Here is a 51,884-nt window from a genome sequence, read left to right as displayed (position 1 = left end):
GGTGGGCTGTCCATGTCCATCTTGAGCCGTTCGTCGGACATGACCTTCTTCATCACCTCGTCGCGCACCTCGCGTGAGGGGTAGGTGATCCACGAGAAGACGGTGGTCTCGCCGTCCTTTTGCTGCACGGCGCGCGGGAAGGACGTAAGTTCGCCATAAGGGACGTCGTCGGCGAGACATTCCACATAACTCGTCGCGCCGTGCTCCATCCAGACATCACCGGCAGTCCTCGCCATCTTTTTGTAGTCATCGATCTTGTCGGTCGGGACGGCGAGCACGAAACCATCGACATAGGGCATTGCTCTCTCCTCTTCAGCCATCGAAGCCTTCCGCATCAATGCGCGAAGCGTGGCACGGTTGCATTGTGCGCTGGTTCTTGCCCATCGTGCATGCCAATGCGGTCGTTCGAGCAAAGGAACGAGCACGATGAGCGGCGACGAAGATTTCGTCTATGACGAAGCGACGGGCGAATGGATCAGCGCGAGCGAGGCAGCCGCCAAGTCTTCGGCAACCGACGAGGATGTTGTCGAGGTGCGTGACGCGGTGGGCAATCTCCTGACCGACGGCGATCAGGTGACGCTGATCAAGGATCTGGTCGTCAAAGGCGCGGGCCAGACGCTGAAACGCGGCACGCTGATCAAGTCGATCCGCCTGACCGGCGATCCGCAGGAGATCGATTGCCGCTACGAGGGCATCAAGGGCCTGGTGCTGCGCGCCGAGTTCGTCAAGAAGCGCTGAGGCGCGTCCGTCCGAGACACTACATGCTCGCCCCGTCAAACTGGGTAACCTTGAGCGTGTCCAGATCAATGCCGTCCACGCAGCGCAGGTTGATCTCGACCATCGCCTTGCCACCGGGCCCGACACCTTCGGCAAAGGGCGCGCAGCCGCAGGTCTTGCAGTGGTGGTGCTTGATGATGTGCTTGTTGAATTCGTAGGTCGCGATGTCGTCGCGCGAGCCCTTCAGCGCGAATTTGTCGGGCGTGGTGAAGTGGTGGAGATTGCCCTTGCGCCGGCAGATCGAGCAGTTGCACGCCATCCCCTCGGCGGGCAGATCCTCGTCGAGCTCATAGGCAATCTTGCCGCAATGGCAGCTTCCGGTGACGGTCATGTGGCATCCTTCCCATCGTGTCGTGTGTCAACGCGGATTCGCACCGAATTTTCCCGATATTCGCGTTTCACAACAGCGCGTATTGGCGTGAACCCCGCAGCCGCCAGCGGCCGAGTACGTCATGGCGGGTGCGCCCGACCAGGCTGTGCACAAGGACCAGCTCGTCCGCCGTCCAGCGGATAGGGTCGATCGCCTGGGTGAACGGCGCGCCATCGCGATAGAGCACCGTGACATGTGGACTGAAGGAATAGTCTGGGCGCGGCGTGAGCCCGGCGCGCTTCACCTCCAGCGCGATCGCCTTGTAGAGCTGGTCGAGCGCGGGGATCCTCCGACGCGGTCTGAGCGCAACCGAGCGCTTGCTGCCCGACACCTGATCGAGGACGATCTCAACGGGTTCCGCGGCGACCGCCTTGCCCGCTTCCATCAACACCTCCGCGAGCCGCTCGGGAAAGGTCGGATGGTCCTCGAAAATTTCGAGTGTGATGTGGAGGTTGTCGGCTCGCACGCGCGTTGCGCCCGGACGAAACCAGATGGCCGACTGTTCGATCTGGCGAGCGAGCGTCAACGGCGGGCGGACCGCGAAGAGTAAACGATGCAGAACAATTGGGCTGTGTTTCATGGCGGGCACTCCGACTCGATACCCTCGTATGTTCATGATATGTTCTTAGTGCCCGATGTCTAGTCCCATTTCGGGAAAAGAAAGCCGTTCCAGTGTGGCGGTGGGGCGCAGGATCGTGCTGCCGATTATGATGTGCTGGGTCGCGCAACGGGCGCTGCGGCACCCGCGATCAGCCCCGTGTTGCGCGCAAAGGCAAGCGAATCGAACATTTCGAGCAGATGCACCGCCTTGCCGTCGTGGAAGCGCCAGATGTCGATCTTGGGCGTCTCCACCTCCTCGCCCGTCGACCGGTAGCGCCAGTGGCAGCGGCCAATCCACACCACGGTGTCGCCGTCGCTGACGACCTGCTCGGTGGGAAAGCCAATCATCTCCCAGTCGCGCGCGAGCGCATCGAAATAACCGCGCGCGGCATCGATGCCGATCGTGGCGCCCGCGATAGGATCAGGCGTATCGGGCGCCATGACGGTGCGCATCTCGATCTCGGGGGCCATCATGTCGAGAAAATCCTGGGCAGTGGCGCCGCGCGATTCGTGCCAGCGCACATAGGCGCCGCGGATCTGATCGGCGACGGAGAGCATGGCGTCCATCGAGTCGCATCCCTTTGCTGGATGCGCGACTATAGCATGACGCACGGTGGAGGCTAAGAGCCGCGAAAGTTGAGAAAATTGCGGCTATGGCTTCTCTTCATGCACCCACGCCGAGAGGGTCGGGTTCACCGGGGCGACACGCAGCGTGCGGAATCGCCCTCCCCATCGCGATGGGATGCATAGCGCAACGGCTATTGCGGCTCGCGCTGTAGCGCATCGGCCAGGTCGATGAAGAGGCTGTCGGCGAACCCGCATTGCATAACTGACGCATCGGCCTAGGCGGCGTGGACGAATTGGTTGACGTGGACGGTGTGGGTTGATTCAAGGCTGCCTTTTGGAGGCAGGTTTGAGCCGGGGCGATCTGAGCGAAGCAGAATGGCGCGTTCTGAAGGGTCTGCTGCCGATCGAGCCAGAGAACCGAGGGCGCGGCCGCAGGCCTGAGCAGAATCTCTCGATAGTCAACGGCATACTCTGGCGGCTGCGCTGTGGGACTGCTTGGCGCGATGTCCCGCCAAAATACGGCAATTGGAACACGATCTACCGGCGGTTCCGTCGTTGGAGCGAGGCCGGGGTCTGGGAGGCCGTGTCGGTGACGCTTGCCGAGATCATGGCCGACACCGGACACTACAGCATCGACAGCACCACCCTTCGCGCCCAGGTCTCGGCAGCGGGCGGAAAAGGGGGACTTGTCGACGCGCTCTTGGCCGCTCGCGGGGCGGGTTCACCAGTAAGCTTCACTGTCTGGCTGATGCCCGAGGACGCCCCGTCGCCTTCCACCTGACTGGTGGTGAAGCCGCCGACTGCACGGCCTATGACACGCTGATCCGCCTGCCGGACCGCGCTCCGGCGGCTCTGCTGGCCGACAAAGGCTACGACACCAACGCCATTCGCGCCGATCTCGCGAGCCGCAGCATACAGGCTGTCATCCCGGCGCGCTCCAATCGCCGAGAAAGGATCGAGCACGATCGGCAGCTCTACAGGCAGCGAAACGGCATTGAGCGAATGTTCGGCAAGCTGAAAATCAATCGTGCCGTCGCCACCCGCTACGATCAAACGCCCTCAAGTTTCCTCGGCATGGTCCATCTCGCTGCCATCCGGCTTTGGATCAAATTCGTCCACGCCGCCTAAGCATCGCGGGGTTGCGTTGCGTCCCATGCAATCGGGCTGCGGCATGCGGGACCTTGTGATGTCCGACGATCGCCGCGGCCGTTGATCGAGGGATACACTCATGAACCCCATCATCGCACTGAACCGTGGCTCATTGGCCGGCATCATGTTGCTCGCTGCAGCCTGCTCGCCCTCCGCCGAAGACCATGCCGCGAACAACGCCGCCGGCGCCGCGCCGCCGACCGAGGCCGAGGCGGCCGCCGCGATCGACAAGGTCGAATCGACCTTCACGTCGGGCAATGCGCAGACGATCATGGCCAATTATGCGCCCGGCGCGGTATTCTTCGATGCGATGGTCGCCGAGCCCACCGACGACCGAGCGACCGCGACCAAATGGACCGAGGGCTTCGTCGCGATGAAGCCCAGCGCCTTCTCGCCTGGCGCGCGCCGGATCCAGGTGCTCGACGCCGATACCTTCATCTCGTCAGGGGTCGGCACGATCGACGCGACCGTCGAGAATCGCCCGGCCAAACTGCAGATGCGCTACACCGACGTGTACCAGAAGCAGGCCGACGGAACGTGGCAGGTGGTGCACGAGCATCTGTCGGTGCCGCCCAAGGGCGAGGCAGCCACCGCCCCCGCGGCGACGTCGGCAGCGCCCGCAGGGAATGCAGCGAATGCCGCGAACGCGTCGACGGGGAACACAGCCGGCGAATAGCGGCAGCGCGTAACGGGGTCGCTGGCTGGGTTCGAGGAGGGCAATATGACGGACGTTGAGGCGGGGCGGCGCCCCTGGCATCTGTGGCTGGTGGGCGCAGCGAGCGCGCTCTGGAACTGCATGGGCGCGTTCGACTATACGATGACGAAGACGCGCAACGCCGACTATGTGGCGGCGTTGACGCCCGAGCAGCATGCGTGGATCGACAGCTTTCCGCTCTGGGCCAATGCGGGCTGGGGGCTGGGCGTCTGGGGTGCGCTGGCGGGGTCGATCCTGCTGTTGTTCGCCAGCCGCTTCGCGGTCTATGCCTTTGCGGTCTCGCTGTTCGGGCTCGCAGTGACGACGGTGTTCCAGTTCGGGGTTTCGCCGATGCCGGGGACGGGGAACAGCGCGGGCGGCATGCTCTTCTCGCTGACGCTGTGGATCGTCGCGATCGCGCTGCTGGTGTACGCGATCCGGATGCGGGCGCGCGGCGTCTTGCGCTCGGCAGGCGACGGCGGGTTCGTTCCCGCGATGTCCGCGCCGCCGCTGTTCCCACCCGCCCCCAAAAGGCCCTATGCAGGGACCGGACTGAAAACGGGACACCGGCATGAGCAAGGACGACGCGGTAAAGCAGGCGGCAGAACGCGTTTTGCAGCTTGAGGCGGAACTCGAGGCCGAGGGCGACGCCCGCACAGGCGGCGACGAACTCGCCTTTGCGCGCGAGGCGCTGCACGCGTGGGTGGATAGCGTGGTGGCTGTGGTCGCCTCGCCCGGCGTGGGCCGCGTCACGCTGATTCACAGCAATGGCCGCGAATCCAGGATCGCCTCGCCCGACCTGCCCTTCCTGCTCTCGAAACCTGCGTCGTTCGAAACCAAGGCGTAGCGGGACGCCAAAGGTCAGCAAGTTCAGCCGCGCGGGGCGTCATTCGAAGAAGCGCGCGAGGTTTTCCAGTGAAGATTGGAGCCCCGCGTCGTGATCGGCCTTTGCGATGCCATGGGGCACGTTCGCGGCGGTGACGGTGACGCGGGTCCCTTCGGGCGCGGCCTCCAACGCCCATGTCATCACCATCACGCCGGCAAAGGCGGGATCACCGGATTCGAATTCGACCGACTGGACGATGCGCGCATCGGGCACGAGTTCGAGGAAGCGGCCCGTGCTGATGTCGGTGCGGTCGCTGGTCTTGGCGACCCCGGCGTCGGGGGTCTGGTTGTAGCTCAGCTCGATCCGGTAGCGCCCGCCCGCATGCGGCTCGAAGATCAGCGCGCGGCCGGTCATGCCCTCGGGCGGGAGCCATGTCATCAGGGAGTGCGCGTCGACAAAGGCGCGGTAGATCGCTTGCGGTGAGGCGCGGATGATGCGCGCGGCGGTGTCGGTGCGAGTTTCGGGCGGGGGTGCTGGCATGGGCCGAGCCTAGCGCCCTCGGGCACGTTGCACGAGACCCGCCAAGACTGCTTCCTTGCGAATTCGGGCGCATCTTCGCGGCAAAGCGCCTAGGCTGTGCGCGGGCGCTCCGCCCGCTTTAAGGAAAAGATCATGGCGAAGAGCCAGAAACGATCGAACCGCGAGATCCGAAAACCCAAGGCCGAAAAGGCGAAGAAGGCCAATGCATCCAATCCGTCGCTCAAACCCGGCGGGCTTGAGATCGTCACGCTGAGGGGCTGAAGGGTCGGGGGGCGGTCACTGATACAGGCGCCGCCTCCTCCCGCAGGCCTGCCTGGCCTGATCGGATAGTCGCCCGGGCCACCGTGCCCCGGAACCGGCCCCTTGACCTGTATTACAAAGACAATACCGTTCCCGGCTTTGCGGGAGGATGGTGATGCGGTTCGGGTTGGCTGTCGCGATGCTGATGCTTACAGGGAGTGTGCCCCTCGCGGCGCAGGCGCCTGCGGCGCCGACTGCGCGGGTAGAGGGCAACGCGGTCGCGCACCCCGGCGATCCGGCGCTCACCATAAGCGTGCCCGAAGGCGCGACCTATGTCGGCAGCGAGCGCTTCATGCTCTACGGCGTCGCCGACTGCGAGATCCATCTGTTCGTCGAGGCGGACGCCGGGCGGCGCGTTCGCCGCTTCTGGTGGGTCCAGTTCGAAGGCTATCTGCCAAGCCGGCCGGAGCTGCGCTACACTTATGGCGAGAAGGACCAGCGGATCGAGCTGTGGGGCGCGCCGATGTGGGAGAGCGCGCGCTTCGGCCCGACCAATACGAGGCCGCGCGCCGGATCGGACGGCGAGCGCGTCCGGATGATGCTCGCCCGCGCGGGCTACACCCGGCCACCCAACATGATGAACGTGCGGCTCGTGCGGCTGCTCGACGATCCGGCGGGCAGCGGATATGGGCGGCGCGAGCTGATGCTGATCTATGCCGAGGACATGGCCCCGGCCGGTACGACGCCCGAGGAATTGACGACCGATGGCGCGCCCAATGCACGCTGGGCGCCGCTGGAGCAGGCGCTGATCGCGCGCGCGGCAAAGTCGTTTCGGGTGGAGGCGCGGTAAGGCGGCGTCGCGACGAAGGGGGTCAGGCGTACTGCACCAGATCCCAGAGATTGCCGTAGAGATCGGCGAAGACCGCGACGGTGCCATAGGGCGCCTCGGCGGGGGGCCGGACGAAGACCACGCCCTTGTCCATCATCGCGCGATAGTCGCGCCAAAAATCGTCGGTTTGCAGGAACAGGAAGACGCGCCCGCCCGCCTGGTCGCCGATGAATCCGGCCTGCTCGGGGGTGGAGGCGCGGGCGAGGAGGATGGTGGTGGCGCCGGCCGGCGCGCCGGGCGGGGCGACGACGACCCAGCGCTTGTCCTGCTCGGGCTGGTAGCTGTCTTCGACGAGCGTGAAGCGGAGGTTCGTGGTGAACCATGCGATGGCTTCGTCATAGTCGCGGACTATAAGGGCTATGTGAGCGAGGGATTGGGTCAATCTACTCCTCTTGTAAGGACTCGATCAAATCGGCCTGCGCCTTTGCCTTGGCGGCTCGCCTGTCAGACGCGGCTTTCGCCTTGTCTCTCCGGATGCCGCTCGCCGCGACCAGATCCAGTTCCTTCTGATCGGCATAGACCAGTTCGCCCTTTTGCATGACGAAGCCGAGCGGGATCTTGGGATTGTTGATGTCCTTGCGGCTGCTCGACCACTTCGCTTCCCACGCCGCAAAATAAGGCTCAAGCTTGTCGGGCGTCATGAAATAGGCGCGACGCATCTCGATGCCTTCATAAACGGCAAAGGTCCAACAGACCTCCCGATACTTGTTGATAATCGGGATATTGATGTGATGGTTGGTCGAAAAGCTGGCGGTGAGCCAGATGTTGACGCTCTTGAGCTCATACTCCCGGCCCAGCGCGTCGACCGCATCATTTCCCTCGCGGCCCGGAATGCCCTGCAGGTTCAGCGCCAGGAGCATCTGGAGGATCTTGCCGCCATTGTCCTGAAAAATGTCATCGATCCCATGTTCGCGCGCAAGGATCTGAAATTCGCGCACCGCAGGCATAAGTGCTTCCAGACGTTCCCAATCAGGATGCGGCGGCATCAACTGGCCACCAGATCGGCAATCGTGACGCCAAGCGACCGCGCTATCCTTTCGAGATTGTCGAGACCGACATTGCGCTCGCGGCGCTCGATTCCGCCAAGATAGTTTCGATGAATGCCCGCCAGATCGGCGAGCGCCTCCTGGCTGAGACCTCGCTCCGAGCGCAGCCGCCGCAAATTGTTTGCGAGCGCTTCCCGAGCCGATAATGGTGTAGCTGCGTTCACGGTCGGAAGATTGATCTCTGACCACTATGAGTCTACACACGATCAGTGTGATTATTTTGGAAAAATCGTTTTGCATCAGATGCTTGCGCATACGGCACCGGCCTATACGACCCCGAATGGAGCCGCATTTTGCGGTGATTCACGCGACCTTCTGCGCCACCTGGACGACAACAGCATCGATCTGGTGATCACCTCTCCGCCATTCGCGCTTCAGCGGCAGAAGGCGTATGGCAACAAGGATCAGGCCGAGTATCTCGACTGGCTGATGGATTTTGCCGCTCTTGTGCACGCCAAGCTCAAGCCTACGGGCAGCTTCGTCATGGACATCGGGGGCGCCTACCAAAAAGGTGTTCCCGCGCGCAGCCTGTACCATTTGCGCGTCCCCATCCGTTTCTGCGACGAGCTTGGTTTTTTCCTCGCGGAGGACTTTTACTGGTTCAATCCGTCAAAACTGCCGTCACCGATTGAATGGGTGAACAAGCGAAAAATTCGCGCCAAGGATTCCGTCAACAATATCTGGTGGTTCTCGAAAACGGAATGGCCCAAGGCCGATGTTTCCAAGGTTCTGTCGCCTTATTCGGACAGAATGCTGAAGCTGATCGAAGATCCCGACAAATTCTACACGCCCAAGGAACGACCTTCCGGGCATGATATCGGGCGGGCATTTTCCAAGAATAACGGCGGGGCCATCCCGTCCAATTTGCTCAAGATTCCCAACACCGAATCCAATGGCGCCTATATTTCCGGCTGCAAGCTCGTCGGCGCCCGACCACACCCCGCCCGCTTTCCGGCAAAGCTGCCGGAATTCTTCGTGCGCTTCCTTACCGATCCGGGTGACGTCGTTCTCGACATTTTCGCCGGCTCGAACACGACCGGACAGGTGGCCGAGGCCGAAGGGCGCCGATGGCTCGCGTTCGACGAACGCCTCGATTACCTTGCGACCAATGTGTTCCGCTTTCTCCCCAAGGAGGCGCCACCCGAGCAGCTTCGGGATGCCCATGCGCGCGTGGAAGCAGGGGAAGCCGTGAACTTGACTGATTATCTGCCCCAAGCCGCGCTGCGCTTCGTACAGGCGGCCGAGTAGGCGCACCTCACTTCCCCCGCTTCGCCACCACCCTGATCTCCGCGATCCCGCTCTCGGGCGCGAGGCGGTCGACGTCGATGGCGGTCCATGCCGGGAAAGGGGCGTGGACATAGCGCGCCTTCACCGCGTCGAAGGCTTCGATCTGGGCGGGGAGGTCGGTGTGGTAGGTGGTGATCTCGATGACATCGTCCCAGCCCGATCCGGCGCGCTCCAATATACCCGCGATCTCCTGAAAGGCGCGGTCGAAGGCGGCGAACTGGTCGGTCTCGCCGGGGTTCAGCCGCGCGACCACGCCCGAGAGCCAGACTGTATCGCCATGGATCACCGCCTCGGCAAAGCCCCACTCTTCATGGGTGGCGCGGCGCTCGGGGTCCTCGGGCATGATGACCTGCGCGGGATCGCGCTTCGCCGCGGCGGGCGCGGCGAGGACGGTGACGGCGATCAGGGCGGCGATGGTGGCGCGGTGCATGCTGACGGCTCCCCCTTTTCCGGCCAATGGGTTGCCGGATGGCGCGGAGCATAGGCTCAGCGCGCGGTCAGGTAAATCTGGTGGCGCTGTTCTTTGAACGCCCTCTCGGGCCATGTCTTTCTCAGCGGCGGCCTCAGCCCTGCCGGCGCACCATCTCGTTGATCCACTCCGGCGCGAAGGGGGAGGTGCAGCCGGGGGACGTGGGATAGTCGCGATAGACGCCAAGCGCCTCGCCTATGCCAAGCGCGCGGGCGCGGTGTTCGGGGTGGTGGATGCCGATATTCGCGAGCGTGTTGTTCATCGTCCATTGCGGCAGGGGATGGGCGGTGGCGAGCCCGGCTTCAATCCGGTCGAGCAGCGCGGGGAGATCGAGCCCGTCCGCGTTCTTGTCAACGCGTTCGGCCGTGAGGCTCCAGCCTGCGCGGGCGGCCATCGGATGGTCGGTTTCCATCCATTGCTGCCTGAGCGCTTCCTTTTCGGGATGCGCCTTGACGACATAGGCGTTGAGCCAGTCGGACACCTGCGGCACCGCGTTCGAGCGCACCAGCCGGTCGAGTTCGTCGGCGGACAGCGCCTTTGGCTTCATCAGCAGGATGGCGAGGAGACGGGCATCGAGATTGCCCGTCTCCCAAAGCTCCAGCGCGAGCGCGTGGTTCGCCTTGATCGCCTTGGCGAGCGCGCGGATGTCGCCCAGCTTCACGCCGAACTGGTTGTCATCCGCGCCGTTCCTGGCGTTCCGCGCCCGGACCGTTTCATCGCCCAGGGCGTTGAGCCTCGCCAGTGCTTCGTTCAACTGCATCGCGACATCCTTCCGGGACCGACCGGCGGGACGCCGCGTCAGTCGTGCTCGCGCCCGCCCGACCCCATATAGAGCTCGCTGCCGGTTTCACGGAAGAGTTCGCTCATCTTCTGCATGCCGGCTTCGGCTTCCTCGGCGGCGATGAAGGTGTCGGCCGGCTGATTCTGCTTGGCCGCGAAGTCCCTCACCTCCTGCGTGATCTTCATCGAGCAGAATTTGGGGCCGCACATCGAGCAGAAATGCGCGGTCTTGGCGCCTTCGGCGGGGAGCGTCTGGTCGTGATACTGCTCCGCGGTGTCGGGATCGAGCGACAGGTTGAACTGGTCGCGCCAGCGGAATTCGAAGCGCGCGCGGGATAGCGCATCGTCGCGCATCTTGGCGGCGGGGTGGCCCTTGGCGAGATCGGCGGCGTGCGCGGCGAGCTTGTAGGTCACCACGCCGACCTTGACGTCGTCGCGGTCGGGCAGGCCGAGATGCTCCTTGGGCGTCACGTAGCAAAGCATCGCGGTGCCGTACCAGCCGATCTGCGCGGCGCCGATGGCCGAGGTGATGTGGTCATAGCCCGGCGCGATGTCGGTGGTGAGCGGCCCCAATGTGTAGAAGGGGGCCTCGCCGCACGCCTCGAGCTGCTTTTCCATATTGGCCTTGATCTTGTGCATGGGCACATGGCCCGGCCCTTCGATCATCACCTGGACATCCTGTGCCCAGGCGCGCTTCGTGAGTTCGCCCAACGTGTAGAGTTCGCTGAACTGCGCTTCGTCATTGGCATCGGCGATCGATCCGGGGCGCAGGCCGTCGCCCAGCGAATAGGCGATGTCATACGCCTTCATGATCTCGGTGATCTCGTCGAAATGCTCGTAGAGGAAGCTCTCCTTGTGGTGCGTCAGGCACCATTTCGCCATGATCGAGCCGCCGCGCGAGACGATGCCCGTCACGCGCTTCGCGGTCATCGGGATATAGGGCAGGCGCACGCCCGCATGGATGGTGAAATAGTCGACGCCCTGCTCGGCCTGCTCGATCAGGGTGTCGCGGAAGATCTCCCAGGTCAGGTCCTCGGCGATGCCGCCGACCTTTTCCAGCGCCTGATAGATGGGCACGGTGCCGATCGGCACGGGGGAGTTGCGGATGATCCATTCGCGCGTGTCGTGGATGTTGCGGCCGGTGGAGAGGTCCATCACGGTGTCCGCGCCCCAGCGGATCGACCAGACCATCTTGTCGACTTCCGAAGCGACGTCCGATGCGACCGCGCTGTTGCCGATATTGGCGTTGATCTTGACGAGAAAGTTGCGGCCGATCGCCATCGGCTCGGATTCGGGGTGGTTGATGTTCGAGGGGATGATGGCGCGGCCGCGGGCGACCTCGTCCCGCACGAATTCGGGGGTAACGAAATCGGGGATCGACGCGCCGAAATCCTCACCGTCGCGGATATGATCGCGGATCTGCTGACGGCCAAGATTCTCGCGGATCGCGACATATTCCATCTCGGAGGTGATGATGCCGCGGCGGGCATAGTGCATCTGCGAGACGTTCATGCCCGGCTTTGCGCGGAGCACCTTGCGGCGGACATTGGGGAAGGGCGCGACGCCGCCCGAACGGTCGGGGCCGAGCTGGCCATTGTCTTCGGGCCTGACCTCGCGCTGCGCGACCTCCTCGACATCGCCGCGGCCGCGGATCCAGTCGCGGCGGAGTTCGGGGAGGCCCGCCATGATGTCGATGGTCGCGGCGGGATCGGTATAGGGGCCCGAGCAGTCATAGACGCGCAAGGGGGGCTCGCCCGATGAGGGCTCGAGGTCGATCTCGCGCATCGCGACCTTGAGCGGGCCGACATGGATCTTGCGGCTGCCTCGGATCGGTCCGGTAGTGACCTTCAGTTCAGTGCGGGCGGGGATATCGGCCATGTCTTGTCTCTCCAAAATGGAAGGAGAGCGGAAAGACTGACCGCGCTCCCTCCCTACGCCGGTGTCAGCCGGATCAGGTTCAGCGGGTCGTGGCCGTATCAGCCACCTCTCAACCCTGTACGCAGGGTCCCCCGGGGATGAAGGCGTTGTAGGAGGTTCGGGGGGCGGCGTCCATCCCCGCAGGAGCGATCAGGCGAGCGCTTCAGCCAACACCTCGGGATGCCGATCATAGGTAATCTCGACACGCTCCGATCGCAGCAGATATGCGGTCCAAAGTGCAGGGTAGAGTGACGCCCGGAGAATAAGGACGGCAACTTCGGGAAGCTTCTCGAGAAATGGAAAACCCGACAACGAGGCAACCGCGACAAGTTCAACGATCAGCAATACCGGCCCGAGAAGCCAGAGCCCCAATATCACGATGCGAATGCTCCGCCACACCCGGACGAAGCGCCTCTACACCAGGATCGCCGTAGAGATCCTGCGCTGTTCGGCCAATTATAATAATGGGTGTTACTACGCCGAGTACAAAAACAAGAAGCGCCAGCCAGCCTGCGACGCCATTCAATTGACGCGGATCATAAGACATGAATTCACCCCCAAGTGCTTCTCGGATATATATCGAAGCACTTGAGAACAAGAAAAATGGCGAAAGCCGTCATTGTCCGGGAATGAGGGCCTACGCGGCCTTGCCCTGGAGCGCCTTTTGGCGGCGACGCTGGACCGAGCTGCCGATGCCCATTGCCTCGCGATATTTGGCGACGGTGCGTCGCGCGATGTCAAAACCTTTGTCGCGGAGCAGATCGACGAGTGTGTCGTCGGAGAGGATCTTGCGCGGATCCTCGGCGGCGATGAGCGCGCGGATATGGCTCTTCACCGCCTCGGCCGAAACCGCGTCGCCGCCGTCGGCGGACTGGATCGCCGAGGTGAAGAAATATTTGAGCTCGTAGAGGCCGCGCGCGCAGCTCAGATATTTGTTGCTGGTCACGCGGCTGACGGTCGATTCGTGCATGCCGATCGCGTCGGCGACAGCTTTGAGAGTGAGCGGGCGGAGATGCGCGACGCCGTGATTGAAGAAGGCCTGTTGCTGCTTCACCAGCTCGGTCGCGACCTTGATGATCGTGCGCTGGCGCTGGTCGAGCGCCTTCACCAGCCAGTTGGCGCTGGCGAGGCACTCGGAGAGCCACGCCTTTGACGCCTTGTCCTGCTTGCCGCCCGACAGTTCGACATAATAGCTGCGGTTGACGAGCAGGCGCGGCAGCGTGGCGCTGTTGATCTCGATCGCCCAGGTGACGCCGCGCTGCGCCACGAAGATGTCGGGGGTGACCGCCTGGATGCGTTCGCCGCCGAAGCGCAGGCCGGGCTTGGGATCATAGTCGCGCAGCTCGCGGATCATGTCCGCCATGTCCTCGTCATCGACGCCGCAGATGCGCTTTAGTTGCGCGAGCTTGCCCGCGCCGAGCAGATCGAGATTGTCGAGCAGGCGCGCCATGCAGGGATCGTAGCGATCGGCCTCCTTCGCCTGCAAAGCCAGGCATTCGGCAAGGCCGCGCGCACCGACCCCGGTGGGATCGAAGCTGTGGATGACGCCAAGCACGCGCTCGACCGCGGCAAGCGGCGCGCCGAGCCGCTGCGCGATGTCGAGCAGATTGGCGCCGAGATAGCCCGCCTCGTCGATCTGGTCGATCAGGTGCGTCGCGATCAGCCAGTCGCCGCCCGAGAGCACCGCGCCCGCCTGCGCGAGCAGATGATCGTGGAGCGAAAGTTCGGATGACGCCATGGCGTCGAAATCGGGACCGTCATCGCCAAAGCCCGCGCCCGCGCTGCCGGTGAGGCCGAGCGCGCCGTCGAGCCCCACGCCGCTGTCGATCGCGCTGTCGTGGTGAAACGTCTCCGCGTCATAGTCGACGTCGAGCGGCGCGTCGGCCGTGGCGTCGCCGGTTTCGAGCAGGCGGTCGGCGGTGACGGGTTCGTCGGCGAAGTCGCCGTCGTCAAAGTCCCCACCCTCGCCGCCGGCATCGTCGGGCGCTTCGGCGGGCGCGCGATCCTCATCGCCATTCGATTCGAGCAGCGGATTCTTCTCGATCTCCTCGGCGATATAGGCCTCGATCTCCAGATTGGAGAGCGCCAGCAGCTTGATCGCCTGCTGGAGCTGCGGCGTCATCACCAGCGATTGCGACTGGCGGAGATCGAGGCGGGGTCCGAGCGCCATCAGGCCGCTACCCCATCGATGTCATTCCCGCGAAAGCGGGAATCCAGACGATGCCGGGCAAGCGCGCGGACGACTCTGGATCCCCGCTTTCGCGGGGATGACACGAAAACGACAAATCACAGCTCGAAGCCCTCGCCGAGATACAGGCGCCGCACATTCTCGTCGGCGACGAGCGCGGCGGGCGATCCCGCGAAGAGCACGCGGCCATCATAGATGATGCAGGCGCGGTCGACGATGTCGAGCGTCTCGCGGACATTGTGATCGGTGATGAGCACGCCGATGTCGCGCCCCTTCAATTCCTTCACCAGATCGCGAATGTCGGCGATCGAGATCGGGTCGATCCCCGCAAAGGGTTCGTCGAGGAGCATGATTGACGGGTTGGCCGCGAGCGCGCGCGCGATCTCGCAGCGGCGGCGTTCGCCACCCGACAGCGCCATCGCGGGCGAATCGCGCAGCCGCGACAGGCTGAATTCCTCAAGCAACTGATCAAGCCGCGCCGCGCGCACCTGCTTGTCCGGTTCAGCCAGTTCGAGCACCGCCATGATGTTCTGCGCGACTGTAAGCCCGCGGAAGATCGAGGTTTCCTGCGGCAGATAGCCGAGCCCGAGTATCGCGCGGCGATACATGGGCAGCCCCGTGATATCGTCGCCGTCGAGCAGGATGCGGCCGCTATCGGGCTTCACCAGCCCCATGATCGAATAGAAGCACGTCGTTTTGCCCGCGCCATTGGGGCCGAGCAGCCCGACGACCTCGCCGCGCGCGACCGAGAGCGAGACATCCGAAAGCACCGAGCGCTTGTCATAGGCCTTGGCGATGGAGACGACCGAAAGCCCGTTCGTCACCGCGCGCGCGGCTTCAGCGCTCATCGGCGCGTCCATGGTGGCGACGTCGTTCATTTCCGCTCCAACTTGTATAGATCCTGATTCACGCTTTCGGCGAAGGCGCGGAGCGCCTCCACCTCAACCGATCAGGCCCCCGTACCGACCGAACTGCCAAGGATCGGTTAGCGAAATGTGAAGTCTAAGCCAATTGGCAAGATTCGTGCATGACAAATTTTCGTGAACCGCGGCGAGACGTGCGCGGCGACGGGATCAGTTGCCGCCCTTGCGCTCAGGAACGGTGAACCGGCCGGTCACGCGACCGCCCGTGCCGCCCGAAACGCCGCTGGCGCCGCCGACCGCGCTGCCGTCCATCACCGATCGCCCCGAATTGAGGTCGATGACGAGGCGACCGCCGCGAAGCTGGTTGCGCCCCTGTTCGAGCGTGACGCCGCCCACCATCGTGATGATCCTGCGATTGAGATCATAGATGGCGACGCTGCCGCGCGCGGTTTCCGACGCGCTGCGCACGACAACCCCGCCCGAGGCGTCAAGCCGCTGGATGTCGAGCCCGCTGCCCGATGAACTGGCATAGGCGACGGTCAGCCGCGCTGCGTCGAGCGCGAGCCCCGCCTGGCGCACCTTCACATTGCCCGAGAATACCGCACGATCGGCGCGATCCTGGACCTCGATCCGATCAGCCTCGACATCGACGGGGGCGTTGGCATTGTGGTTTTTGAGCGCCTGCGCAAGCACGGGCCCGCCAAGCGCAGAGAGCACCACCGCGCCCGCGCCCATCGCGCCAAGGAGAATCCGGTTCATCATCGTCACCCTATCTGACGCCCCCCTGGATGATGCGCAAGCGCGCGCGCCCGTCGAGCGTGACGGTGCGGTTCGCCAGGTCGGCGCGCATCGTCGACGCGCTGAAATTGCCGAGCGGCATGTTGCCCGTCACCGCGCCGGTGCTGGTCACCTGACGCGACTTGAGATCGACCGCGACATTGGTTGTCTCGAGCCGGTAGCCATCGGCCGCGGTGAACAGAATGGGTCCGTCGACCGCCACGGTTTCCTTGTTCATGTCGTAGCGCCCCCGGTCGGCGCGCATCTGCGCGGGGCCGTCGGGCAGCCGGATTTCCGCGGACAGATCGCGTAGCCTGACCACAGGCTCGCGCGAGGTCGCCTGCACTGCCGAGCCCGCATGGAGCGCGAAGGGCTGCCCCTTGCTGTCCTCGCCGCGATAGGTTGCAGCGGTCACGCGCATCCGTTCCTTCGCCACGTCGACCTTATCCTTGGCGAGGACGAAGCTCACCTCATCGCGCATCGCGAGCGGCGCGATCGCGAGAAAGGCGGCGAGTACGCCGATTCCGGACGGCAGCAGCCAGCCCAGGAAGCGAATCAGCCGGTCGTGCGATCCGTGCGGCGCGGCCCAGTGCTGGCGCTCGGATCGGACACGATCTGCGATTTCAGACATGCGCGAAGATATCGATTTCCGGCCAGCCCGCGAGATCGAGCCGTGCGCGGTGAGGAAGGAAATCGAAACAGGCCTGCGCAAGTGTGGCGCGTCCTTCGCGTTCGAGGCGCGGGTCGAGTTCGGCCTTCAGCCGGTGGAGATAACGTACGTCCGAAGCGGCATAATCCTTTTGCGCGTCCGAGAGCACGGCGCCACCCCAATCCGAGGATTGCTGCTGTTTCGAGATTTCGGCGCCGAGCAGTTCGCGCACCAGCTCCTTGAGGCCGTGCCGGTCGGTATAGGTGCGCACGAGCCGCGACGCCGTCTTGGTGCAATAGACGGGTTCGGCCATCACGCCGAGATAATGCTGGATCGCAGCGAGATCGAAACGCGCGAAATGATACAGTTTCAGCCGCGCCGGATCGGCGAGGACGGCGCGCAGATTGGGCGCGGCATAATCGCTGCCGGGCCCGAAGCGCACGAGATGTTCGTCGCCCCGACCGTCCGAGATCTGGAGCAGGCACAGCCGGTCGCGCGGCGTAACCAGCCCCATCGTCTCGGTATCGACAGCAACAGGCCCCGGCGCAAGCACGCCTTCGGGCAGGTCTTCTTCATGAAAATGAACGCTCATCCCCGCGCCTTACGCCTTTCGCGGCCTGCGCTCAATCTCCCCCTTCGCCCATCTGTGCGGTGGCCGCGCGCTTTCTCGCGTGCGCGCGCCGCGAGAAGATGTTGAGCGTCTCCACGAGCGCGGAAAAGGCCATTGCCGCATAGATATAGCCCTTGGGCACGTGCACGCCGAAGCCGTCTGCGATCAGCACCGCGCCGATCATCAGGAGAAAGCCGAGCGCGAGCATGACGACGGTGGGGTTGCGGTTGATGAAGTTGGCAAGCGGGTCGGCGGCGAGCAGCATCACGAGCACCGCGACAACGACCGCGATCACCATCACGGGCAGATGATCGGTCATGCCCACCGCGGTCAGGATCGAATCGACCGAGAAGACCATGTCGAGCAGCAGGATCTGGACGATCGCGCCGCCAAAGTTGAGTGCGGCGGTCGCTTCCTTGTCGAGGATATCATGGTCGCTCGGCACCGGATCCATTGCGTGGTGGATCTCCTTGGTCGCTTTCCACAGCAGGAAGAGGCCGCCCGCGATCAGGATAAGGTCGCGCCACGAGAATTGTGTTTCGAAGGCGGGTTCGCCGTGCGCGCCCGGCGGACCGACGATGCCGAGATCGAAGACCGGCGCGGTGAGCCCGACGATCCACGAGATCATCGAGAGCAGTGCGAGCCGCATGATGAGGGCAAGTGCGATGCCGACGCGGCGCGCCTTTTGTCGCTGATGTTCGGGCAGCTTGTTCGACAGGATCGAAATGAAGATGAGATTGTCGATGCCGAGCACGACCTCCATGACGATGAGCGTGACAAGCGCAGCCAGGACGGCCGGGTCGGAGAAAAGCGTCAGGAGATCGGTCATGGCGGCTCATTTGCCCCAGCGACGCAAAAGCCGCAAGCTGCTCATAGCGCACGATTCGCCGGAGATCTGCAAATGAACGATCCCTCCAGATCCACAGACCGGCCCGTAACGGGATTCGACTTCAATCGACCAACGATCATCGCGCTGCTCTACCTTGCAAGCTTCATCACGGGCATCACCGCGGTGATTGGGATCGTGCTCGCCCATATCTGGGCAAACGAACCCGGCGAGGCCTGGGGGCAAAGCCATTATCGCTACCTGATTCGCACTTTCTGGCTAGCGCTCGCCGCGGGCGCGGTGGGCGTTGTGCTGACAATCGTGCTCGTCGGATTCGCCATCCTGTTCGCGGTCACGCTGTGGGTGGCGGTGCGATCGGTGGTTTCGCTGGTGAAGGCACAGAAACGCGAGCCCCTGGCCGATCCCGCAACTTTGCTGTTCTGAAGGCATTTATCCAAATTGCGGCGCACGCTGATGAAATATGTCGCAGGGGTGAAGAAATTCGGTTATGACGAATCACTGGCCGGTATTGTTTTCCAGCCGAAGTATCTGTGCCCATCGCCCGGTGTGCAGGTTCTGAGATGAATTTTGGGCGACCGGGAAAGACTAACAGGGCATGAGTTTCGACAGAGGACGCCGCGGTGAGCGCGGTGGGCGTGGCAGAGACAAGCGCGACGGTTTCGGCGACGAGAGTTTCGGCGGATTTGAGGACAGGGGCGGCAGCCGGTTCGGCGGCGGTTTCGGTGGAGACCGCGGCGGTTTCGGCGGCGGCGGTGACCGATTCGGCGGCGGTGGCGGTGGCGGCTTCGGCGCGCCCCGCGGCGGTGGCGGCGGCGGTGGAGGCTTCGGTGCTCCCCGTGGCGGCGGCATGCCCGCACAGGTCGTCGGCGAAGGCAAGGGCGTCGTCAAATTTTTCAACAGCCAGAAAGGTTTCGGCTTCGTCGTTCGCGACGATGGCGGCGAAGATGTGTTCGTGCACATCTCTGCGGTCGAGCAGGCGGGCCTGACGGGGCTTGCCGAAGGGCAGCCGCTCGAGTTCACGCTGGTGGACCGTGGCGGACGCGTTTCGGCGACCGACCTGAAGATCGAGGGCGAGCCGCTTCCCGTTGAGGACCGTGGTCCTCCGCGCGACCGCGACGCACCACGCGGTGGTGCCGGCGGCGGCATGGGCGGCCCCCAGCGCCAGCTCACCGGCGAGAAGGCGACGGGCACCGTCAAGTTCTTCAACGCGATGAAGGGCTTCGGCTTCATTCAGCGCGACGACGGCCAGCCCGACGCGTTCGTGCACATCTCGGCGGTAGAACGCGCCGGGATGGGCAGCCTGAACGAGGGCGACCGTCTCGAGTTCGATATCGAAGTCGATCGTCGCGGCAAATATGCCGCGGTGAACCTCGTCCCCAAGCAGGACTGAGGCGCTTCACAGCGACCGAATCAAGGCCCGGCCCGCAGCGATGCAGGCCGGGCCTTTTTCGTTGAACCTCGTTCAGCGCGGCAATGCGCAGCGCAATATGGCGCCGCTCGAGCACTGGAATATTGTTCCTCAGCTCACCATCCGGCGCAGCGTCTCGATCCGGTCGGCCTCAGCGGCAGGCTTGTCGGTGCGGATGCGCGCGATGCGCGGAAAGCGCATCGCGAGCCCCGACTTGTGGCGGCGGCTTTCATGAATCGAATCGAAGGCAACTTCGAGGACGAGCGTCTTTTCCACCTCACGCACGGGACCGAAGCGGTTGAGGGTATGGCCGCGCACGAAGCGGTCGAGCCATTTCAATTCCTCGTCAGTAAAGCCGAAATAGGCCTTGCCGACGGGAAGCAGCTCGCCGCTTTCAGTCCAGCAGCCGAAGGTGAAGTCCGAATAGAAGCTCGATCGCTTGCCCGAGCCGCGCTGCGCATACATCAGCACGCAATCGGCGACGAGCGGGTCGCGCTTCCACTTATACCACAGCCCGACGCGGCGGCCGGTGACATAGGGGCTGTCGCGGCGCTTGAGCATCACTCCCTCGATCGCGGCGTCGCGCGCGCCCGCGCGCAGTTCCTCGAGCGCGGTGAAGCTCTCGGCGGCAATCAGCGCGGACAGGTCGAAGCGTTCGGGATCAAGCCGGGGCATGAACCCCTCCAGACGCGCGCGGCGCTCATGCCAGCCCAGCGCGCGGACATCTTCCGCGCCGTCGAACAATATGTCGTAAAGACGGACAAAGGCGGGATAATCGGCGAGCATTTTCGCCGACACCGCCTTGCGCCCGAGCCTTTGCTGGAGCGCGTTGAAGCTCGCCGCGCCCGCCACATCCAGCCCGCCCGCCTGCGCCTCGCCGCGCACGAGCAGTTCGCCGTCGAGCACGCCCGCGTGAACAAAGGCGGCCGCGACCTCGGGAAAGCTGTGGGTGATGTCGTCGCCCGTGCGGCTGTAGAGCCGCGTCTGTCCCGCGACATGGACGAGCTGGACGCGGATACCATCCCATTTCCACTCGGCCGCGAAATCGTCCATCGACACCTGCTCATCCTCGAGCGGATGCGCAAGCATGAAGGGGCGGAAGACGGGAAGATCGGCGGCGCTGGGCTGATCGCCCCGCCCCTCGGCCCATGCAAAGAGCGCGTCATAGGGCGGCTTTAATCCGTGCCAGACCTCCTCGACCGCCTCAACATCGAGCCCGAAGCCCTGCGCGAGCGCGGTCTTGGCGAGCCGCGCCGAAACGCCGATCCTGAGCGCGCCCGTCGCCATCTTGAGCAGCGCGAAACGCTCCTCGGGCGCCAACCGGTCGAGCAGGTCCGCGAGCACCCCGGGCGCGTCGGAACGCGACAGCGTCGCCAGTCTTTCGATGATGCCCGACAGGCCGAGATCGACGTCGCCCTGCGGCGGCGCGGGCGGGTCGGGCCAGATCAGCGAAACGGTCTCGGCGGTGTCACCGACATAGTCACGGCTCAATCGAAAGAGCACGGGATCGACGCGCTCGTCGACTATAGCGCGGATTATCGCGGGCTTGACCGCGGGGAGATCGAGCGCGCCGGTGAGCGCGGCCATCGCCCAGCCGCGATCGGGATCGGGGGTTGCTTTCAGATAGTCGGCGATCAGCCGAAGCTTCGCGTTACGCGAACGCGTATAGATCAGGCGATCGAGAAGCGCGGCAAAGGCGTGCATGGCGGCGCGAGCATGGCGCATCGCGCCCGGCCCGGCTAGACCGGCCGCCATGAAGCGTCTCGGATATGTCGCGTTAGCCCTGTCGGTTATCGGGATTGCGATCGTCGCGCTCGGCTATCGCAATGCGACAAGCGATCCCGTGGTCAGAATGGCGACGGTCCCCGTCTCCAACTGGCCCGAAGATACTGCCCCCGTTCGCGCGGTGCTGATCAGCGACCTGCACGTGGCCGGGCCCGATATGCCGCCTGCCCGGCTGGCGCGGATCGTGAGCCAGATCAATGCGCTCAAGCCCGATATCGTGCTGATCGCGGGGGATATGGTGAGCGACAAGGCCTTCGCCACGCGGCGCTATAGTGCCGCCGAAGCGGTGGATCCGCTTAAAAGCCTGAAGGCGCCGCTTGGAATCGTCGCGGTACTCGGCAACCATGATCACTGGCGCAACAGCGAAGCCTTTCACAGGGCGGTGCCCGAGGCGGGGGTCACGCTGCTGGTCAACAACGCGATCCGACGCGGCCCGCTCGTCATCGGAGGCGTCGATGACAGCTTCACCGGGCACGCCGACGTGACCAGGACGACTGCGGCGATGGATGCGCTGGCGGGGATACCCATCATCCTGAGCCACAGCCCCGATATCGTTCCGGCCCTGACGCGCCCGGTCAGCGTCGTGCTCGCCGGCCATACGCATTGCGGGCAAATCAGCCTGCCGCTGATCGGACGGTTTGCAACAGCATCGCGCTATGGCGAGCGCTTCGCCTGCGGGCTGATCGTCGATCACGGGCAACGCGTGATAGTAAGCGCGGGACTGGGGACCAGCATTCTGCCGCTGCGATACGGCGTACGGCCCGATCTGTGGCTGATAACGATCGGGCCGGACGCGCGCTGAATTGCAGCGTTATCGCACGCGTCTGCCCGCCATCGCGCCCAGCACCAGCAAGACGACGAACACCGCGATCGCGACGAAGAACAGGATCTTGGCGATCTCGACGAACGCACCACCGATGCCGCCAAAGCCCAGCACCGCCAGCACGAGGCCGGCGACAAGGAAAATGAGTGCCCAACGCAACATAGGAACCTCCTTCATAGCTGGAGAAAGAACCGGCAGCGCTGTGCGAATGTTCCGTCAGGCGAACAGTGCGACCAGCGCCCAGATGCCGATCGCCGCGAAGACAAGCGCCGCACCGATGCGGACCGCCTTCATCGGCACGATGCGCGTGATCCGATCACCGAGAAATACCGCGGGGACATTCGCGACCATCATGCCTGCGGTGGTTCCGGCAGCGACCAGCCCCACCGCCTGATATTGCGCGCCAAGCGCCACGGTCGCGACCTGCGTCTTGTCGCCCATTTCGGCGAGGAAGAAGGCGACGGTGGTAGTGAGGAACGCGCCAAAGCGCCCCGTAGCGCCGTTCTCTTCTTCATCGAGACTGTCGGGCACCAGCGTCCACGCCGCCATGGCGAGGAAGCCGAGCGCAACCGCGAGGCGAAACCAGTAGCCATCGAGCAGCCCCGCAATGCCCGCGCCCGCCCAGGCGGCAAGCGCGTGATTGACTATGGTGGCGGCGAAGATGCCCGCGATGATTGGCAGCGGCTGTTTGAAGCGGCAGGCGAGCACGATGGCGAGCAGCATCGTCTTGTCGCCGATTTCGGCGAGCGCAACGAGCAGCGTTGAAGACAGCAGGATTTCCATGATCGTGAATTCCGGCCGGGCAAAGGCTTGAACCAACGACGCCATGAACCCCCTGCCCGGCAAAGCAGGAGTTCAGGCGTCATCGGTCTTGCCTGGATCGGCCGGAACCGATCCTGATCGCACCATGATCTCTCGACCAAGTATGTTGACGCGATCTCCGCACGACATGCGCGCGGCGGGCTACTCCCCGGGTGACGGGGAGCCCCTATGTCATCGCTGGAATGGGGTCAAGCGGTGCGGCTTGCCTCGAAGAGAAACCACGCTCGCTCCTCGGCAAGATCGGTCCATTCGTCGAGGATGCCCGAGGTGGCGTTGTCCTTGGCCGCGTCGACGATGTCCTTGGCTTCGTGGAATTTCTCGACGAGCTTCAGATTGTCCTCGCGCAGTTCGGAAAGCATTGCGGTCGCCGAGACGAACTCGGCGTCATTGTCCCTGATCGTCTGGCGGCGCGCGATATCTCCGATCGAGCGCAGCGTGGTGTTGCCCGTCTTGCGCACACGCTCGGCGATCTGGTCGGTAGTGCCAAGGATCTGGGTCGCCTGATCGTCGAGCATCAGGTGGTAATCGCGGAAATGCGGGCCCGATACGTGCCAGTGGAAATTCTTGGTCTTGAGGTAGAGCGCATAGCTGTCGGCGAGGATACCGTTCAAGGCATCCGCGACGCTCTTCGTCGCATTGCTGCCGAGATCGGTCGGCGTCTTGAGCTTTTCCTTGCCACCCTTGGCCATTATGTCCTCCGTTGCGGGATTGGAAATTCGAGTCGCAAACATAACGATCAAGCGACGGAAAAGTCGCACGCAATTTCCTGATGCGGTGCAATAATTTTCGCTGTCTGTGATCGATAGGGTCGATCGGCGCGCCCCGTTGGGGATGTCGACTATGGGTGGTGGGTTCAACGGGTCAGCGCAACACACTCCTCGAACTTCTCAGCCGGGGTCTGAAAGAGCAATGTGGTGGGTTCAACGGGTCAGCGCAACACACTCCTCGAACTTCTCAGCCGGGGTCTGAAAGAGCAATGTCTTTCTCGGTCGTTCGTTGAGCTGGCGCGCGATGGCGCTTAGCTGAAGCTGGCTGAAGGCGGATAAGTCGATGCCCTTTGGGAGATACTGGCGTAGCAGGCGGTTGGTGTTTTCATTGGTGCCTCGCTGCCAAGGGCTCCTCGGATCGCAGAAATACACATCGACGTCGGTTGCCAGCGTGAAGCGCTGATGGTCTGCAAGCTCCTTGCCACGGTCCCAGGTCAGCGACTGATAGAGTTCGCGCGGCAATTTGCGCGCCTGCTTGATCAGGGCTGAGACGACGCTGTTGGTATCCTTGTTCGCGACCTTGACGAGGATCACATAGCGCGACTGGCGCTCGACGAGCGTAGCGATGTAGCTGTTGCATGATCCGGCCAGCAGGTCGCCTTCCCAGTGCCCCGGAACTGCGCGATCTTCGACAGACGCGGGGCGCTCGCTTATCGATATGGCGTTCTTCACCTGACCCAGCCCGTCTCGCTTCAGGCTGGCATGTCGAGACCGCCGGATGGTGCGCTTGGCCCTGAGATGTTCGATAAGCTCCTTCTTCAGAACGCCACGGGCCTGAATGAACAGGCTTTTGTAGATCGTCTCATGTGACACGCGATGCTGCTCTTCGTCCGGAAATCTGCGTTTGAGCCAGCCCGCGATCTGCTCTGGCGACCACTTGCGGCACAGTTTGGCTGATACTGTTCGGCGCAGGGAGGCATGGCAAGCCAGCTTGCATGGCTTCGGGCGTCGCGCACGATCCCATGCCGCCTGATCCGATGCCACGGCCCGGTAGCATTCCGTGCCCCCGTTGCGGCCGACCTCCCGGCTGATGGTCGAGGGCGCTCGACCAAGCCGGATAGCAATGGTCCGCAGCGACAAGCCTACTCCGAGCCCTCTGGAAATCTCCTCGCGCTCGCTCAGTCGCAACGCCTGGCTGGGGCGTTTTCGTTCCGGTGGACGGATGCCGCCGGATGGCGACAGCACCGAGAAGATCGACGAAGACTCCCGCTCGAACCGCCGTCCGATCGAACTCATCGACTCACCGCGCCGCCAGCGATCCCAGATTTCGGCCCGCTGTTCCGCCGAGTAGTAAATCCGCCGTCGCTGTTTCATCGCTCCCACTCCATCTTTCCTCAAGATTGAAGTGTTGCGCTGACCCGTTGAACCCACCTGTGGAAAGCGGACGCCAGTTCGAATGAATGATGGTAGAGCTAATCTGTCAAAACTGTCCGCGCGGCCGACAAATATGTCCTGCTGATCGGAACTGCTGTGTCATCAACCAGCCGGGCAATTGCTCGTCCGGGCGTTCTTTCCACCGCGCGAACACCGTCTTTGGCCACCCACCAGCTACGGTGCACGCGAAGGCCCAGCCGGGGATCGATGAGCGCCGCCGCGTCCGCCAGCCGCATCAGGACCAGTGACGAGCCGTGGAGAGTGTGCACGCGCACGTAATGATCCTCGGCTTCAAGTGCGAGTATGTCGCGGCGCAAAGCAGCCGGAAGCTTCGACACGAACTCGGGCGGATATTCGGGAGCGGCGGCTGGCTGTTCCACGGGCGCGGCCACAATCATCTGGTCATCCGGAGATATGACGCGGGCAATCAGCAACTGGACCAACGCCACGTACGGGAACAAGGCGAGCAGTTGAACGGGACTGAACGATCTGCCTGGTCGGACCACCCCGATCGCCCACGCCACAAAGAACGTCATGGGCACCGCGGATGCGGCTGCTACTGCGACGATCCGTATTGCCGTTCTACTGCCCGGCGAAGTGGACGAAAGGACTCGCCCCGCGGCAGCAGCGGCTCCAAAGCCGACGAGTGCGATGACCATCCAGAAAGGATATCGCACGGCTGGGCCGAGAGCGGTTTGCGATCCGAATGGCCCCGTCACTCCAAGCAGGGCGCCAAAAGCGACGGCACTTAGCGGTCCCCGCCACTTCCCCATTATCCGCCATTCACGCATCGCCAACTGCATCGGTCTACCAGTCACGAAATTGCGGAAGCTATTCACGATTTTCCCCATTGTCGACAGGCATCACGACCCGCCAACCGGCCAGCACGAAATGTTGGCATGGAGAAAAAAATGAAACGGATTATCGCTGGCATAGCATTGGCATCTGCAGCTGTTCCGGCGGCGGCAAGCGAGGCCGTAGACCTGCGCTTCGAATGCGGCGCGGCAGCCGCTACGGCGGGCGGCGAGGAGCCGAACCTCCACGGCACCTGGGATTTCCTGATGGATGTCGGAGAAACGCCCAATTTCGGACTTCTGTCGATCGGCTTCGTCGGCGCCGACTATGGCGGATCGCTGTCGCTGTCGATGACCGCGCCCGTTGTCTTTCGCAATATCACCTTGACCGGCAACAACGTCCAGATGACTGTCGCCTCCCCGCAAGGCGATGTGCTGCTCAATGGCACGCTTTCGGCCAAGGGCAACCGGATCTGCGGACTCGTTACCTACCATGACGGCAGCATCTATCCGATGGTGGCGCAGAAGCGGCCTTCAACCTACCAATCGCAGCCTCGATCTCAGCGGGTGCCGGCGCGGTAATCGGCTGAACGGGCGGGCGGCGCCGGGAATATCAGGCGCCGCCGTCTTCGCGCGCCGTCAGCCTGGGCTGCGACACGTCTGAGGCCGCATTTCTAGTTATCCTTTGGATCATCAGGCAGCTCATTCAGTCCTTCCCGGGCTGATGGAGCTCCTCAAGGACGAACTCCGCCATGAGCAATTTCAGTCAGCAGGTCTTCATAATCTCGCTTGTATTCAGCCTGGTCGTCGGTTCCCTTGCGGGCATGTTGCTGCGAGGCACGAAGCAACAAACCTGGCTCCTGCCGTATTGCGTCATTGCGACGCTTGTTCATCTGTCGTGGTTGGCGTGGCCGGTTGTTCCTCCTGCCGCGACAGAACTCACGCGTTGGGCATTTGCCGTCTGGGTAGGCATCGTGCTCGTAGCAACGGCTTTGTTTCCCTTGTTCGCGCTTGCTTACATCATCGCTCGGGTGCGGCGAAAATCGCTTAGTCATCATATTCCCGCTATGTACGCTGGCGTTTGTGTAATGTGCGCCGTCGCACTGTGCGTTGGAGGCGCATCGCTACGCATCCGTGAGGAAACTGTCCTCGTCTCCGACCTCGATCCTCGACTGGACGGATTCCGCGTCGCAAACTTTGGCGACGTCCACGTCGATCGATTTATCGGGCCGACCGACCTGGAGAAAGCGGTGCGCGCCGTAGCGGGCCGCGATGTGGATGTGCTCGCCATCACGGGTGATCTGATCGATGACTTTCGGCTGATTGAGCCAACGCTTGACGCCTTGGATGACCCCCGGATTCCGGCCATCGTCGCGGTCATCGGCAATCACGAGAAGATGGGCAATCTCGCTCCTGTGGTAAACGCCTACAGAAGCAGAAAAGACCGCATCAGCCTGCTTATCGACAGCAGTACGATTGTTGATCACGCGGGCGCCCGCGCGCATTTTGTCGGGGTCGATTATGCGATGGGATCCGACGGAAGCCATATGCTCCCCGAAGCCGAGCAAAAGCAAATGATGGCGCGCCAGGCTGCATCAGCCTTTCCGAAAGCAGGCCCAGGCGAGCTTGTGATTGCACTCTCGCATCACCCGGAGTTTTTTCCGGCCGCCGCTTCGCAAGGCGCTCAACTGACCCTTTCGTCCCACACCCATGGCGGACAAGTGGAGGCGTTTGGTCGCCCCCTCATCACCGCGTACGACTACATGACTGGCAGGTACGAAGCCAACAACAAGCACCTGGATGTGTCAGCGGGCTTTGGACACTGGTTGCCTCTAAGGATGGGCGTTCCTCGAGAGGTCGTGATCGTCACCCTTCGCAGAGCGAAGACAAACATCGCAGGCACAGAGCGCGCGAACTCATCGGCGCAATCGGTTGAAAACAGGGCGGCTCGACCGTGATCTGGCATGAGGACAGTTTCCGGCAGAGGCCGACCAAAGACTGGGGTTGCCTATTCTGGCCCTGCTCGCCCTTGTCAAAGCAAATGCTCCTCATGGTGAGGCTGACGTCGGGCAAGGGGATCAGATCAACCGCAATGCCAGGACCGCGGCCCACAGCCCCAACAATGCGAACAGCACACCGATAGCTCGCCGGACCGAGGTGACGGGCAGCCGCTCCCAAGCCCTGCCCGTGATGACCACCGCGGCACTGATCAGCAGCACACCCGCGGTTGCGCCCGCCATCGTCAGCCAGAAGCTGCCCGAGCGCAGCGCGATGGCGAAGGTGAGGAACTGGGTCTTGTCGCCGAGTTCGAGCACGAAGAAGGCAAGGAAGCTGACGAGAACCGGGCCCAACCGGCTCGTCTGCACGGGTTCGGGCGACGACTGTTTGATCATCGCGCCCCCGCCCGCAAAGAACAGCGCGAGCGCCAGCATCAGCACCGCCGCCTCATGCGTCAGCATCGGCGCGAGCAGCACGCCGGCAAGCGCGGCGAGCGCGCTATTGGCGAGCGCCGCGAGCGCGATCCCCAGCAGCACCGGTGCGATCCGGCGGAAATGCAGCGCGAGCGCGAGCGCCAGAAGCTGAGTCTTGTCCCCGATTTCGGCGAGCAGCGCCGCCATGAAAGCGGGGAAGAATGCGTCCATGAAGCGGCCGGCGTCAGCCGGTCATGCGGACATTGATTGCAGCCAGGTAGGCCGAACCGGCATCGGCATCGAGGCATTCGCAGCCCGCGGCGTCGCGTAGCGTATCGAGCCAGGGCAGCACCATCGCGCCACGCCCCGAATCTGCAAGCGCGGACTCGAGCCCGCGCGCGACCTGGACGACGGGGTCGAGCCCGTAGTCGAGCGCGGTGCGGCGGATATCGTCGATATTGGCGCAAAGCTGGTCGAGGCTCAGATGCGGAAGCTCGGTCGCGATCCGGTCGATCCGGTCGCACAGACCCGATCTTACGCGCAGCAATGCGTCGACGGCGATGCCCATTGGTCTGCTCCCCGAAAGGTCAATGCGGGGAGCATGCGCCGCGTCTGGTTAAGAAGGACTAAAGCAATCAGGCCAGCGGCGCGCCGCTGCAAATCGGCATCGCGCGGATTTCCGCCATGATGTCGCGATTATTGGCCGTGGCGCGCGCGGCATAGTGATCGAAGTGATGCGCAGCGAAACCCGTCAGGGCGAGCGCGGCGACACCGATCAGCGCGCCGCGCCACCGCCTCGTCAGGCGCGAGGCAGCGCCTGACCCGAGAGCTGCGACACCGGCGATACAGCAGAACATGGAGTCCTCCTCACGCCGCGGTCGCGCAGCACGCGCCGGCTTCCATCGGCGTGTCCTCATATTCGTCGTGGAGCTTCACCCAGCGCATCGTCTCGCCCTCCTCGTTGCGGCCCTTGGGCGTCATGTCGAGAAAGGCAAACGCGCCCGCCAACATTTCGTCGCCGCGCGCATAGGTCGAGTAGGTGTGGTAGATCTGGCCGTCATCACCCATCGCGAAAATGCTCGAGCCGTGGATGTCGTCGCCCAGATCGGCCGTAATCCCGTAATTATAGAGCGGCTCGGCCGCCGCAATCTGCTCGGGGGTGAAGGACACGCCGTAATCATAGTTGAAGCTGGTGCCGCCCGACGACACCCATTCAAACCGCCAGCCCATGCGCTTCTTCACGTCCTCGATGCGCGCGAGCGGGGCGCGCGAGATCGCGGCGAAGCTCAGATCGGCGTGCTCGAAATGCTGCCGCGCGCCATCGATATGGTCCGACAGGAAGGAGCAGCCGGGGCAGAGGTGATCGCTGCCGGGCGTCAGCATGAAGTGATAGACGAAGAGTTGCGAGCGCCCGTCGAAAAGATCGGCGAGGCTCTTCGGGCCCGCGCTCGATTGAAAGACATAGTCCTTTTCGACCTTCTCCCAGGGGAGCGCGCGGCGCTCGGCATAGAGCGCGTCGCGCTGGTGCATGAGAGCGCGTTCCTTTTCGAGATGCGCCTTGCGCGCTTTGATCCATTCCTCGCGCGATACGACTGTGTTGGGGGTCATCGTTCGATCTCCTCTGGGAGGAAGGGGTTTTGGCAGGGTCAGTCGTCCCGGCCGTATTCGAGCTTCGGATACCAGTCGGCAGCGCGACCCTCGGGCGTCGAATCGAGAATCGTCCAGATCGGCATAAGGTCGGGCGCGCCACGCGGATCCTGCCCGGGATCGGCGGACTCAAAGCCCATCTCGCCGCTCCAGAAATGCCGGATGCATCCATCTCGGCGCGTGAAAACCGCGAACGCGGCGTCATCGCCGCCATCATTCGTCATGCCATGATAATCGCGACTATAGTCGCCGCTCACGTCCGAATAGAGGCGAAGATGCCGCCAGCCGCGCTTCGCCTTGAACGCCTTGAGCCGCTCGATCGGCGAACGCGCGATCACCACCAGCGACACGCGCTGCCCGACATCCTCAGCCTCGCCGTCCCATGCCGAGAGGAGCGAAGTGCACATCGGGCAAGGCGTCTCACGCTGCGGCCCGAACATATAGCTGTATGCCACGAGCGTCTGCTTGTCGCCGAACAGGTCGGCGAAGCTCGCGGGTCCATCCTCGCCTTCGAAGCGATAATCGCGCGTCACTTCGCCGCCGGGAGGCAACTGGCGGCGCAGCTCGGCGACGCGCTCGATGTGACGGCGAAGCTCGATCTCCTCGGCGAGCAGCGCGGTCCGCGCGCGGCGATATTCCTTGCTCTCGCCGGGGAATCGCATCGTCTCCCTTGCCGCAAGCTCGGCGGCGGGGACCAGTCCGGCATCCATCGTCGTCAGTGTCGCCATCGTCTCTCTCCTGTTTCAGGCGGCGAGCAACGCCTCGAGCTTGTCGAGACATCCGCTCCAGCCTTCATAATGACTGTCGCGCACCTGCTCATCGAACAGCTTCCCGTGGATGAGTGTGAGTTCGGTGCCGCCGCCCATTGCCCTGAGCTCCACGGTCACTAGCGATTCGCGCTCGGGAAAGGTGATCCATTTCCAGGTGAAGACGAGGCGCTCATTTTCGAGCAGCTCGACATATTCGCCATGGACGAAATGCTCCTCGCCGTCGGCGGTGCGGAAACGGATGCCATATTTGCCGCCGGGACGCAGATCGATCTCGGCGCTGAGCGTAGGGCTCGAATCGGGGCCAAACCAGCGCAGCAGCTTTTCGGGATCGGTCCACGCCGCGTAGACCTTGCCGGGCGGCGCCTTGATGTGGCGGGTAATCGTCAGGCTGGGGCGTGTGTCGAGCATCATTCGCCGGACTCCTCAACAAGGGCAGCGAGGCGATCGAGGCTCGCCTCCCAGAATTTCTGGTATCGGACGAGCCACTGCATGGCTTCCTCCATCGGGCCGGCCTCGATCCGGCAGGTGACCGTGCGCCCCGTCTTGATGCGGCTGACCAGCCCAGCATCCGACAACACGTCGAGATGCTTCATCACCGCGGGCAGCGATATCGCGAACGGGCGAGCCAGTTCGCTGACCGAACGCCCCTCCCCCGATTCGAGTTGCATGAGCAGCGCGCGCCGGGTGGGGTCCGCCAGTGCGGCGAAGGTGCGATCGAGCTCGGGCCCTTGATACTTAACCATGAAGTTAAGTTATGCCGGGCGGCCCACAAGAGTCAAGTGGGGCTGGCAACGGGGTTGACAATCGGTAGTCATTGGCGCAATTGCGCGGCCTTGAACGAGCGGCGGCGACGCCGCTTTTGTTTTTCTTGAGAATCGCAAAAAGGGTTTCGGGTCATGGCCAAGCCGACCACCGTCAAGATCAAGCTCGTCAGTTCGGAAGGCACCGGCTTCTTCTACGTCACCAAGAAGAATCCGCGCACCAAGACCGAGAAGCTCAGCTTCCGCAAGTACGATCCCGTCGCGCGCAAGCACGTCGAGTTCAAGGAAGCCAAGATCAAGTAAGCGCTCCGGCGCTTCCTTCCTGACTTGGAGGTTTCAGGCGTGGCGCCCGCAAGGGCTCCGCGCCTTTTGCTGTGCACGTCAGAGCCTGAAACGATCCAGGTCAGAGCAGCGCCCCCACCGAATCGACGAACTTCAGAACCGAGATCGGCTTCGACACATAGGCCTCGGCGCCAAGCGCGCGGATTCGCTCCTCGTCGCCCTTGGCGGCATAGGCAGTCACCGCCATGATCGGGATCGCCTTCAGTTCGTCATCGCCCTTGATCGTCTCGATCAGTTCGAGACCGCTGACATGAGGAAGCTGGATATCCATGATGATGAGGTCGGGCGCAAAGGCGCGCGCGCGGTCAACCGCCTCGCGCCCGTCGCGCACGGGCTCGGCCGCATAGCCGTGCGCGCGCAGCAGGTCGCAGAATAATTTGAGATTGAGTTCGTTGTCCTCGACAACGAGCACCCTTTTTGCCACTTCGCCCCTTTCTCACTGCGACGGACGACGTGTAGGCGATGAAGCCCCTGGAAACAAATCGCGAAGACGCCGAGTCGCTGGCGCTGGCCGCGCTGGTGTGGATCCTGCAGGACGAGGGCCGCGCCGATCGGCTGCTCGCGCTGACCGGGCTCACCGCGGACGACCTGCGCGAGCGCGCGGGCGAACGCAGCGTGCTCGCCGCGATCCTTGGCTTTCTCGAGGCGCATGAGCCCGACCTGCTCGCCTGCGCGCGCGACATCGAAACGACGCCGCTGGCCCTTGTGGACGCGCGTGCGAGGCTCGAAGCATGAGCCGCCCTCTGCTCATCACCGATTGCGACGAAGTCCTGCTCCACATGGTCAGCCATTTTCGCGCTTGGCTCGACGAGGCGCACGATATCGATTTCACCGCCGATGGCGGCGATTTCGCCAACGCGATGAAGCGCCGGATCGACGGCAGCTATCTTTCGCGCACCGAGATGTGGCCGCTGCTCGGAGGCTTCTTCGACACCGAGATGCACCGCCAGACGCTCGTCCCCCATGCGCGCGAGGCGCTGGCCGCGATCGCCGCGTTCGCGGATGTGGTGATCCTCACCAATCTTGAGGATCACCGCCAGACGCACCGCGTCGAGCAGCTTCGGCAGTTCGGCATCGATTATCCCGTCGTCACCAACCAAGGCGGCAAGGGCACGCCCGTCGCTCGGCTGCTCGATCAATATGGGCCCAGCGCGGCGGTGTTCGTCGACGACCTTGCGCATCATCACCAGTCGGTTGCGGAGACCACGCCCGACGTGTGGCGACTGCACATGATTTCCGAGCCGACGCTCGCGCCCAATGTTCCCGCCGCAACGCATGCGCATGCACGGATCGACGATTGGCGCGTGGCGCGGGCGTGGATTGCCGAAAAATTCGCCGTACTCGCTTCCTCCTGAATCCCTTCAAACACGGAGCACGACCCTATGAGCGCCATCACCTCCATCCTTGCCGAACTCGGGCTGAAGCTTCCGCCGGCCGCCGCTCCCGTCGCGGCCTATGTGCCTACCGTAGAGGCGGGCGGGCTGCTGCATGTGTCGGGGCAGCTTCCCTTCAAAAACGGACAGTTGATGACCGGTCGTCTGGGCGAGGATCGCGATGTCGATTATGGCTATGAAGCCGCGCAGAACTGCGCGCTGATGCTCGTGGCGCAGATCGAGAAGGCGCTGGGCTCGCTCGACCGCGTCGAGCGGATCGTCAAGCTGGGCGTCTTCATCAACAGCGACGCGCGCTTCACCGACCAGCCCAAGGTCGCCAACGGCGCGTCGGAGCTGATGGTCAAGCTGTTCGGCGACAATGGCCGTCACGCGCGCAGCGCGGTCGGCGTGCCCGTGCTGCCGCTGGGCGCAGTTGTCGAGGTCGATGCGATCGTGGCTGTAAAGCCCGTTTAGTCAACCTATATTCGCTCGCGATGAGCGAAGGCGATATCGTAGCGCGGATGGCGTCCGGCGTCGCGGCATTCGATGCCGCGGCGTGGGACGCGTGCGCGGGCGCCGACAATCCCTTTGTCAGTCACGCCTTCCTGTCGGCACTGGAGGATTCGGGAAGCGCGACCAGCGAGACGGGCTGGCAGCCAATCCCGATCGCGATAGACCGACCGGGCGGCATGGCGGGCGTGCTCCCCGCCTATGCCAAGAGCCACAGCCAGGGCGAATATGTGTTCGATCACGGCTGGGCCGACGCCTATGAGCGCGCCGGCGGACGCTATTACCCCAAGCTGCAGATCGCGGTGCCCTTTTCGCCCGTACCGGGCCCACGTCTGCTGACGCAGGACGATGAGGTCGCGCTCCAGTTGCTCGCCGCCGCCGAGACGGTGGTGCGGCAGAACGGGTTGAGCTCGGCGCACGCGACCTTCATCGCGCCCGATCAGGTGCCGCTGTTCGAGGCGGCGGGCTGGATGATCCGCGCCGATACGCAATATCACTGGCTCAACCGCGGCTATGGTTGCTTCGACGATTTTCTGGGCGCGCTCGCGTCGCGCAAGCGCAAGGCGGTGCGCAGGGAGCGCGCCGCAGCGGTGCAGGGGCTCGACATCGTGCATCTGCAGGGCGGCGACATCGAGGAGCACCATTGGGACGCGTTCTGGGAATTCTATCAGGACACCGGATCGCGCAAATGGGGCCGGCCCTATCTGACGCGCGCATTCTTCAGCCTGCTCAGCGAACGCATGGCCGACAAGGTTCTGCTGATCATGGCGCTCAGGGACGGGCGACCGATCGCGGGCGCGCTCAACATCATCGGCGCCGACGCGCTCTACGGCCGCTACTGGGGCTGCGTCGAGGAGGTGCCCTTCCTCCATTTCGAGCTGTGCTATTATCAGGCCATCGACGCCGCGATCGCGCGCGGGCTTTCTAGGGTCGAGGCGGGTGCGCAGGGCGAACATAAACTCGCACGCGGTTATGAGCCGATGCCGACCTTCTCGGCGCATTATATCGCGGACAAGGGCTTTCGCGCGGCGATTGCCGATTTTCTGCAGCGCGAACGGCAGGCCGTGGCGCGCGATATCGCGGTGCTTACCGAAATGGGGCCGTTCAGGCGCGACCGATAGGGCAGAATAATCCGCTCATCCTGAGGAGCCGTTGAGCGAAGCCGAAACGGCGTCTCGAAGGACGATCTCGAGCCAGTCCTTCGAGACGAGGCTTCGCCAGGCTCAGCCTCTCCTCAGGATGAGCGGATGAAGCCAAAATGATCGTGCGTGCGCCCCAGGCTCACCCCGCGCTGACGCGCTCGATATCGGCACCGACCGCCTGCAGCTTTTCCTCCAGCCGTTCATAGCCGCGGTCGAGGTGATAGACGCGGTTGACCTGCGTCTCGCCCTCGGCGGCGAGCCCCGCGATGATCAGGCTCATAGAGGCGCGCAGATCGGTCGCCATCACCGGCGCGCCGTTGAGCTTGTCTACCCCGCGCACCACCGCCGCACGGCCGCGCACCTCGATATCGGCGCCCATGCGCGCGAGCTCGGGAACGTGCATGTAGCGGTTCTCGAAAATCGTCTCGGTGAGCAGGCTCGCGCCGTCGGCGATTGCAAGCATCGCCATGAACTGCGCCTGCATGTCGGTGGCGAAGCCGGGAAAGGGCGCGGTGGAGAGCGTCAGCGGACGCAGCTTGCCATCGGCCGAAACATGGATGGAGTCGCGCTTTTCTTCGACAGTGACGCCCGCGTGGCGCAGCGCAGCCAGCGTGGCGCCCATATCCTCGGCGCGCGCCCCGACCAGTTCCACCGATCCGCCCGTGATCGCAGCGGCGCAGGCATAGCTGCCCGCCTCGATACGATCGGGCATGACCTGATAGGTCGCGCCGTGAAGGCGTTCGACTCCCTCGATGATCAGCGTCTCCGTGCCGATGCCGTCGATGCGCGCGCCCATCGCGAGCAGGCAATTGCAGAGATCGACGATCTCGGGCTCGCGCGCAGCGTTTTCGAGGCGCGTCGTGCCCTTCGCGAGCACCGCGGCCATCACGACATTTTCGGTCGCGCCGACCGAGACGACGGGGAATGTGTAGTTACCGCCGGAAAGGCGGCCGCCGGGCGCGGTGGCCTTCACATAGCCCGCGGCCAGCTCGATCTCCGCGCCGATCGCCTCGAGCGCCTTCAGATGCAGGTCGATCGGGCGGTTGCCGATCGCGCAGCCGCCGGGCAGCGACACGGTCGCCTCTCCCGCGCGCGCGACGAGCGGCCCGAGCACGAGGATCGAGGCGCGCATCTTGCGAACAATGTCATAGGGCGCGACGGTCGACGTGACCCGGCCCGCGCGCATCGTCATCACGCGGCCGAAATCCTCGGGTCGTGCGCCCTCAATCATCGTCGAGACGCCCAACTGATTGAGCAGATGGCCGAAACCGTCGACATCCGCGAGGCGGGGAAGATTGCGCAGCGTCAACGGCTCGTCGGTGAGCAATGCGCAAGGCATGAGCGTCAGCGCGGAGTTCTTTGCGCCCGAAATGGGGAGCTTGCCGGAAAGGCGATTGCCGCCGCGGATGATGATGCTGTCCATCTCCGGGCTTCTACTATTTCGTCACGCTTTCGCAAGTTCGAGAGGGAGCGCGCGTTGACGTATGTCCTTGTCGTCATCCCGGACTTGATCCGGGATCCATGAACACGGAATTCCACGGGATTTCTTCGATGCCTGTGTTCATGGATGCTGAAACAAGTTCAGCATGACGCGGGGCGGGGGCGCCAGACCGCCTAATTGCCGCTGCGCCTCCAAATGCCGCCGAACACCTGCGCGAGCACCGCGGGAAGGCCGGGCGCCGCGAACAGCAGGTCGACGATCTCGGGGCCCTGCTCCGCCCCGATCACGCGCTTGTAGCCGCTGTCGCCCGCACCCCAGTCAACCCGCGTCAGCCCGTCCTCGATGCCGCGCATGAGGTTGCGATAATAAAGCAGCTTGCCGGGGCTATGCTTCGCAAAGACGGGGTCATAGCTGTTGGCGATCGCGTATTTGGTGCGGCCCTGATTGAGATCGAACGAGAAGGCGGCCGGCCGGCCGTCGACATAGAGGATCGCGGCCCACATCGCCTCGGCCAGCTCAGGGTCCTCCGTGGCGGCGCGCCAGAAACCGCCATGGCCCGCACGCGTGAACTTCGCGTCCGCGCCGTCGGTGCGTTCGGCGATCCAGCTTTTCTCCTCGATCACGGCGAGATCGTCGAAGATCTCCGGCGTCCAGTCCGCGCCGCTGACGAAGCGCCATTCGAGCGCGCCGTGCTCGCCAAGGTGCTTTTCATGAAAGCGGTTCTTCCGGAGCGTCGAATTGCGCGGCCAGGCACCTTCCCCGCGCGCCGCCTCGATATCGAGCAGATAGCTCGTCGCGATGTGGCGCGAGAGCACGCGCCAGCCAGCGGCCTCGGCGACACTGCGCAGCCGCGCCGCGGCGGGATCGTCGGCATAGACCGGACCGATGCGCAGCAGGCGCGTGTCCGCCGCGAGCAGCGTGAGCGCGGCGGCGAGTTCGTCGTCGCGGGCGTCGCTGGCGAGCGGAAAGCTGCGAAAGGGCCAATAGCAGCCGGGAACAGCCGCAGCGCGCAGCCAGCGCGGGCCGATCGGCGCCAGCGGGAGCGCGAGCGCTGCGCCGTCGCAGGCGCGCACGACGCTGATAGTGGACGCTTCGTCATCGCCGCCATAGCGCGCGAGCGACGCGGCGAACCAGCCGCGCCGCAGGAAGCGATGCGTGTTGGGCGCGACGCGGGCCACGGCGTCGATCGTGGGCGCAAGACCGCGCGTGCGTTCCGCCACGGGATAAGGCGCCGCCCCCGCAAGGGCTTCGGGCATGACCGGCCTGTTCATGGCCGTCGTCTTTAGCCCTGGCGGGTTACCAAGCCGTGAGCCTCTTGACCCGAGCGCCCTCGTCGCGTCTTTTCGGCACATGGAAGTCGCACCCGCCGTCACCACCATTGCGCAGGCAATCCAGCTTTCCGTCGCGCCCGTCTTCCTGCTCGCGGGGATCGGCGCGATCCTCAACCTGCTCGCCTCGCGGCTCTCGCGCGTGATCGATCGATCGCGCCAGCTCGAAATCCTGTATCCGCAGAGCACCGGCGTCGAGCACGAACGCCATGTCTGGGAACTCCGCCTGCTCGACCGGCGAATGATGCTGGTCAACGCCGCGATCTTCCTGATCGTCTCGAGCGCGATCGCGATCTCGCTCGTCGTCGCCGTGCTGTTCGTCGCCGAGCTGACTCACCTCAACATCGGCAATATCGTCGCGATCGCCTTCATCCTCGCGATGCTGCTGTTCGTGGCGGGACTGATCCTGTTCCTGATTGAGACGCGCGTCGCGATCCACGCCTTTCGCATCCGCGAGGAACTGCTCGAACGCGGCGAAAAATGAGCCGGAGCGCTGCCGCGGTACCTGCTGCACGGACTTGACGAACGCCTGGCATCAAGGCCTTAATCGCTGACATCGCGCCGTTTCGCGCGCGATGAATACTGGGGGAATCAATGCTGAAAACCATAGTTGCGCTCGCGCTCGCCGCGATCGCCTTGCCCGCCGACGCCAAGCAGCGTCGGGTCGTCGAACCGCTGCCCGCGGCAATCGTCAACAACAATCATGTCGTCGCGGTCGAGGTTTCGATCAGCCCGCTCGCGCAGGAAAAATTTGCCAAGTTCGAGGCGAAGGCCGCGGAGAAGCGCGCTGAAGCAAGGCTGCAGCCCGTCGCCCTCGACACGCAGTTCGCTGCCCGTCCGGGCGAAGACGAATATGCCACGCTGCCCTTCCAGAAGATGTTCCCGCTGGTGATGGAAGACGTCACGCGCGAATGGGGCCTGAAGGGCGGCCAGCCGATCAAGCTCGTCGTCACGATCGACACGCTCAAGACCGCGAACGCGGCGATGGCGATCCTGCTCGCGCCGAGCGCGGATCAGCTTGCGGGTATCGTCGAGGTTGTCGATCCGGCGACCAATGCGAGCCTGGGTTCCTTCTATGTCGATGTCATAAACAGCCATAGCGGCTGGGGCGGCATGCTGATGCGCGGTGGCGGCGTGCGCGAGAAGCTGGCCGAGGAATTCAGCCTTGAAAGCGCGCGCATTCTGGCGGGCAGCACAAAGAAAGACCTGAAGGCGCGGCAGAAGCAGCGCGAGAAGGAAGCAAAGGAACGCGCCGCAGCCGAGGGCGCAGCAACCACGGGTACGCGGTGACCGGTCGGGTGTTGGCAAGGGCGGCACTTGCCGCCCTTGCGCTCGGCTGCGGCGTGGCCGAGGCGCGCACCGTCGACTATCAGATCGACGCAGCGACGCTAGAAAAGGTGGCCAAGGACCAGCTTGATGGGCCCATGTCGCCCGCGCCCGCACGTGGCGACATGGATCTCGCCTTCGTCGCCGATCCCGCGACCGATCATGTCGCGATATCCGCCGGGATGGGGTGTTCGGCGTGGAAGATCGAGAATCCGGTCGGCCAGATGCTGAAGCCGCTGCTGACGGCATGGGATCGCGACGGCGCGCTCTCCGATGCCGGCACCGCAGGTGTCGTGACGCTTCGGTTGAATCGCGCCAGTTCGCTCAACCGGTGCGTGCAGCTCGAAGAATTCGACGAAACCTGCATAGCGCGGGTCAGGCTGGCTGGGACCATCGCCTATGTCGGCGAGGATGGTGCGACCCGTGAATTGCCGGTTGCCGCCAATATCGAGCGATCGGGCTCCATCGGCGCATTTTGCAGCAATCTCGCGCGCTTCATCGGCATAGTGAGCCGCGAGGCGGGCATCGCGCTGATCGACGACGCACGTACAAAGCTGGCGTCGCTCGAAAACCCGCAAAAATGAAAAGAGGTTGCCGGGCCATGCGGCCCGGCAACCCCCTGACATGGTCAGCGGCCGGAAGTTCCAGCCCGGGAGACCATGATCGCGCTATTAGCGGCGCGTCTCCCGAACGGACTGAACCGACCTCATTGCTGAACCATGAGACATCGGATCACCTCCTTTCGCTATGTTGAAGCTCTCGTACCCGTGGGCACGCATCATGTGTGAATCATCCCGAGTCGCGACACAAGACTTGTAAATTTATTTTTTTCGGGCAATCATTCGCTTTCGTGCCAAGTCGGCCTCAGCCGCGGCAATCCTCCACAACGCGCGCAAATTCCGCCCAGTTCGGCACCACTATATCTTGTGCCCCGTCGAGCTGGACGAGCACGCGCCCGCGGCTGAACGCGATCTTGTCAAGAAAAGGATCCGACGCGGCGACAGTCGCGGCAACGCGCGGGGGCGCACCGCCCGCATCAGAGACGGCATAGGTCGTCGCGCCCTCGGTTGCGCGCAGCGTCAACCGTGCGCTCTTGCCCGGCACGAGCACGCCGGCGCGCGCGAGCGTGATACGTCGCGTCGCGCGGTCACACTGCACCGAAAGCTCAGGCGTCGCACCGAGACGGCCGAAGGTCGCGGACGATCCTCCAGCCCCGGGTCGATAGCTCCAGTCTCCCCCCGTCACCGGCCAGTCACGCCAGTCGCTTGAAAGCGGCGCGGGTGGCGGAGCGGGCGGCGGAGCGACGGGGGCCGGAGGCGGCGCCGGCGGCGGAGCCTTGGGCGCGACGCACGCCGCGGGCAGCATCAGAAGACCCAGAACCGGACCGAGTACCGAACGACGCATGCCACCCCTCGCCAACAAGCCGAAATCGCGCGCAAGCATAGGGATCATCGTCACCGACACAAGCCGCGCCCGTCGCAGCCCCGCGCTTGCCCGTCGCCGGACGCTGCCGCATAAGCCCTTCCAAACAATGGGGGGAAGCATGTCCATCGACGCGAAGCGCCTGAAGTCGATCGTCGGCGGTTCGGCAGGCAATCTGGTCGAATGGTATGACTGGTACGCCTATGCCGCGCTCGCCATCTATTTCGCACCCGTCTTCTTTCCCAAGGGCGATCCCACTGCACAGCTTCTGAGCACCGCCGCGATCTTTGCGGTGGGGTTCCTGATGCGGCCGATCGGCGCGTGGATCATGGGCATCTATGGCGACCGCCATGGCCGCAAGGCGGGGCTTGCGGTTTCGGTGGGGCTGATGTGCGCAGGCTCGCTGCTCATCGCGGTGGCACCCACTTACGCTACTGCCGGGACACTCGCGCCCGCGATCCTCGTTATCGCACGCATGTTGCAGGGGTTGAGCGTCGGCGGCGAATATGGCGCCAGCGCGACCTATCTGTCCGAAATGGCGACACGTGAACGGCGCGGCTTCTGGTCGAGCTTCCAATATGTCACGCTGATCGCGGGGCAGCTTGTCGCGCTGGGCGTCGTGCTGATCCTCCAGATCTTCCTGAGCGAGGCGCAGCTTGAGGCATGGGGCTGGCGCATACCCTTTGCGATCGGCGCGGTGCTGGCGCTCGGCGTCTACATCCTCCGCCGCAAGCTCGCCGAGACCGCGTCGTTCGAAGCGATGAAGCCCGACCGGCGGCAATCCTCGGCCACCAACCTGTGGCGCGACCATCCGCGCGAGTTCGTGCTGGTCGCCGCGATCACCGCGGGCGGCAGCCTCGCCTTCTACGCTTACACGACCTATCTCCAGAAGTTCCTCGTCAACACCAGCGGCTTCGACCGGCAGACCGCAACGGTGGTGATGACCGCGGCGCTGGTGGTGTTCATGCTCGCCCAGCCCGTCTGGGGACACATAGCGGACCGCTTCGGGAGGAAGCCTTCTCTCCTCTTCTTCGGCATTGGCGGCATGATCATCTCGGTGCCCGTCTTCTCGGCGCTCGCGGTGGTGAAGACGCCGATCGCGGCATTCGGACTGGTGCTGATCCCGCTCCTCATCCTCGCCGCCTACACCTCGATCAGCGCGTTGGTGAAGGCCGAGCTCTTTCCCGCGCATATCCGCACACTGGGCGTTGCGCTGCCCTATGCGGTGGGCAACACGCTGTTCGGCGGCACAGCCGAATATGTCGCCCTGTGGTTCAAGGGCGCGGGAGTGGAGAGTGCGTTCTACTGGTATGTCACGATCATCATCGGCGTCGCGACCGCGGCCTTCCTGATGCTGCCCGAAACCAAGCGCACGAGCCTGATCTACGAGGACTGATCAGCCCATCACCGCGCGAGCAATGGCGCGCCACGGTTCGCTATAGCCGATCGCGACCCTGAGCGGCTCGGAGATAAGGAGAAAGCCGCCACCCCAGAGCGTGGCGGGATGCAGCCGGCCGCGCGTCGCAAGATCGTAGGCCACCAGTGCTGCGAGGAACAGGTTGATCAGCACCAGCGCGCCGATGGCATTGGTCACCGGGAGGTGAAGCTGGGTGACGATCCGCGCGAGCGCAGGACCGAGCAGGCTCATCGTGGCCAGCAACATCAGCCGCTTGTGGACACCGGGACGATGGCGGTTCGCGACGCCGATTGCCCCAAACAGCGCAAACATGCCGACCGCCGCGAAGGGGAAGATCAGGAAGACATAGGGATCGGCGAGCGTGCCGGCATTCAGGTCGGTGTGCACGCGGCGCTCGCTATGGATCGCGGTGAAAATGCCCGAAACGAAGATCGCGGCGCCAAGCGCGACACCCGCCATGCCGGTCAGCCGGTGAATGTCTGCGCGGCCCGCTGCGATCAGCCCGGTCTGTGCGACGAGCAGCAGCATCCACGCGGTGCACAGCGCGCCATGCAGGTGAAGGCGCGGCGTAAGCAGAGGCGTGGGCGCGTCGTTCAGCCCGGCGAGATAATAGGTTGGCGCGAAGCCGATAAAGGCGGTGACCGCCATCGCGATCGCCATTCCGGTAAAGAAGCGACGATCGCTCAGCACGCGCGGCGAAGATGCGGTTCGGGTAGCCATCGGATCGCTCCTCGTGCGACGGACGCGACGCTACAGCGTGTGGCTTATAGCCGATTCCCATGACCGAAGGATTGCAAGAAAGCGTCAGAGCGCATCGTGGAAAATGATGCCCAGCGTGAAGCGCTCGCCCGAACGCAGCCGGCTCACCCCATGGCGCATCTGGACACGGTGCCAGCCGCGGCTGCCCTGCACCGGCCGCTCGCGCACGGGGAAGACCACGGCATCGCCCTGCGACAGTGGCACGACCTCGGGGCGCGACTGCATGCGCGGGCGCTGCTCGGTCAGCACGAACTCGCCGCCGGTGAAATCCGCCTGCGGCGCCGAGAGCAGGATCGCGACCTGAAGCGGGAAGACATGCTCGCCATAGAGGTCCTGATGGAGCGCATTCCAGTCCCCCGCGCCATAGCGCAGAATGAGCGGGGTCGGCCGCACCTGCCCCGCGGCGCGGCAGCGTTCGCGAAAGGCGGCGTGCTCGTCCGGATAGTCCACGCCCGTCCCGAGGATCGCCGCCCAGCGATTGGCGATGCGGGCGAGCGGCGGATAGAGCCCGGCGCGAAGCTCTGCGATTGGATCGGGCAGCGGATAGGCCAAATAGCGATAGACCCCGCGCCCGTAGCCGTGCCGCGCCATGTTGACCTCCGAGCGGAAGCTGCCTTCCGACCATAGCGCGCGGGCGGCAACGCAGGCGGCCGCGTCCAGCAGACCGGGCAGCAGCGCGCAGCCATGGGTGTCAAGTTCTGCTGCCTTTTGGGCCCAGTCGATAAGGGATCCGCCGTGTGTCATCCGCCATCCATGACAAAAGGCGGTCACCACGGCGTCTCGCGGCTTGCGCCCAAATTACCGTCCATCGGCCAACGGCTTACCCATAGCTTCAACCTATGGTCGCCCAATCGCTTGCGATACGGCATATCCGCGACCGCGACGCTAGCCTGTGCCATCATAAATGGGAGATCTGCCAATGCTCAACCGCCGTGCATTCCTGCTTGGCTCGGCGGCGGCCGTAGCGCTTTCGTCCACCGCGACCGGCCACGCGTTGGGACGAACGCCGCCGTCCCGGACGCGGCAGCTTAGCACCGAGGGCCTGTACGCGCCGATCGAGATCGTCGACGACCCCTATGGCGTGCCGCATATCCGCGCCCAATTGATCCCCGACGCCTTTTTCGGGCAGGGCTATGTCGTCGCGCGCGACCGGTTGTTCCAGATCGATCTTGCCCATCGGCGCGAGCTGGGGCGGATGGCGGAAGCGTTCGGGCCCGACTTCGCGGTGCATGACGAAACCGCGCGGCTGTTCCATTATCGCGGAGACCTTGATGCGGAGCTGGCGCGCGTGCCCGAGAACATCCTCGCAGCGGCGCGCGGCTACGTCGACGGAATCAATGCGCGCATCGATGAGGTGCTGGCCGACCCTACGCTGCTGCCGCACGAATATGACATATTGAACATCCGGCCGCTGAAATGGGACCTGCGCGATCTGGTGCTGGCGCGCGAGGCGTCGCTCGGTAATGTCGAAGACGAGGTCCGGCGCGCACGGCTCGCGGCGATGGGGCTGCTCGAACTCGACGCGGTGATCGCGCCGCTTCGCCCCCAATGGACGCTGCGCACACCCGAAGGCCTTGATGCCGCTGCGGTGTCTGAGGCGGATCTGGGCGCGCTCCGCCCCGGCAAGCTGCCCTTCGACGCGCTCGCGCCCGCGCCCGATCCCGCGGGCCCATCGACCGCCGCGCTCGACCGCGCCAATGCGGGCAGCAATGCGTGGACCGTGGGGCCCGCGCGCACCGCGACGGGCCGGCCGATCCTCACCAACGATCCGCATCTGGGCATTGGCGGTTTCGGTCCGCGCCATGTCGCGCATTTGACCGCGCCCGGGCTCGACGTGATCGGCGGCGGCGCCCCCGGCCTGCCCGGGATCATGCAGGGGCATACCGAGCGCTTCGCGTTCGGCCGCACCAATTTTCACATCGATCAGGAGGATCTGTTCATCCTCGAACTCCACCCCGAGGATCCCGAGCGCTACCGCCATGGCGATGGCTGGAAGAGCTTCGAACGCGTCGAAATCGCGATCGCGGTGAAGGGAGCGCCGACAAGGACAGTTTCCGCGCGCTACGCGGTGCAGGGCCCCGTGGTCTCGCACGATCCGGCGAAGCGCCGCGCGACCGCGATCGCTGCGATTGACCTCCAGCCCGGTGCATCGGGCGCGTTCGCGATGATCGCGATCAACCTGTCGCGCGACTGGGAAAGCCTGAAGGAAGCGTTCCGCTTCCATCCGTCGCCGACCAATTTCCACTATGCCGATGTCGACGGCAATCACGGCTGGCAGGTGATCGGCTTCGTGCCCGAGCGCCGCAAGGGCGACGGGTTGATGCCCGTGCCCGGTGACGGCCGCTACGACTGGACGGGCATGCGCAATTTTCGCGCGCTACCGAGCGAATACAATCCGGCCAGGGGCTGGTTCGCCTCCGCCAACCAGAACAACCTGCCCACCGACTGGCCGCGCGACCGCATCCCCGCCTTTTCGTTCCGCGACCCCTATCGCTACGAACGCATCGCCGAGGTGCTTTCGGCGCAGCCCAAACACACGGTGGCCGACAGCGTCGCGCTGATGCACGACACCTTGTCGGCGCCGGCGCAGCAACTGATCGCGCTGCTGCCCGCGCGCGGGTCGGCCGCTGCCGGGCCTGCGATCGCGATGCTGCGCGGCTGGGATGCGCGGCTGGAGCGCGACAGCGCGCCCGCGGCGCTGTTCGAAATCGTCTGGCGCGAACTGGGCAAGCGGATGCTGGCGCTGGTCGTGCCCGAACGCGCCCGCGCACTGGTGACGCAGATCGCGCCTTCGGTGCTGCTCGGGCTGCTGGCCCGCCCCGACGCACGGCTTGGCCCCGACCCGGCCGCAGCGCGCGACGCGCTGTTCGACGCGGCGCTCGCCGCGGGATGGGCCACCGCGCGCGAGACGCTCGGCCCCGATCCCGCGGCATGGCGATGGGGGACGCTGCATCAGGTGCGCATCGCGCATCCGCTGTCGAGCATTCCCGCGATCGCCAGAGCCTTTCCCGCTATCGAGGGGGAAGGATCGGGCGGCGATTCCTACACCGTCATGGCGCGCTGGGCGCGCAGCGCACCCGGCTGGGCCGTGAGCGGCGGCGCGAGCTATCTGCAGGTGATCGATGTCGGCGCGTGGGACAATTCGCTGATGCTCAACCTGCCGGGCCAGTCGAACGACCCGCGCTCACCGCATTATCGCGATCTCTACGGCCCTTGGATTCGCGGCGAGATGCAGCCGATGCTGTTCAGCCGCGCCGCGGTCGACGCACGCGCGGTCGGTCGCACGCTGCTCCGGCCGGCGAAGGCGCGCGCTGCCCCGCCCCGGTGAAGCCCGCACGCGGCAGGCGGCACCCGGCGGCTTGTGCGTGAATCGGGAAGGCAAACTTCACACTGCGCCAAACTTCGCAAAGTTCGCGCGTACGAGGAAAAACTTACACGCGCATTCTGTCGCCATCGATCGGGTTGGCCGATCCATGCCAGTGACGACGATCTCAACGGTTCAATGAGCCTGAAGGGCCGTTGGAGCGTGGCAGATTGGGGGCGTGTAGGACAGGGGTTCCCGCGCGATCGCCGACAGGCTAGGGGCTGACGGTCGCGTTCATTCCCGGGCTCCTTTTCGAAGGAACCGGTCGCCCGCATCATGCGTGCCGGGGCGGCCGGCGACGGTGTTGCGGTTTCGGGGATGCGACTCCCGGCGGCAACGTGCGGCCGCCATCCTATCGCAATCGAAGGGCGCTTATATCGGGGTAAGTCGGTAGAGGGCGTGGCGGGCGAGCGCACGACGACGCTGCCGGACAGTCCGCTGAGCGGTCTATTCCCGTGCAGCCTTCTCGCTCTCACCGCACGCCGCGACGGCACGGCGTTCACCATTTTTCGGCTCTGGAATGCGGAGCTTGTCCAAATTCACCGGGCCATCTGCGAGAAATCCCACGAGCCCAGCCGCGACTAGTTGGATGTCCTTCACGCCATGGTGATCAGGAAATATCTCTGCAAATGCCGCTGCAAGCCGTGCGAGATGACGATTGACGATCCGAGCTTCATCTCCGTGAGCAATGGAATTACGAAGCTCGTTGAATAGGAAAAGCGCCTTGCAGAGCTTGTTGCCCGCATCGGCCGGACCGCGCCAAGCAGCATCTAAAACCGAAAGTTTCTGCGAAAACCCCAGACCCCGGAGTTTGTCGGCACGCGGGAGTAGGCGAGCCAAAACGATGTCCATCTCACGCTCCAATGCGGCGTGAAACGTCAAGACGGCTGCAGCCCGCTCGTCTAGCTTTGCACGGGCCTCGCCTAAGCGCTGGAGCCCCGCAAGTGTATCATAATTGATTCGGCCCACATTACCCCCATCGCCGCGAGTTAAGCTACCGCTGCCACTTCTCGTACGAGTTCACGCGTCGGCATCTCGTCCCAAGTACGGCCATCGAGTTCGCGGCCGTGTTTCGACTTTACGGCTCCGCCCCACTGCTTGAAATGAAAAGCGACGCCGTGCTTGAGGCACTGATCACGGATCGACCGCGCCCAATCTGGGTGCATTGGCCTCGCGCCGGGCCCGCTCTCGCCACCGGCAATCACCCAGTCAACTCCGGCAAGGTCCAGATTGTCCAGCGGCCCAATTAATGGTTCGCACGACAAGAACTTAGTTTGCGCATCACAAGCGCGAAGGTGATCGATGCGCCGCGAAACTTCATCATTCTCGACGCTCACGCCCATCCATACGTTTAGCGGCCAGTCCAACTTGGGTGACAGCTCTGCAAGTCTTTCCGCTCGCTTCGTTAGGATTTGATATATGTGACGCGGCGTTTCACGCATGACTTCGAAGACTTCACGGATGAAATCCAGCGGCACAGCTTCGTGGAAAAGGTCGGACATGCTGTTGACGAAGACGTGTCGACCACGCTTCCATGAGTGCGGGGCGGACAGGGCCGCATGGTCTAGAACGATTTTTCCGGTCCATACTCGGCGATTGCCGGACCTGCGTGTGGTGCCAACATACTTAGCTTGACCCATAACCTCCAGCCGAGCCGCCATTCTCATTGCATAACAGTTGGTGCAGCCGGCAGAGAGCACGTTGCAGCCTGCGACTGGATTCCATGTCGCATCAGTCCATTCGATTGATGAAGAGCTACCCATCAAACTGCCTTCGCGGGGAATGTGACCACGGTTTTATCCGAGAACGTGCGCTCCCCTTTTCTCATTGGTCGAGCGCTCGCAGGCGGATTGGCTGTGATCCCTCCGTCAACCTCCATCTGATTCAGCACCTGCTTGTAGTTCTTCTCAACAAAGGGCGTACCAATGTTGTGTGTTTCGAAGATTGTTTTCATGCTCATTGTCCGACCTGCAAAATTTTCGAGCAAACTCCCCGCCAAGGAATCTAGCGGGCGATTAAACGAAAACAGCATGGGACACCGTGCATCGGCGGGCGAGTACTCGAATGAGGGCACGCCTTGATCCTCGGTCGAACTCTCTCCTGCCATTATGCCTTTCATGATTGAATAACCCAAAGGGTGCTTGGTCACAAAAACAAGCGCGTGAGAAGTTCGGCTACCATCCGGTCGGCGAAATCTAAAAGGCAGCATGTATGTTGCGCCCATTTCCTTCAGCGCCTGTGCCAACTCCTCAAGCACAAAGGCTTCGCGTTCTACCGGATTGGTTTTCTGCAAGTGAGCGCGCATCTTCTCGATGCGATCGCTCCCAAACAATGCATCCATGTGATGGCGCACGGCGTCATTGTTGATACCGGCATTTATGCGGCTGTAGTTGAAGAAAAATATGCAATCGCAACCCCATTCTCGGATCACCGATTGAATAATGCCACGTGATAGCCCCTTGTAACCGAATGGGTCAATGAATGAGAAAGTCGGGCACCCGTGTGCCTCCGTAAACATGCTTTGTGCATCAACGCCGATCTCAGTGCAAAGAATGCGCGGCGGGTGCTTTAGTCGATCTACCCCTTCCATGTCGTGTAGGGCTTGCGTCAAAGACTCAACGTTGTCGGGATCGGCGTCATTGAACATTGCAACCAGCCTGGATGCCAGCGCTGGCTCGGCGATTGCGCGTTCGAGAACCATTAGCGGTGTAGATTTGGTCCCATCCTTGTATCGGCCGGGACCGGCAAAAAGGTCGATATATGCGAGACGAGAAATGGGAACGCCCTTGCTGGCATTCGCAATCATGACCCGGCTCCACGCGTCGAAGTACTTAGACACGATCGCCGCCTTCACGAGCGACTGGTCGCGCTGCTCATCAAAGAATGAATGCCCCATACTCACGCGGGCTTAGTGATGGCGGAGCATAGTAGCCTAGAAACAAAAAGTGAACACCATTCGTCGCACGAACGATGTTTTCGCTGCGTTGAGAGTAGCCTAAAAGCTATCAGCCTGCGCTCAGCTATAGAGGGACCGGCAGACGGGAGCCGCTTTTCAGCCCCGCCTAGCCCCCTACCGCCCGAACTTCCGCTGCGTCTTCCCGTACCGCGTCTTGCGTGTCCCCGGCTTGCCCTCGTTGCTGCGGCCCATCGTTGGCGCCTTGTGCTCGGTGTCGGGCAGGCCCAGCTCCTCGCGTTCGAGCGCGCGGATTTCGTCGCGTAGCCTTCCGGCTTCCTCGAATTCGAGGTCGGCGGCGGCCTTGCGCATCTTGGCTTCGAGTTCCTCGATGTATGCGCGGAGGTTGTGGCCGACCATGTGGGGCTTGTCGTCGTCGATCTCGACGGTGACCTGATCCTTGGACGCCACGTGCGAGATGATGTCGCCGATGTTCTTGCGGATCGTCTGCGGGGTGATGCCGTGCTCGGCGTTGAAGGCGAGCTGCTTTTCGCGGCGGCGATCGGTCTCGCGCATCGCGCGCTCCATGCTGCCGGTGATGCGATCGGCGTAGAGGATCACGCGGCCGTCGACATTGCGCGCGGCGCGGCCGATGGTCTGGATCAGCGAGGTTTCGGAGCGCAGGAAGCCTTCCTTGTCGGCGTCGAGGATCGCGACAAGGCCGCATTCGGGGATGTCCAGACCCTCGCGCAGCAGGTTGATGCCGACGAGCACATCGTAGACGCCGAGCCTGAGGTCGCGGATCAGCTCGATGCGCTCCAGCGTCTCGACGTCGGAGTGCATGTAGCGGACCTTGATCCCCGCCTCGTGCATATATTCGGTCAGGTCCTCGGCCATGCGCTTGGTGAGCGTGGTGACGAGCGTGCGGTAGCCGGCCTTGGTGGTTTCGCGGCATTCGTTGATGAGGTCGTCGACCTGATCCTCGATCGGGCGGATGGTGACGGGCGGGTCGATCAGGCCGGTGGGGCGGATCACCTGTTCGCTGAACACGCCGCCGGTCTGCTCCATCTCCCATGAACCCGGGGTCGCCGAGACATAGGTGGTCTGGGGGCGCATCGCCTCCCATTCGTTGAAGCGTAAGGGGCGGTTGTCGATCGCACTGGGCAGGCGGAAGCCATATTCGGCGAGCGTCAGCTTGCGCCTGTGGTCGCCGCGCGACATGCCGTTGATCTGGCCGATGGTGACATGGCTTTCGTCGACGAAGAGCAGCGCGTTTTCAGGGAGATATTCGAACAGCGTCGGCGGCGGCTCGCCGGGGAGGCGGCCGGTGAGGAAGCGGCTGTAATTCTCGATCCCTGCGCAGGAGCCGGTGGCGGCGATCATCTCGAGATCGAAATTGGTGCGCTGTTCGAGGCGCTGCGCTTCGAGGAGGCGGCCTTCGGCGACGAGTTCCTTGAGGCGTTCGGTCAGCTCGTGGCGGATGCCCTCCATCGCCTGTTTGAGCGTGGGGCCGGGGGTGACGTAGTGGCTGTTCGCATAGACGCGGACATAATCGAGGCTTGCGACCTTCTTGCCCGTCAGCGGATCGAATTCGGTGATCTCCTCGATCTCGTCGCCGAAGAATGCGATGCGCCAGGCGGTGTCCTCATAGTGCGAGGGGAAGAGTTCGAGGCTGTCGCCGCGGACGCGGAAATTGCCGCGGACGAAGGCGGCGTCGTTGCGCTTGTATTGCAGTGCGACGAGCTTGCGGATGATCTCGCGCTGGTCGACGACCTGCCCCTTTTTCAGGTCGAAGATCATCGCCGAATAGGTCTCGACCGAGCCGATGCCGTAGAGGCACGAGACCGAGGCAACGATCAGCACGTCGTCGCGCTCGAGCAGCGCGCGCGTGGCGGAGTGGCGCATCCGGTCGATCGCCTCGTTCACCGAGCTTTCCTTCTCGATGTACGTGTCCGAGCGGGGGACATAGGCCTCGGGCTGGTAATAGTCGTAATAGCTGACGAAATATTCGACCGCGTTGTCGGGAAAGAAGCTCTTGAACTCGCCGTAGAGCTGCGCGGCGAGGATCTTGTTGGGCGCCAGCACGAGCGCGGGGCGCTGGAGCGCCTCGACCACCTTGGCCATGGTGAAGGTCTTGCCCGAGCCGGTGACGCCGAGGAGCACCTGATCGCGCTCGCCGCCCTGCGCCTGTTCGACGAGTTCGGCGATCGCGGTGGGCTGGTCGCCCGCGGGCTCATAGTCGGAGACGATCCTGAACGCCTTGCCGCCCTCGGCCTTGGGCGGACGCTCGGGGCGGTGGGGGACGAAGCTCTGCCCCGTCTCGGGCTCTTCGAGCGTGGTGCGGATTTGGATTGCCATATTGTTCCGATATGGGTGATGCTTAGGCAGGTCGCAACGTAGACCGATCCATCCTGAGCGTGAAGGGAATGAAGATGAAACGCGTTGCCATGCTGACATTTCTGGTACTCGCCGCGTGTAGCAAGTCGCCTGAGGAAAAGGCGAAGGACCCTGCCGCGATGAAGAGCGATATGGCCCAAGCCGCCAAGTTCATGGCCGGGCAGTGGGACACCACGGTCGAGATCGTCGAGGCCGATATGCCCGGAATGCCGCCCGAGATGCTCAAGCAGATGACGGGGCGGACCAACAAGATCAGCCACTGCATGACCAGGGAAGAGGCCGACAAGAACGCCGAGGAAATGTTCAAGAAGCAGGGCGACGGCAATTGCAGCTACAAGCGCTTTTCGATGGCGGACGGCAAGATCGACGCGCAGATGAGCTGCACGGGCGGCCAGGGCGGGGGCACTTCGGAAATCACCATGGCGGGCGCCTATTCGGCCGATGCCTATCAGATGGCGACCGAGATGAAGATCTCCAACCCGCAAATGCCGGGCGGCGCGATGACGATGAAGGCCAAGACGACGGGCAAGCGCACGGGCGACTGCGCCTGACGCAGCGTCAAGAACACCAGTGAGAGGATGATACGATGATCGGCTATGCCACGCTTGGCACCAACAACAGCGAAAAGGCGCTCGCCTTCTACGACGCACTGCTCGGCGATCTCGGCGCGAAGCGCGTGATGGAGTTCGAGCAGAACAACTTCACAATGTACGGCGTCGCCTT

Annotated in this window: 66 protein-coding genes, 1 pseudogene and 2 riboswitches (2 of these 69 running past the window's edge); of the genes and pseudogenes, 26 read left to right on the top strand and 41 right to left on the bottom strand. The window is 63.9% G+C overall.

The features are described from left to right. Nucleotides 1–299, bottom strand: the 5' portion of a protein-coding gene (locus D3876_RS07565) for a DUF1428 domain-containing protein (RefSeq protein WP_119760795.1). 55 nt of this gene lie to the left of the window's left edge; the window shows 299 of its 354 coding nt (coding positions 1–299); its start codon is at nt 297–299; its stop codon lies beyond the left edge, outside the window. A 127-nt stretch (nt 300–426) separates the two neighbouring features. On the opposite strand from D3876_RS07565, the gene D3876_RS07560 reads away from it, so the two are divergent. Further along, nucleotides 427–738: an alkylphosphonate utilization protein gene (locus D3876_RS07560; RefSeq protein WP_119760793.1), complete on the top strand. Its 312-nt coding sequence runs from the start codon at nt 427–429 to the stop codon at nt 736–738. A gap of 19 nt (nt 739–757) precedes the next feature. On the opposite strand, the gene D3876_RS07555 is transcribed toward D3876_RS07560, so the two are convergent. From D3876_RS07555 to D3876_RS07545, 3 genes are all read right to left on the bottom strand, one after another. Continuing rightward, nucleotides 758–1,108 (bottom strand): GFA family protein, encoded by a 351-nt coding sequence (locus tag D3876_RS07555; protein WP_119760791.1) that lies wholly within the window; start codon nt 1,106–1,108, stop codon nt 758–760. 67 nt (nt 1,109–1,175) lie between these two features. After that, nucleotides 1,176–1,727, bottom strand: a complete 552-nt coding sequence (locus D3876_RS07550; protein WP_182911914.1) for a 2'-5' RNA ligase family protein — start codon at nt 1,725–1,727, stop codon at nt 1,176–1,178. A 125-nt stretch (nt 1,728–1,852) separates the two neighbouring features. Continuing rightward, entirely contained in the window at nt 1,853–2,314 is a 462-nt protein-coding gene (locus tag D3876_RS07545; RefSeq protein WP_119760788.1) for a nuclear transport factor 2 family protein, read from the bottom strand. Between the two features lie 316 nt (nt 2,315–2,630). Here D3876_RS07545 and D3876_RS20765 point away from each other — a divergent pair. The 5 genes and pseudogenes from D3876_RS20765 to D3876_RS07525 form a co-directional block, all read left to right on the top strand. Beyond that, nucleotides 2,631–2,840 (top strand): annotated as a pseudogene (locus D3876_RS20765) (transposase); the annotation flags it as partial. Continuing rightward, the gene (locus D3876_RS07540) at nt 2,810–3,442 is read left to right on the top strand and encodes an IS5 family transposase (protein WP_338014316.1); all 633 of its coding nucleotides are present in this window, start codon (nt 2,810–2,812) and stop codon (nt 3,440–3,442) included. The pseudogene D3876_RS20765 and the gene D3876_RS07540, both read left to right, overlap by 31 nt. 100 nt (nt 3,443–3,542) lie before the next feature. After that, a complete protein-coding gene (locus tag D3876_RS07535; protein ID WP_119760786.1) occupies nt 3,543–4,139 on the top strand; it encodes a YybH family protein in 597 nt (198 codons plus the stop codon). Between the two features lie 45 nt (nt 4,140–4,184). Then, nucleotides 4,185–4,781, top strand: coding sequence for a hypothetical protein (locus D3876_RS07530; protein WP_182911913.1), 597 nt, complete (start codon nt 4,185–4,187; stop codon nt 4,779–4,781). Beyond that, entirely contained in the window at nt 4,729–5,004 is a 276-nt protein-coding gene (locus D3876_RS07525; RefSeq protein WP_119760784.1) for a hypothetical protein, read from the top strand. The genes D3876_RS07530 and D3876_RS07525 overlap by 53 nt, the downstream gene beginning before the upstream one ends. A gap of 39 nt (nt 5,005–5,043) precedes the next feature. On the opposite strand, the gene D3876_RS07520 is transcribed toward D3876_RS07525, so the two are convergent. Next, entirely contained in the window at nt 5,044–5,523 is a 480-nt protein-coding gene (locus D3876_RS07520; RefSeq protein ID WP_119760782.1) for an SRPBCC domain-containing protein, read from the bottom strand. 132 nt (nt 5,524–5,655) lie between these two features. Here D3876_RS07520 and D3876_RS21015 point away from each other — a divergent pair, with 132 nt between their 5' ends. Together D3876_RS21015 and D3876_RS07515 are read left to right on the top strand one after the other, a co-directional pair. Beyond that, the gene (locus D3876_RS21015) at nt 5,656–5,784 is read left to right on the top strand and encodes a hypothetical protein (RefSeq protein WP_274378967.1); all 129 of its coding nucleotides are present in this window, start codon (nt 5,656–5,658) and stop codon (nt 5,782–5,784) included. 154 nt (nt 5,785–5,938) lie between these two features. After that, on the top strand, nt 5,939–6,613 hold the full coding sequence (locus D3876_RS07515) for a hypothetical protein (protein ID WP_147417608.1): 675 nt from the start codon (nt 5,939–5,941) through the stop codon (nt 6,611–6,613). Nucleotides 6,614–6,635: 22 nt separating this feature from the next. On the opposite strand, the gene D3876_RS07510 is transcribed toward D3876_RS07515, so the two are convergent. Genes D3876_RS07510 through D3876_RS20420 form a run of 3 tightly spaced genes read right to left on the bottom strand, consistent with a single transcriptional unit; the run spans nt 6,636 to nt 7,814 of the window. Further along, nucleotides 6,636–7,034 carry a VOC family protein gene (locus D3876_RS07510; RefSeq protein WP_119760778.1) on the bottom strand — a complete coding sequence of 133 codons (399 nt, stop codon included), beginning with the start codon at nt 7,032–7,034 and terminating at the stop codon, nt 6,636–6,638. A 1-nt stretch (nt 7,035) separates the two neighbouring features. Then, nucleotides 7,036–7,638, bottom strand: a complete 603-nt coding sequence (locus D3876_RS07505; protein WP_182911912.1) for a PDDEXK family nuclease — start codon at nt 7,636–7,638, stop codon at nt 7,036–7,038. Beyond that, the gene (locus tag D3876_RS20420) at nt 7,638–7,814 is read right to left on the bottom strand and encodes a helix-turn-helix domain-containing protein (RefSeq protein WP_238475277.1); all 177 of its coding nucleotides are present in this window, start codon (nt 7,812–7,814) and stop codon (nt 7,638–7,640) included. The genes D3876_RS07505 and D3876_RS20420 overlap by 1 nt, the downstream gene beginning before the upstream one ends. A 58-nt stretch (nt 7,815–7,872) precedes the next feature. On the opposite strand from D3876_RS20420, the gene D3876_RS07500 reads away from it, so the two are divergent. Further along, the gene (locus tag D3876_RS07500; RefSeq protein WP_238475276.1) at nt 7,873–8,946 is read left to right on the top strand and encodes a DNA-methyltransferase; all 1,074 of its coding nucleotides are present in this window, start codon (nt 7,873–7,875) and stop codon (nt 8,944–8,946) included. A 7-nt stretch (nt 8,947–8,953) separates the two neighbouring features. Here D3876_RS07500 and D3876_RS07495 read toward each other — a convergent pair whose 3' ends face one another. From D3876_RS07495 to D3876_RS07445, 10 genes are all read right to left on the bottom strand, one after another. After that, the gene (locus D3876_RS07495) at nt 8,954–9,415 is read right to left on the bottom strand and encodes a Rid family hydrolase (RefSeq protein WP_182911910.1); all 462 of its coding nucleotides are present in this window, start codon (nt 9,413–9,415) and stop codon (nt 8,954–8,956) included. A gap of 133 nt (nt 9,416–9,548) precedes the next feature. Then, nucleotides 9,549–10,214 carry a DNA alkylation repair protein gene (locus D3876_RS07490; RefSeq protein WP_119760772.1) on the bottom strand — a complete coding sequence of 222 codons (666 nt, stop codon included), beginning with the start codon at nt 10,212–10,214 and terminating at the stop codon, nt 9,549–9,551. Nucleotides 10,215–10,252: 38 nt separating this feature from the next. Further along, entirely contained in the window at nt 10,253–12,112 is a 1,860-nt protein-coding gene (gene thiC / locus D3876_RS07485; protein WP_119760771.1) for a phosphomethylpyrimidine synthase ThiC, read from the bottom strand. Between the two features lie 33 nt (nt 12,113–12,145). Beyond that, nucleotides 12,146–12,256, bottom strand: a riboswitch (TPP riboswitch). 226 nt (nt 12,257–12,482) lie between these two features. Continuing rightward, entirely contained in the window at nt 12,483–12,698 is a 216-nt protein-coding gene (locus D3876_RS20210) for a hypothetical protein (RefSeq protein WP_147417607.1), read from the bottom strand. 90 nt (nt 12,699–12,788) lie between these two features. Further along, a complete protein-coding gene (gene rpoN / locus D3876_RS07470) occupies nt 12,789–14,321 on the bottom strand; it encodes an RNA polymerase factor sigma-54 (RefSeq protein WP_119760766.1) in 1,533 nt (510 codons plus the stop codon). 116 nt (nt 14,322–14,437) lie between these two features. After that, nucleotides 14,438–15,217, bottom strand: a complete 780-nt coding sequence (lptB, locus tag D3876_RS07465; RefSeq protein ID WP_119760764.1) for an LPS export ABC transporter ATP-binding protein — start codon at nt 15,215–15,217, stop codon at nt 14,438–14,440. Nucleotides 15,218–15,412: 195 nt separating this feature from the next. After that, nucleotides 15,413–15,964 (bottom strand): LptA/OstA family protein, encoded by a 552-nt coding sequence (locus tag D3876_RS07460; RefSeq protein ID WP_119761165.1) that lies wholly within the window; start codon nt 15,962–15,964, stop codon nt 15,413–15,415. Nucleotides 15,965–15,971: 7 nt separating this feature from the next. Beyond that, entirely contained in the window at nt 15,972–16,610 is a 639-nt protein-coding gene (lptC, locus tag D3876_RS07455; RefSeq protein ID WP_119760763.1) for an LPS export ABC transporter periplasmic protein LptC, read from the bottom strand. Beyond that, nucleotides 16,603–17,220 carry a ribonuclease D gene (locus tag D3876_RS07450; protein ID WP_119760761.1) on the bottom strand — a complete coding sequence of 206 codons (618 nt, stop codon included), beginning with the start codon at nt 17,218–17,220 and terminating at the stop codon, nt 16,603–16,605. The genes lptC and D3876_RS07450 overlap by 8 nt, the downstream gene beginning before the upstream one ends. A 31-nt stretch (nt 17,221–17,251) precedes the next feature. Continuing rightward, the gene (locus D3876_RS07445) at nt 17,252–18,067 is read right to left on the bottom strand and encodes a TerC family protein (protein ID WP_119760760.1); all 816 of its coding nucleotides are present in this window, start codon (nt 18,065–18,067) and stop codon (nt 17,252–17,254) included. A gap of 72 nt (nt 18,068–18,139) precedes the next feature. Here D3876_RS07445 and D3876_RS07440 point away from each other — a divergent pair, with 72 nt between their 5' ends. After that, complete coding sequence (locus D3876_RS07440; protein WP_119760758.1) at nt 18,140–18,508, top strand: DUF4870 family protein; 369 nt, start codon at nt 18,140–18,142, stop codon at nt 18,506–18,508. A gap of 172 nt (nt 18,509–18,680) precedes the next feature. Next, nucleotides 18,681–19,475, top strand: a complete 795-nt coding sequence (locus tag D3876_RS21010; RefSeq protein ID WP_119760756.1) for a cold-shock protein — start codon at nt 18,681–18,683, stop codon at nt 19,473–19,475. A 129-nt stretch (nt 19,476–19,604) separates the two neighbouring features. Here the strand turns inward: D3876_RS21010 and D3876_RS07430 are convergent, their stop codons facing one another. Next, the gene (locus D3876_RS07430) at nt 19,605–21,197 is read right to left on the bottom strand and encodes a cisplatin damage response ATP-dependent DNA ligase (protein WP_119761163.1); all 1,593 of its coding nucleotides are present in this window, start codon (nt 21,195–21,197) and stop codon (nt 19,605–19,607) included. A 49-nt stretch (nt 21,198–21,246) separates the two neighbouring features. On the opposite strand from D3876_RS07430, the gene D3876_RS07425 reads away from it, so the two are divergent. Beyond that, complete coding sequence (locus D3876_RS07425) at nt 21,247–22,080, top strand: metallophosphoesterase (RefSeq protein WP_119761161.1); 834 nt, start codon at nt 21,247–21,249, stop codon at nt 22,078–22,080. Nucleotides 22,081–22,089: 9 nt separating this feature from the next. Here D3876_RS07425 and D3876_RS07420 read toward each other — a convergent pair whose 3' ends face one another. From D3876_RS07420 to D3876_RS20415, 5 genes are all read right to left on the bottom strand, one after another. Further along, complete coding sequence (locus tag D3876_RS07420; protein WP_119761159.1) at nt 22,090–22,263, bottom strand: DUF1328 domain-containing protein; 174 nt, start codon at nt 22,261–22,263, stop codon at nt 22,090–22,092. 54 nt (nt 22,264–22,317) lie between these two features. Further along, entirely contained in the window at nt 22,318–22,884 is a 567-nt protein-coding gene (locus D3876_RS07415) for a TMEM165/GDT1 family protein (RefSeq protein ID WP_119761157.1), read from the bottom strand. A gap of 94 nt (nt 22,885–22,978) precedes the next feature. Then, nucleotides 22,979–23,086: riboswitch (yybP-ykoY riboswitch) on the bottom strand. Between the two features lie 25 nt (nt 23,087–23,111). Continuing rightward, nucleotides 23,112–23,612: a Dps family protein gene (locus D3876_RS07410; RefSeq protein ID WP_119760755.1), complete on the bottom strand. Its 501-nt coding sequence runs from the start codon at nt 23,610–23,612 to the stop codon at nt 23,112–23,114. Nucleotides 23,613–23,843: 231 nt separating this feature from the next. Further along, nucleotides 23,844–25,004: an IS30 family transposase gene (locus D3876_RS07405; RefSeq protein ID WP_119760753.1), complete on the bottom strand. Its 1,161-nt coding sequence runs from the start codon at nt 25,002–25,004 to the stop codon at nt 23,844–23,846. Nucleotides 25,005–25,102: 98 nt separating this feature from the next. Further along, nucleotides 25,103–25,600 (bottom strand): LytTR family DNA-binding domain-containing protein, encoded by a 498-nt coding sequence (locus D3876_RS20415; RefSeq protein ID WP_182911909.1) that lies wholly within the window; start codon nt 25,598–25,600, stop codon nt 25,103–25,105. Nucleotides 25,601–25,975: 375 nt separating this feature from the next. Here D3876_RS20415 and D3876_RS07395 point away from each other — a divergent pair, with 375 nt between their 5' ends. Together D3876_RS07395 and D3876_RS07390 are read left to right on the top strand one after the other, a co-directional pair. After that, on the top strand, nt 25,976–26,440 hold the full coding sequence (locus D3876_RS07395) for a hypothetical protein (protein WP_147417606.1): 465 nt from the start codon (nt 25,976–25,978) through the stop codon (nt 26,438–26,440). A 170-nt stretch (nt 26,441–26,610) separates the two neighbouring features. Continuing rightward, on the top strand, nt 26,611–27,816 hold the full coding sequence (locus D3876_RS07390; protein ID WP_119760749.1) for a metallophosphoesterase: 1,206 nt from the start codon (nt 26,611–26,613) through the stop codon (nt 27,814–27,816). Between the two features lie 120 nt (nt 27,817–27,936). Here the strand turns inward: D3876_RS07390 and D3876_RS07385 are convergent, their stop codons facing one another. The 7 genes from D3876_RS07385 to D3876_RS07355 all read right to left on the bottom strand — a co-directional run bounded on the left by D3876_RS07385 (nt 27,937) and on the right by D3876_RS07355 (nt 31,429). Next, a complete protein-coding gene (locus D3876_RS07385; protein ID WP_119760747.1) occupies nt 27,937–28,500 on the bottom strand; it encodes a TMEM165/GDT1 family protein in 564 nt (187 codons plus the stop codon). A 13-nt stretch (nt 28,501–28,513) separates the two neighbouring features. Then, nucleotides 28,514–28,837 (bottom strand): hypothetical protein, encoded by a 324-nt coding sequence (locus tag D3876_RS07380; RefSeq protein WP_119760745.1) that lies wholly within the window; start codon nt 28,835–28,837, stop codon nt 28,514–28,516. Between the two features lie 67 nt (nt 28,838–28,904). Then, nucleotides 28,905–29,126: a hypothetical protein gene (locus D3876_RS07375; RefSeq protein ID WP_119760743.1), complete on the bottom strand. Its 222-nt coding sequence runs from the start codon at nt 29,124–29,126 to the stop codon at nt 28,905–28,907. A 10-nt stretch (nt 29,127–29,136) separates the two neighbouring features. Then, entirely contained in the window at nt 29,137–29,877 is a 741-nt protein-coding gene (locus D3876_RS07370; protein WP_119760742.1) for a DUF899 domain-containing protein, read from the bottom strand. Between the two features lie 38 nt (nt 29,878–29,915). Beyond that, nucleotides 29,916–30,644 carry a DUF899 family protein gene (locus tag D3876_RS07365; RefSeq protein WP_238475275.1) on the bottom strand — a complete coding sequence of 243 codons (729 nt, stop codon included), beginning with the start codon at nt 30,642–30,644 and terminating at the stop codon, nt 29,916–29,918. A gap of 15 nt (nt 30,645–30,659) precedes the next feature. Continuing rightward, nucleotides 30,660–31,097 (bottom strand): SRPBCC family protein, encoded by a 438-nt coding sequence (locus tag D3876_RS07360; protein ID WP_220475421.1) that lies wholly within the window; start codon nt 31,095–31,097, stop codon nt 30,660–30,662. After that, nucleotides 31,094–31,429, bottom strand: coding sequence for an ArsR/SmtB family transcription factor (locus D3876_RS07355; RefSeq protein ID WP_119760740.1), 336 nt, complete (start codon nt 31,427–31,429; stop codon nt 31,094–31,096). Before D3876_RS07355 ends, D3876_RS07360 begins: the two co-directional genes overlap by 4 nt. Before the next feature lie 153 nt (nt 31,430–31,582). Here D3876_RS07355 and rpmG point away from each other — a divergent pair, with 153 nt between their 5' ends. Beyond that, on the top strand, nt 31,583–31,750 hold the full coding sequence (rpmG, locus tag D3876_RS07350; RefSeq protein ID WP_119760738.1) for a 50S ribosomal protein L33: 168 nt from the start codon (nt 31,583–31,585) through the stop codon (nt 31,748–31,750). A 100-nt stretch (nt 31,751–31,850) separates the two neighbouring features. On the opposite strand, the gene D3876_RS07345 is transcribed toward rpmG, so the two are convergent. Then, nucleotides 31,851–32,213: a response regulator gene (locus D3876_RS07345; RefSeq protein WP_119760736.1), complete on the bottom strand. Its 363-nt coding sequence runs from the start codon at nt 32,211–32,213 to the stop codon at nt 31,851–31,853. A 38-nt stretch (nt 32,214–32,251) separates the two neighbouring features. On the opposite strand from D3876_RS07345, the gene D3876_RS07340 reads away from it, so the two are divergent. The 4 genes from D3876_RS07340 to D3876_RS07325 are packed head-to-tail and all read left to right on the top strand — an operon-like array spanning nt 32,252 to nt 34,793. Next, nucleotides 32,252–32,524: a DUF3572 domain-containing protein gene (locus tag D3876_RS07340; RefSeq protein ID WP_119760735.1), complete on the top strand. Its 273-nt coding sequence runs from the start codon at nt 32,252–32,254 to the stop codon at nt 32,522–32,524. Then, nucleotides 32,521–33,144, top strand: a complete 624-nt coding sequence (locus D3876_RS07335; RefSeq protein ID WP_119760733.1) for an HAD family hydrolase — start codon at nt 32,521–32,523, stop codon at nt 33,142–33,144. Before D3876_RS07340 ends, D3876_RS07335 begins: the two co-directional genes overlap by 4 nt. Before the next feature lie 27 nt (nt 33,145–33,171). After that, nucleotides 33,172–33,636: a RidA family protein gene (locus D3876_RS07330; RefSeq protein ID WP_119760731.1), complete on the top strand. Its 465-nt coding sequence runs from the start codon at nt 33,172–33,174 to the stop codon at nt 33,634–33,636. A gap of 20 nt (nt 33,637–33,656) precedes the next feature. Beyond that, nucleotides 33,657–34,793 carry a GNAT family N-acetyltransferase gene (locus tag D3876_RS07325; RefSeq protein WP_119760730.1) on the top strand — a complete coding sequence of 379 codons (1,137 nt, stop codon included), beginning with the start codon at nt 33,657–33,659 and terminating at the stop codon, nt 34,791–34,793. Between the two features lie 160 nt (nt 34,794–34,953). On the opposite strand, the gene murA is transcribed toward D3876_RS07325, so the two are convergent. Both murA and D3876_RS07315 read right to left on the bottom strand, forming a co-directional pair. Next, on the bottom strand, nt 34,954–36,237 hold the full coding sequence (murA, locus tag D3876_RS07320) for a UDP-N-acetylglucosamine 1-carboxyvinyltransferase (protein ID WP_119760728.1): 1,284 nt from the start codon (nt 36,235–36,237) through the stop codon (nt 34,954–34,956). A 191-nt stretch (nt 36,238–36,428) separates the two neighbouring features. Next, nucleotides 36,429–37,526 carry a GNAT family N-acetyltransferase gene (locus D3876_RS07315; protein WP_238475274.1) on the bottom strand — a complete coding sequence of 366 codons (1,098 nt, stop codon included), beginning with the start codon at nt 37,524–37,526 and terminating at the stop codon, nt 36,429–36,431. 79 nt (nt 37,527–37,605) lie between these two features. Here D3876_RS07315 and D3876_RS07310 point away from each other — a divergent pair, with 79 nt between their 5' ends. From D3876_RS07310 to D3876_RS07300, 3 genes are all read left to right on the top strand, one after another. Then, nucleotides 37,606–38,067, top strand: coding sequence for a DUF2721 domain-containing protein (locus tag D3876_RS07310; protein WP_119760726.1), 462 nt, complete (start codon nt 37,606–37,608; stop codon nt 38,065–38,067). A 110-nt stretch (nt 38,068–38,177) separates the two neighbouring features. Then, on the top strand, nt 38,178–38,873 hold the full coding sequence (locus D3876_RS07305; RefSeq protein ID WP_119760724.1) for a hypothetical protein: 696 nt from the start codon (nt 38,178–38,180) through the stop codon (nt 38,871–38,873). Next, entirely contained in the window at nt 38,870–39,493 is a 624-nt protein-coding gene (locus tag D3876_RS07300) for a hypothetical protein (protein WP_147417605.1), read from the top strand. The genes D3876_RS07305 and D3876_RS07300 overlap by 4 nt, the downstream gene beginning before the upstream one ends. 280 nt (nt 39,494–39,773) lie before the next feature. Here the strand turns inward: D3876_RS07300 and D3876_RS07295 are convergent, their stop codons facing one another. After that, on the bottom strand, nt 39,774–40,313 hold the full coding sequence (locus D3876_RS07295; RefSeq protein ID WP_119761150.1) for a hypothetical protein: 540 nt from the start codon (nt 40,311–40,313) through the stop codon (nt 39,774–39,776). Between the two features lie 139 nt (nt 40,314–40,452). On the opposite strand from D3876_RS07295, the gene D3876_RS07290 reads away from it, so the two are divergent. After that, nucleotides 40,453–41,727 (top strand): MFS transporter, encoded by a 1,275-nt coding sequence (locus D3876_RS07290; protein WP_119760720.1) that lies wholly within the window; start codon nt 40,453–40,455, stop codon nt 41,725–41,727. Here the strand turns inward: D3876_RS07290 and D3876_RS07285 are convergent, their stop codons facing one another. Beyond that, nucleotides 41,728–42,468 (bottom strand): hypothetical protein, encoded by a 741-nt coding sequence (locus D3876_RS07285; protein WP_147417604.1) that lies wholly within the window; start codon nt 42,466–42,468, stop codon nt 41,728–41,730. Between the two features lie 84 nt (nt 42,469–42,552). Further along, on the bottom strand, nt 42,553–43,251 hold the full coding sequence (locus tag D3876_RS07280; protein WP_119760717.1) for a 2OG-Fe(II) oxygenase: 699 nt from the start codon (nt 43,249–43,251) through the stop codon (nt 42,553–42,555). Nucleotides 43,252–43,426: 175 nt separating this feature from the next. Between D3876_RS07280 and D3876_RS07275 the strand changes: the two genes are divergently transcribed. After that, a complete protein-coding gene (locus D3876_RS07275; protein WP_119760715.1) occupies nt 43,427–45,835 on the top strand; it encodes a penicillin acylase family protein in 2,409 nt (802 codons plus the stop codon). 483 nt (nt 45,836–46,318) lie between these two features. Here the strand turns inward: D3876_RS07275 and D3876_RS20205 are convergent, their stop codons facing one another. The 4 genes from D3876_RS20205 to uvrB all read right to left on the bottom strand — a co-directional run bounded on the left by D3876_RS20205 (nt 46,319) and on the right by uvrB (nt 51,122). After that, the gene (locus D3876_RS20205; protein WP_147417603.1) at nt 46,319–46,723 is read right to left on the bottom strand and encodes a hypothetical protein; all 405 of its coding nucleotides are present in this window, start codon (nt 46,721–46,723) and stop codon (nt 46,319–46,321) included. Between the two features lie 137 nt (nt 46,724–46,860). Further along, the gene (locus tag D3876_RS07265) at nt 46,861–47,634 is read right to left on the bottom strand and encodes a DUF5131 family protein (protein WP_119760711.1); all 774 of its coding nucleotides are present in this window, start codon (nt 47,632–47,634) and stop codon (nt 46,861–46,863) included. Continuing rightward, complete coding sequence (locus tag D3876_RS07260) at nt 47,634–48,767, bottom strand: three-Cys-motif partner protein TcmP (protein ID WP_119760710.1); 1,134 nt, start codon at nt 48,765–48,767, stop codon at nt 47,634–47,636. The genes D3876_RS07265 and D3876_RS07260 overlap by 1 nt, the downstream gene beginning before the upstream one ends. A 174-nt stretch (nt 48,768–48,941) precedes the next feature. Then, nucleotides 48,942–51,122, bottom strand: a complete 2,181-nt coding sequence (gene uvrB, locus D3876_RS07255; protein WP_119760708.1) for an excinuclease ABC subunit UvrB — start codon at nt 51,120–51,122, stop codon at nt 48,942–48,944. Nucleotides 51,123–51,196: 74 nt separating this feature from the next. Here uvrB and D3876_RS07250 point away from each other — a divergent pair, with 74 nt between their 5' ends. Both D3876_RS07250 and D3876_RS07245 read left to right on the top strand, forming a co-directional pair. Then, nucleotides 51,197–51,712 (top strand): DUF3617 domain-containing protein, encoded by a 516-nt coding sequence (locus D3876_RS07250; RefSeq protein ID WP_182911908.1) that lies wholly within the window; start codon nt 51,197–51,199, stop codon nt 51,710–51,712. A 35-nt stretch (nt 51,713–51,747) separates the two neighbouring features. Continuing rightward, on the top strand, nt 51,748–51,884 hold the beginning of the coding sequence (locus D3876_RS07245; RefSeq protein ID WP_119760704.1) for a VOC family protein. The gene runs 256 nt beyond the window's last position; the window shows 137 of its 393 coding nt (coding positions 1–137); the start codon lies at nt 51,748–51,750; its stop codon lies off the right edge, out of view.

It is taken from the genome of Sphingomonas cavernae, assembly GCF_003590775.1.
In the GTDB taxonomy this organism is placed as follows: domain Bacteria; phylum Pseudomonadota; class Alphaproteobacteria; order Sphingomonadales; family Sphingomonadaceae; genus Sphingobium_A; species Sphingobium_A cavernae.
The sequence above is the reverse complement of the archived record's forward strand: the minus strand, read 5'-3'. Positions and strand labels throughout refer to the sequence as shown.

What these genes read in the sequence shown, in the direction of transcription:
- D3876_RS07560 (WP_119760793.1), top strand. Translation starts at nt 427, where the DNA reads ATGAGCGGCGACGAAGATTTCGTCTATGACGAAGCGACGGGCGAATGG.
- D3876_RS07555 (WP_119760791.1), bottom strand. Translation starts at nt 1,108, where the DNA reads ATGACCGTCACCGGAAGCTGCCATTGCGGCAAGATTGCCTATGAGCTC.
- D3876_RS07550 (WP_182911914.1), bottom strand. Translation starts at nt 1,727, where the DNA reads ATGAAACACAGCCCAATTGTTCTGCATCGTTTACTCTTCGCGGTCCGC.
- D3876_RS07545 (WP_119760788.1), bottom strand. Translation starts at nt 2,314, where the DNA reads ATGGACGCCATGCTCTCCGTCGCCGATCAGATCCGCGGCGCCTATGTG.
- D3876_RS07535 (WP_119760786.1), top strand. Translation starts at nt 3,543, where the DNA reads ATGAACCCCATCATCGCACTGAACCGTGGCTCATTGGCCGGCATCATG.
- D3876_RS07530 (WP_182911913.1), top strand. Translation starts at nt 4,185, where the DNA reads ATGACGGACGTTGAGGCGGGGCGGCGCCCCTGGCATCTGTGGCTGGTG.
- D3876_RS07525 (WP_119760784.1), top strand. Translation starts at nt 4,729, where the DNA reads ATGAGCAAGGACGACGCGGTAAAGCAGGCGGCAGAACGCGTTTTGCAG.
- D3876_RS07520 (WP_119760782.1), bottom strand. Translation starts at nt 5,523, where the DNA reads ATGCCAGCACCCCCGCCCGAAACTCGCACCGACACCGCCGCGCGCATC.
- D3876_RS21015 (WP_274378967.1), top strand. Translation starts at nt 5,656, where the DNA reads ATGGCGAAGAGCCAGAAACGATCGAACCGCGAGATCCGAAAACCCAAG.
- D3876_RS07515 (WP_147417608.1), top strand. Translation starts at nt 5,939, where the DNA reads ATGCGGTTCGGGTTGGCTGTCGCGATGCTGATGCTTACAGGGAGTGTG.
- D3876_RS07505 (WP_182911912.1), bottom strand. Translation starts at nt 7,638, where the DNA reads ATGCCGCCGCATCCTGATTGGGAACGTCTGGAAGCACTTATGCCTGCG.
- D3876_RS07495 (WP_182911910.1), bottom strand. Translation starts at nt 9,415, where the DNA reads ATGCACCGCGCCACCATCGCCGCCCTGATCGCCGTCACCGTCCTCGCC.
- D3876_RS07490 (WP_119760772.1), bottom strand. Translation starts at nt 10,214, where the DNA reads ATGCAGTTGAACGAAGCACTGGCGAGGCTCAACGCCCTGGGCGATGAA.
- thiC (WP_119760771.1), bottom strand. Translation starts at nt 12,112, where the DNA reads ATGGCCGATATCCCCGCCCGCACTGAACTGAAGGTCACTACCGGACCG.
- D3876_RS20210 (WP_147417607.1), bottom strand. Translation starts at nt 12,698, where the DNA reads ATGTCTTATGATCCGCGTCAATTGAATGGCGTCGCAGGCTGGCTGGCG.
- rpoN (WP_119760766.1), bottom strand. Translation starts at nt 14,321, where the DNA reads ATGGCGCTCGGACCCCGCCTCGATCTCCGCCAGTCGCAATCGCTGGTG.
- lptB (WP_119760764.1), bottom strand. Translation starts at nt 15,217, where the DNA reads ATGAACGACGTCGCCACCATGGACGCGCCGATGAGCGCTGAAGCCGCG.
- D3876_RS07460 (WP_119761165.1), bottom strand. Translation starts at nt 15,964, where the DNA reads ATGATGAACCGGATTCTCCTTGGCGCGATGGGCGCGGGCGCGGTGGTG.
- lptC (WP_119760763.1), bottom strand. Translation starts at nt 16,610, where the DNA reads ATGTCTGAAATCGCAGATCGTGTCCGATCCGAGCGCCAGCACTGGGCC.
- D3876_RS07450 (WP_119760761.1), bottom strand. Translation starts at nt 17,220, where the DNA reads ATGAGCGTTCATTTTCATGAAGAAGACCTGCCCGAAGGCGTGCTTGCG.
- D3876_RS07445 (WP_119760760.1), bottom strand. Translation starts at nt 18,067, where the DNA reads ATGACCGATCTCCTGACGCTTTTCTCCGACCCGGCCGTCCTGGCTGCG.
- D3876_RS07440 (WP_119760758.1), top strand. Translation starts at nt 18,140, where the DNA reads ATGAACGATCCCTCCAGATCCACAGACCGGCCCGTAACGGGATTCGAC.
- D3876_RS21010 (WP_119760756.1), top strand. Translation starts at nt 18,681, where the DNA reads ATGAGTTTCGACAGAGGACGCCGCGGTGAGCGCGGTGGGCGTGGCAGA.
- D3876_RS07430 (WP_119761163.1), bottom strand. Translation starts at nt 21,197, where the DNA reads ATGCACGCCTTTGCCGCGCTTCTCGATCGCCTGATCTATACGCGTTCG.
- D3876_RS07425 (WP_119761161.1), top strand. Translation starts at nt 21,247, where the DNA reads ATGAAGCGTCTCGGATATGTCGCGTTAGCCCTGTCGGTTATCGGGATT.
- D3876_RS07420 (WP_119761159.1), bottom strand. Translation starts at nt 22,263, where the DNA reads ATGTTGCGTTGGGCACTCATTTTCCTTGTCGCCGGCCTCGTGCTGGCG.
- D3876_RS07415 (WP_119761157.1), bottom strand. Translation starts at nt 22,884, where the DNA reads ATGGAAATCCTGCTGTCTTCAACGCTGCTCGTTGCGCTCGCCGAAATC.
- D3876_RS07410 (WP_119760755.1), bottom strand. Translation starts at nt 23,612, where the DNA reads ATGGCCAAGGGTGGCAAGGAAAAGCTCAAGACGCCGACCGATCTCGGC.
- D3876_RS07405 (WP_119760753.1), bottom strand. Translation starts at nt 25,004, where the DNA reads ATGAAACAGCGACGGCGGATTTACTACTCGGCGGAACAGCGGGCCGAA.
- D3876_RS20415 (WP_182911909.1), bottom strand. Translation starts at nt 25,600, where the DNA reads ATGACGTTCTTTGTGGCGTGGGCGATCGGGGTGGTCCGACCAGGCAGA.
- D3876_RS07395 (WP_147417606.1), top strand. Translation starts at nt 25,976, where the DNA reads ATGAAACGGATTATCGCTGGCATAGCATTGGCATCTGCAGCTGTTCCG.
- D3876_RS07390 (WP_119760749.1), top strand. Translation starts at nt 26,611, where the DNA reads ATGAGCAATTTCAGTCAGCAGGTCTTCATAATCTCGCTTGTATTCAGC.
- D3876_RS07385 (WP_119760747.1), bottom strand. Translation starts at nt 28,500, where the DNA reads ATGGACGCATTCTTCCCCGCTTTCATGGCGGCGCTGCTCGCCGAAATC.
- D3876_RS07380 (WP_119760745.1), bottom strand. Translation starts at nt 28,837, where the DNA reads ATGGGCATCGCCGTCGACGCATTGCTGCGCGTAAGATCGGGTCTGTGC.
- D3876_RS07375 (WP_119760743.1), bottom strand. Translation starts at nt 29,126, where the DNA reads ATGTTCTGCTGTATCGCCGGTGTCGCAGCTCTCGGGTCAGGCGCTGCC.
- D3876_RS07370 (WP_119760742.1), bottom strand. Translation starts at nt 29,877, where the DNA reads ATGACCCCCAACACAGTCGTATCGCGCGAGGAATGGATCAAAGCGCGC.
- D3876_RS07365 (WP_238475275.1), bottom strand. Translation starts at nt 30,644, where the DNA reads ATGGCGACACTGACGACGATGGATGCCGGACTGGTCCCCGCCGCCGAG.
- D3876_RS07360 (WP_220475421.1), bottom strand. Translation starts at nt 31,097, where the DNA reads ATGATGCTCGACACACGCCCCAGCCTGACGATTACCCGCCACATCAAG.
- D3876_RS07355 (WP_119760740.1), bottom strand. Translation starts at nt 31,429, where the DNA reads ATGGTTAAGTATCAAGGGCCCGAGCTCGATCGCACCTTCGCCGCACTG.
- rpmG (WP_119760738.1), top strand. Translation starts at nt 31,583, where the DNA reads ATGGCCAAGCCGACCACCGTCAAGATCAAGCTCGTCAGTTCGGAAGGC.
- D3876_RS07340 (WP_119760735.1), top strand. Translation starts at nt 32,252, where the DNA reads ATGAAGCCCCTGGAAACAAATCGCGAAGACGCCGAGTCGCTGGCGCTG.
- D3876_RS07335 (WP_119760733.1), top strand. Translation starts at nt 32,521, where the DNA reads ATGAGCCGCCCTCTGCTCATCACCGATTGCGACGAAGTCCTGCTCCAC.
- D3876_RS07330 (WP_119760731.1), top strand. Translation starts at nt 33,172, where the DNA reads ATGAGCGCCATCACCTCCATCCTTGCCGAACTCGGGCTGAAGCTTCCG.
- D3876_RS07325 (WP_119760730.1), top strand. Translation starts at nt 33,657, where the DNA reads ATGAGCGAAGGCGATATCGTAGCGCGGATGGCGTCCGGCGTCGCGGCA.
- murA (WP_119760728.1), bottom strand. Translation starts at nt 36,237, where the DNA reads ATGGACAGCATCATCATCCGCGGCGGCAATCGCCTTTCCGGCAAGCTC.
- D3876_RS07315 (WP_238475274.1), bottom strand. Translation starts at nt 37,526, where the DNA reads ATGAACAGGCCGGTCATGCCCGAAGCCCTTGCGGGGGCGGCGCCTTAT.
- D3876_RS07310 (WP_119760726.1), top strand. Translation starts at nt 37,606, where the DNA reads ATGGAAGTCGCACCCGCCGTCACCACCATTGCGCAGGCAATCCAGCTT.
- D3876_RS07305 (WP_119760724.1), top strand. Translation starts at nt 38,178, where the DNA reads ATGCTGAAAACCATAGTTGCGCTCGCGCTCGCCGCGATCGCCTTGCCC.
- D3876_RS07295 (WP_119761150.1), bottom strand. Translation starts at nt 40,313, where the DNA reads ATGCGTCGTTCGGTACTCGGTCCGGTTCTGGGTCTTCTGATGCTGCCC.
- D3876_RS07290 (WP_119760720.1), top strand. Translation starts at nt 40,453, where the DNA reads ATGTCCATCGACGCGAAGCGCCTGAAGTCGATCGTCGGCGGTTCGGCA.
- D3876_RS07285 (WP_147417604.1), bottom strand. Translation starts at nt 42,468, where the DNA reads ATGGCTACCCGAACCGCATCTTCGCCGCGCGTGCTGAGCGATCGTCGC.
- D3876_RS07280 (WP_119760717.1), bottom strand. Translation starts at nt 43,251, where the DNA reads ATGACACACGGCGGATCCCTTATCGACTGGGCCCAAAAGGCAGCAGAA.
- D3876_RS07275 (WP_119760715.1), top strand. Translation starts at nt 43,427, where the DNA reads ATGCTCAACCGCCGTGCATTCCTGCTTGGCTCGGCGGCGGCCGTAGCG.
- D3876_RS20205 (WP_147417603.1), bottom strand. Translation starts at nt 46,723, where the DNA reads ATGGACATCGTTTTGGCTCGCCTACTCCCGCGTGCCGACAAACTCCGG.
- D3876_RS07265 (WP_119760711.1), bottom strand. Translation starts at nt 47,634, where the DNA reads ATGGGTAGCTCTTCATCAATCGAATGGACTGATGCGACATGGAATCCA.
- D3876_RS07260 (WP_119760710.1), bottom strand. Translation starts at nt 48,767, where the DNA reads ATGGGGCATTCATTCTTTGATGAGCAGCGCGACCAGTCGCTCGTGAAG.
- uvrB (WP_119760708.1), bottom strand. Translation starts at nt 51,122, where the DNA reads ATGGCAATCCAAATCCGCACCACGCTCGAAGAGCCCGAGACGGGGCAG.
- D3876_RS07250 (WP_182911908.1), top strand. Translation starts at nt 51,197, where the DNA reads ATGAAACGCGTTGCCATGCTGACATTTCTGGTACTCGCCGCGTGTAGC.